Genomic DNA, 57,671 nt, shown 5'->3' with positions numbered 1-57,671 from the left:
GCGGCAAAACGCCTAGCGCAGCACCTCCAGTCCGTGCTTCTGCACCACGGACAGCAGTTTCAGCGCCATCCCGCTCGGCCGCTTGGCGCCAGTCTCCCACTTCTGCACCGTCGATTCCGACGTGTTCAGATAGCGCGCGAACACCGGCTCGCTGACATGGCTCTTCTCACGCAGCGCCTTGATCTCGTCCGGCGCGAATTCTTGCGGCACCGCTAGGCAACTGCCGTCGAAGCTGCGCAGCGTCGCCTTGTCGATCGTTCCGGCCCGGTACATGCCTTCCACGGCGCTGTGGATCGCCTCGAAGGCTTCGCTCATGAACTTTGACTAGTCGTCATCACTGATTTCCAACAGGACCCCTGCTTTTAGCTCAGCCGCCAGATCGGCCCTCGATTTTCGCCGGTACAGCCCGGCCAACCCCGAAACGCCCGCAACTCATCGTCATCGATGTTCGCCCGGTCCTGATGGCTTAAGGACTACAACACAGTCCGGCCACACAGCGCGATCGGCAACAAGCCGCCGATATCGCTTATGAAAGGCTCATCAGCGGCCGTTCCGCCCTGAGCCTCCCATCCCGGAAGTTCCGGGTGGGGCGATCCAAAGACGGGGAGCAGCTCAAAAGTGAACAGGGCTAACTTATAAACGCGGACAAAACGGGGAGCACGTCAGCTCTGATCTTGTCACCGCGCCCGAGCGAAGCAGCGATATGCCGCCCATCGGAACGAACTGAGGCATATCTGAAGATTCATTCCTCACCTCATCATAGTCTGGCGGTTTATATCCAACTTCCTTGCAACTGCCGAAATGCTCAGCCCTTTGGCCAGCTCGGCTATCGCAGCCAGACCGCCAGATCAGAAAGAGCACGCTTACGAAATACGCCAGCTGAAGGAGCAGCGAACAAGCCAGCGTCGTGACGACTGCTGTGCCGATGGAATGAGAAGCCAAGTAGACAGTTAGTGCGGTGCTGCACAGCACCAGCCCCAGGACGCGACAAAAGATTCTAAAGGGCAACGCCGTTCTCCAGGTTTTGACTCCTCAGATCATGCTGCGACCTGGTCGGCCGCAATATGGGTCTGGCAGTTCTTCGGGCAGACGCGGCCGCAGGCTCCGCAGCCAATGCAGCGGCCGGCACGGTCGACGACCATGATCATGCGATTGAGCTCGCCGTCGAAATCGTCGTCTTCGCCGTCGCAGGCGCCGAGGATTTCACCCGCGTCGTCGACGCCGTAAAGATGCATGACCTCACGAGAGCAGACTTTGAAACAGCGGCCGCAGCCGATACAGGTCGTGCCGTCTATAGCGGTGAGATATTCCGGCATCCATCCGGAGCCGTCGCGGGTGGTGAATGTGCTCCTCATCGAAACTTCTTCATCGTAGCGAGCTCTCTCTTGGCACCATCCAACTCGGCAAAAACGGCCGACGTTTCCTTGGCAACTTCCTCTATCTCCGTCCATTTTCCCGGGAGATGCTCTGCAAGGTCGCGCAATTTCATCTTGGCAACTGCCGCGCGCAGCTGAAGCTTTCGGACTTTCTTCCCCATCTCATCTAGCTTTGACATAGATCCTCCTCGAAATCGGTTTCTTCACGCCCGTGCCACGTCGGGATAGGCTTCGATGCTGCAGCCGCATCGCCGGCTAGTTTCGTACCGGCCTGGAGCGAGCTTCCTGAACGTCTCGAAGCCGAACCGGTGGAAGTCTCGACGAAATGACCAACCGCCCGGCCGTGAAAAGCAATCGTCCGAAGCCCCCATGGGTTTCATCTCAATCATTGGCGGTGTCATCAGGCCGGAGCGCTCCTCGATCGCAAGCTCCACGGCGGTGTAAAACATGCCGAGCCTCCAGAGCACGTCCGGATCGAGATCGCCGATGATCGGATCGCACGGCGCTGTTTTCTGGTGATGATGAAGTCGCCCAGCAGTTCGGCGTCCGATTTGCCTTCCCGTGACCCGGAGGCATCCTGAGCACGGATCAGCCGCACGAGGCATCTGACAAAAGGCATGGCAAGCTCCGCCTCGTCCTCGTTGACAGCCGGGCTGACCGCGGCATAAGACATTTCGCCTTCTCCTCATTTCAGTCCTCTTCTTCGAAGCACGATGTCTGTTTTCGGGGACGCCTACTTCGGGCACACTTGCGCAGCCGACGCCCGGCTCGGGCCGGCCGATTCCACGCAATTGATGTCCCCGTGGCCGACCTTGAACACCTCCTCGACTGCGAAGTCCTCCACGCTGTTTCGCGTGGAACATCACTTCCGCCGCAATGCGGCCGGAGGTCATGAAGATTCGCGCCTCGATCCTGCTGCAAACGATCGACCAAGTGCTGCATGGACCCTCCTTGCTGCGGCCACGCCAAGGAAATGGACGAATTGGCCAGTAATCCATTTCGACCAATCAACCCTTTTTGTTTTTTCTCCTCGGCCGACCGCGCTTTGGCACCTTCGGGAAATTGTTTTGCGGAGCCGCACAGAGAGCGCCGTAACAAACCTTCCCACCCCTGTAGTTGGCGAGGGCCAGCAGCAAATCCGGCAGATGCTGCTCTTTCAATTCGTCCGGGACAGGCTCCGGACCGTCCAGCGACTGCAGTGCCAGTTCGACCAACTCGATCGCACGATCGGTGTTGCCGTTCTCGTAATAGTACCGGGCAACCGCGGGATAAGACCGGAACTTAGGGCTGTCGCCTTGCGGGGGATTCAGTGCCAGAATGTGTTCGGACAGCTCCTTGCCCATCGCAAAGCGCTCAGCGGGGGGAAGGCGCGAATGGTCATTGGCCGGATGGAAAAGCTGGTCTAGCGCCGAAACCATCCAATCCTGGGAGTTCTTGTCGATTGCGTTGCGGACCAATTGGCGCATCACGGGCAAGCCGGTCCACATGTCTTGTATTTTGTGAAGCAACAGGTGCGCATGAGCCAGGCGGCAATTGATGTCGTCCGGCATTAGGGCGATGCCCTCTTCGATCGCCCAGAGCGCCGTCTTCCAATCTTCTAACTTCACCGCCGCCCAGAATCTGTCGTCGATCGGCTTCTTCGACGCTTGTTCGCGCGCCATGGGTTCACTTGTGGCGATCCGCTCCGCATCGGCGGCTTTAGCTTTATCGCTGGTGCGCCAGCTGCCGTTGAGCGCTTTCGGCAAAACCTCATCGAGTTGCCCCGGATGACCAATAAAGGCGATGTGGCCGTCTCGGTCGACCTCGAACGAAATCGGAATCCCGACAGAAAAGGTGGGTTTCCTCCAAAGCTTGTTCATTTCGCCTGTGTAGTCGAACGCGATCCGATAGTTCAGATGCGAGCACTTTTCGGTCAACCAAGCTTTTAACTTGGTGCGAGCCTCAACGGCCGTTGGAGCGTCTTCATTAGCCGCTACTGCGACGACCTCAAGTCCGCTGTCCCTGTATTTCTCCTGTAGCCGCATCAGATCGAGCATCTCCGCCGCACATAGTTCGCACCAAGTTGCCCAAAATTCGACGATATAGACTTTGCCGGGCTGGAAGTTCGCAAGGGGCTCGCCACGTAGCCAGTCCTCCACTTTGATCGGAGGAGCCGGTGACCCCATCCGCAACATTATTTTGCTCTCCAAAGCTGTTGCCAAAGGTTGCGTGACCTTATGCGCAAGCTTGTTCCCCCTTTGAGACGGGGCACGAGGGTTCAACGAAGGGAGAGCATCGCTCGTCTTGCGCATCTGCGTGCAGTCAGCCTTCACTCAGTGTTGCTGAATCTCAATTCGCAAAGGCCGTGCCAACGCGCTCAGCGGGCAGTAAGCGCATGAATCGCTAGAAAAAGCCTCCAAATGCCAAGATGGCCGGTTGTATTGAACGCGACGTGTTTTCTGCCGCTGTCAGGTTTTGGACAAGTATCACGCGCTTCGCGTCGGCAGAAAAAGCGTGGCCCGGACGACTCAATATGCATTCGGGCCGAGGGACGAAGCCGATGGACATCATGACTGCGTTCGTTTGGCTACCGCCAGGGCTCGTCATCATCGTCCGCTTCACGCCACCGGCTTGAGCGTCTTACCGTTCCGGTCCGGAGGCGGTAGCGATCTCGCCATTTTGCGATTGCGAGGGGCCGCTCCATCCGAGCGCGGCCTGTGCCCCCTCGCCCGCCTTGCGATTGAATTCCTGGGCTGGCGACATGGGAGTTTTTCACGACGAAGCCGGTCCAGCTGTAGCTCGCCAATACCGCCATCCTCAGACCAATGATGATGTCGCGGCGAAAGAGGCCAGGATGAATGCCGCGCGTGCCGGCCGGTGAACTCTCCGAGTTCCTGCTTTGTGCCGATATTTTCTGTGTTCCCTGTGCTCAGGCGCTGCAGGGACCGCCGGTGCGAATGTGAGCGTTGTCGGAAGTTGACCAGCCCCAAAGACCGCTCGGTCGCCACGGGTCGGGACGGACCGACTGAAAACGCTGAAGATTCGGCCGTCCGCACCCCTAACCGCCTGCAATTCTTAGACCATGCCAAGGTGATTTATGCGATCGATTCCCGCCGACCGCGGCAGGAGCCCGACCGTTCCCACTCGAAGTTGAGGGCGTCGGCCACGGCACGGTGGTTGCGTTGTTAAGCCTCCCGGCCAGTAATGAGGAGATCGTGATGGAACGCATACGATGCCGCTACGGGTCCGAACTCGGTCGCGCTGAACGACCCTCTTTGACCTGACGCCGACCTGCGCCGTAATCGTGGCTGCAGTGATGACTGCCCATACCTCTGCCCGGCCGTTGGTCTCAGCATCACGGACCAACCTCGGGCGAGCAGAACCACTAGAGGCGTGCGCGGAGTTTTCGGGCGGCGCGGTGCAGATTGGCTCCGAGAAGCTTCGCGAAGCTTGCACGTTGCCCTTCTCCGACTTGGCATCAGGATAGTGACCCAGTGAATAGAGCTTCGAACAGCGTCGGTGCTGCTTCGGAACCCGTCAGCGAGCCAAAAACAGCGGCAATGGCGGCTTCCCAACTATCCATCTCGTCACGCCACCGAAGAGCCGCTCGCGCAGCCGGCGGCTGCCGTAAGCGCCCATGACTATCATGTCGGCAGACGTGTCGATTGCGTGCTGCGCGAGCACCGTGGCCACCGGTTTGCCGGCACTCGGCAGCAGGTCAACCGACACCCGAGCACCGTGCCGAGTGAGATAGGCAGCGATGTCGGCTCCCGGCTCGGCGCCGCTTCCGGTCCAGGTCGCCACAGGATCGACGAGGGCGACACGAACTTCCTCGGCGGCGGATAGCAGATCCAGCGCTTCCCGAACCGCGCGGGACGCCTCGGCTCGCGACTCCCAGCCGACCAGCACGCGCTGTGGCGACAGAGTCGCCTCAGCGCCCTCCGGCACGACAAGCACCGGCTTTCCGGTCTCGAACAAGCTGCCGTTGATAACAAGGGGTCCGAGGTTAATGTCGTTGAGAAGTGCGGGGCCGACGATTGTCAGGTCGTTGCAGAGCGCCCGCTGTCGCACCGCGTCACCGACGCTGGCCTGATCGCAGTTGGCAGTATCGACATCATAGCACCGCCACGTGGCTCTCAGCAGTTTGTGAATTTCCCTGGATATCTTTTCCAGCCTGGCTATGTCCTGTGAAAATCTTTCGATCTGCCTAAACCGTTTGTTCAGTCTGGCGATGGCCTGTGCGCGTTGTCCAGGCCACTCGGGGATGTCATCGCCGAGCAGTGGAGACGGCACAATGAGCGGCGGAGGCGAAATCACCAGTACGGAAAGAAACGCGCCGACTTCGGCACACAAGCTGGCAGCTGTTCTGACATCCTGATCGGAGTGGTCAGCTCCCGTCACACTGAGTACGCTTCTGAAAGCCATTTGACTGCTTCTTTCTGAATATGTCGTACCTGCCGGCGCGTTTCGAAGCCGCAAGACTTGCCCTCAGGACGGCGGAAATGCGGAGTGGCACCACATCGGTTATCTATTCAGCCGTCCGGCCACTCGAGCGAGTAGCCGGCCGACCTGACGGTACGAATGACGCTGGAGGGGGAGGCCGCCTTCAGCGCCTTTCTGAGCCGGCTGATATGGACATCCACGGTGCGTACACCGACATGGATATTGGGCGGCCAGGCCGCGCTGATCAGCTCGTCTCTGGTGAAGACCTTGCCGGGAGTCTCAAGCAAAAGCCGCAGCAGGTTGAACTCGATCGGCCCAAGGTGGACTTCGTGGCCATTACCCCGAACCCGGTGGGCATCGAGCCTTATCTCAAGGTCGCCACAGGAGATCCAGCCGCCGTTTTCGATCCCGTTCGAACCCGGCTTTGGCAGCGCCAGCTTCATCCGTAGACAGTCAAGCAGCTTGGCCGGCGCGAAGGGCCGCACAAAGCTCTCGTCAATGCCTGCCTTCCAGAGATCGAGGTGCTGGTTCTCGGCGCCGGGCGCGATCAGGGCAATAACGGGCAGGCCGCCGGTCCGGGGCTCCCCCTTGAGCCGGGCGCAGATTGTGGAGCCTGTCGCGCTTGTTGGCTGGCAGTCCAGCACCACGGCCTTCGGCGCCCGTTCACTGGCCAATGCAAGCGCCTCCTCCACGCCGCCGGCCAGTTGAATCGTGAAGCCATCCACCTCCAGAATGTGGCTGTGGACCAGATAGAACTCCGGATCCTGCGAACAGATCAGGACCAGTGGCTTCATCAGCGCTGCCCCAAGAACCACATCGGCCTCGATTGAGAGGGCTGGCCATCGCATGTCCTCAAGGCCTGACACGATCCCGTTGATCGAAAATCGGTTCCATCACGCCCGCGCCACCTCGGGATGAGCCTCAATGGCTGCGGTGGCATCGCTGGCCAGTTTGGTACCGGCCGCGGCGAGTTTCCAGAACGTCTCGAAACCGAACCGGTGGACGTCGCGCAGAGTCTTCGACAGAACGACCAACCGCCCCGCCGTGAGAAGCACGCGCCCGAAGCCCTCATGGCTCATCTCCATCATCGGCGATGCCATCAGGCCGGAGCGCTCCTCGATCGCAAGCCCGACGGCGGTGTAAAACATCTCGAGCCTCCACAGCACGTCCGGATCGGGATCGCCGATGATAGGGATCGCACGGCGCTGTTCCCTGGTGATGATGAAGTCGCCCAGCAGCTCGGCGTCCGATTTGCCTTCCCAAGACCCGTGGGAATCATGAGCCCGGACCAGCCGCACAAGACATTTGACGAACGGGGTGGCAAGGGCCGCCTCGTCTTCGGCGACAGCAGGGCTAACCACGGCGTCAGACATTTCGCCTACTCCTCATTTCAGTCCTCGTCCTCGAAGGACGGTTTCTGTTCGGCGACACCTGCCTGCGCCAGCACCTTGCGCAGCCAAGGGGGAGGACACGTCCTGAGCATCATCTGCGTGCGCAACAGCACCTCTTGGATGGTTTGGGGCTGCGGCACTTTGATCGGATGAATTTTTGCCGAAACAACCTTGGCTGCCGAAGGTCCGCCGATAGCCAGACAAAACAGGAGATGACAGCCCTTCAGCGCCTCGACTTTCGGGGTGATGCGATCATCGCCCTCAGTCCGATGATTCCCGCTCTCGTCGGAAACGTCATCGAAGGCCACGGCTTCGACGAGATTCCATTCCTCGCGCATCACATCGTAGACAGCAAAACGCCTGGCCGATCCGAAATGGGCATTGAGGTTCTTCATGTCGTGCGTGGCGATCGCCACGCGCAATGCGCCGGCTTGGCGTTCCGGCCTCGGTGCGTGAACCTCGTCAGTGACGAGCGAGAGGCGACGAACGGAGCTCATCTGGCATTTCTCGCTTGCGGAGTGGATCAAGCGCCTCAGGCGTCGGCGCGTGCCGGTTGGCTTCAAAAATGTTGGCAACCTCGAAGATCAGGTCGCGGGTCCCCTGGTAGAGGATTGTGAGCTTGTGCTGGCTGCCGAGCCGGTCGAAGATCGGGAAGCCGACCCGCATGAGCGGAATGCCGAGGCGCTGCGCCGCCTGGCGGCCGTGGGAATGAGTGACGAGAAGATCAGCGCCGGCGCCAAGAGCTTCCAAATCGCCGAGATCGCCGATCTGAACCGACTGCGCCGGTACTTCCTCCAAAATTTTCGACATGTCGGTCGTGGTGACCGCCGCCGCGATTTCGGAGCCCATGCCGATGAAGAAGCTCGCGAGTTGGTAGAGTTGGTCTGGTTCAGCAGCGATCGCAATTTTCTTGCCTCCAAAGTGGAAATGTCCGTCGAGCAACGCGTCCTGCAACTGCGCCCGGCGACGGCGCACCCGAGCCGGCGCCGCCGCGCCCGAAACCGCGGACAGCAGCGAGACGAACCGGTCGGCGTCCTTCAATCCAGTCAGCGACCGGAACAGCACGTAAGGCACGCCGGTCAACCTCTGCAGCAGCTCGGCCGGGCGGCGCATATGCTCACCGATGACGATGCATCGCTCGGCCGTGCCAAGCTCGCGGATATCCTCGACGCTGGTGCCGCCATAGGTGGTGGTGACCCAGCGGTCGGGCACCGTACCGTCGAGCGAGCCGGAGATGTCTGGCAGAATCACGGGCTTCAGTCCAAAGCTTTCAACCATCTCACGCAAATGCTCGATATCAGCCACAGTGAGGTTCCAGCCAGGCAGGATCACGATCTTCTTCGACTGCCGCGCCTGCTCGCCGGGCCCCGTAATCCTTTCGATCATCGCGGTGACAGCCTTGGCCCAGCCCTCTTCGATCGCGCCGTCGAAATCCGGTGTGTTGGCTAGCACCACCTCCGTACCCGCGAGTTCTTCCATGCGCTTCAGCCTGATATCGGCGATATCTCCTGCGCAGTCTTCGCCACGGGTTTCGACCAGCGCCGTCGTGCAGACCCCGATCAGCGTTGGCTTTGTGCGGGCCTTGAGGTTGAGGATCGCCTCTTCCAGATGGTCTGCCCCGCCGAGGATCGTCGCCACCTCGTCCATCGCCGTTGTCTGCAAGGGGATGGCTTCCTTGAAATGCCGCACGAAGAGCACGAGCGCGAAGCTGGTGCAGCCCTGGCTGCCGTGGAACACCGGCATCGCACCGTCGACCCCAAGGAAGGCGAAGGCGGCACCCAACGGCTGCGATGATTTCAGCGGATTGACCGCCGCCGCTTTGGTCTGGGAAAGGATACGGACCATCGGCTTTCCTCAACACTCGCCGAAATCGTCGGCCATCGTGCCGGCGAATTCCTGGACAGCATGCAAGGTCGCGGCCTCGCTTTTCGTGCTCGGCAGTTCCTCCCTCACCGCAGGCTGGCAATCCCATGGTGCCGGTTCCCGCACCTGGCGCCAGATCGGGTTATGAATGGCGAGTTCGATCTGGCGTACGAGTTCCACCATGCCGTCATAGCCGGCGTAAGGGTGTTGGCGCTCCTGGTTGATATCGAGCCAGGGTGTCTTGGCCTTCAGCGCGATGAATTGCGTGCGCCCGCCCGACAGCATGATATCGGCGTTGTGTTCCGAGAGCATGGCGTAAAGTTCGCGCGGCGCCATCTGCTCGAATATGTGGTTGTCGTCCTTGAGGATCTGCTTGATGCGCTCCTTGTCTTCGACGGTCGACTTCTTGACAGAGGTGCCGACGATCTCGATGCCGATCTCCATCAGCGCATGGACGACCGACCAGGCCTTCACACCGCCGGTGTTGAGCAGCACGCGCTTGCCTTCGAGCCTCGGCCGGTAGGCCGCGAGCTTCTTCCAAGCGATCGCCTCCTCCTCTGCAATCAATGCCTCGGTGCGGCAGAGGATCTCCGGATCGGCACCCTTCTTCACCAGCAGCTGAGAGATCTGTCGGAGCGCTTCAGAGGTGTCGGTGATGCCGTAGAAGGAGCCCTCGAAAAACGGGATGTCCCAGCGCTGCTCCATCTTGCGGGCGAGATTGATGAGCGCGGTCGAGCACACCATCATAGCCGCCCGGGCGCGGTGCGCGCAGGCAATGTCGAAGTAACGCGCGTCACCCGGAATGCAGGCGCGCACCCGGATGCCCAGCCGATCAAGGAGCGGCTTCACCAGCCAGAATTCGCCCGAGAGGTTGAATTCGCCAAGGATATTGATGTCGTAAGGGCCGGCATCGTCGGGCTCCGCCGTGCCGATGACATGATCGAGCAACGCCTCGCCGGCAAGCTTGTTGCCGAGATTCTTGGAGCCGACGAAGCCCGGCGCATTGACCGGCACCACCGGCAGCCCGAACTTTTCCGCCGCGTCCTTGCAGACGGCCTCGATGTCGTCGCCGATCAGCGCCGTCACGCAGGTCGCATAGACGAAGATAGCCGGCGGCCTATGCGCTTCCTTGATCTCGCGGATCGCTTTGAAAAGCTTCCGCTCGCCCTGCCCCATCACAACGTCGAGTTCGGTGAGGTCGGTCGTGAAGCTCGTGCGCCACAGCGTTGGCCCGGACGAAGCCGCACCGCGGTTGTCCCAGGAATTGCCCTCGCAGGCGAGCGGCGCATGGATCAGGTGCGCGACGTCGGTGATCGGCTGCAGCACGATCTTGGCGCCGTCGAAGGCGCAGCCGCCGGCCGCCGCCCCGGGGGTCAGTGGCTTCGAACAGCCCTCCTTGCGCGCCTTGGCATCCTTGCCGCGGTTCTGCTCGCAAGCGGGCTCTTTGAAGACATCCTGGATTTTGGCTCTGAGCGAGGACATTGCGTCGGTCTCCAAAGTCCCTCGGGAAGACGACCGGCCTCACCGAAGAGCCGGCCGCCACGCTTAGCGGGTGAGGTCATACGAATAGTCCGTCACGCCCGTCTCGCCTGTCTCGCGATCGAGCTTGTCGAAGATCTTGTCGAGGATCGTCGTCAGGACGCGCAACCCGCCTTGGTATCCCATAAGCGCAAACCGATGGTGATGGTGGCGGTCGAAGATCGGAAATGTCAGCCGGATCAGCGGCGTGCCCGTGTCGCGCTCCAGATACTTGCCATAGGAGTTGCCGATCAGCAGGTCCACCGGCTCGGTGAAGAGCAGCGAGCGCATCGCCCAGAGGTCCTTGCCCGCCCAGACTTGAGCATCCTTGCCGAAGGGCGAGGATGCGAGCAGTTCCTTCAAGTCCGCTTCCCAGGCCGAGGTGCCGTTGGTGGCGAGGCAATGGGTCGGCTCGCCGCCCGTCTCCATGATGAAGCGGGCCATGGCGTAGACAAAGTCTGGATCACCGTAGATGGCGTATGTCTTACCATGCAGCCAGGATTGGCTGTCCGCCATGGCGTCAACAAGTCGGCCGCGCTCCAGGCGGATTGCCTCGGGGATTTGCTTGCCGGAAATCGCGGAGACCTGCATCAGGAAGTCGTCGGTCGCCTGGACGCCGAGAGGGTAATGGAACGAAGCGGTCGCCTGCCCGACCACCTCGCAATACTCCAGTGTTTTTCGGGTGTTGTAATGCTGTAGCGAAAGTGTCGCCTCGGCGTTGAGTGCCTTCCTCACGTCTTCGATCTTCGTGCCGCCGTCGTACATGCGGTATTCGCCGTCCGACGGCGTGTCGAACTGGTCAGAGGCGTCTTGGATGAAGGTATAGGACACGCCTATCAGATCGAGCAGGCGCTTGAGCTCCCGGTTGTTGCCAACGCAAAAGCCATCGAAACCCGGAATGATGTTGATGGTTGCCTCGGCTTCCGTTCGCTCCTCGCCTTTCCAGAAGTGCTCCAAAATGCCCTTGACCGTTACGTCATAGCCGTCGACATGGCTGCCGACGAAGGCCGGCGTGTGGGCGAAGGGCACGTCGAAGTCGCGCGGGACCGAGCCTTGGTCCTTGGCGTTCTGGATGAAGCTGTGCAGGTCGTCGCCAATGACCTCGGCCATACAAGTGGTCGAGACTGCGATCATCTTCGGATCGTAGAGTTGGTACGTGTTGGCGAGCCCGTCAACCATGTTCTTCAGGCCACCGAACACTGCCGCGTCCTCGGTCATCGAGGAGGAAACTGCCGAAGCAGGCTCCTTGAAATGGCGCGACAGGTGCGATCGGTAATAGGCCACGCAGCCCTGGCTGCCATGAACGAAGGACATGGTTCGCTCGAATCCCGCGGCCGCGAACACCGCGCCGAGCGGCTGGCAGGCCTTCGCGGGGTTCACGACAAGCGCTTCGCGAGCGAGGTTCTTTTCGCGGTATTCCCACGTCTTGGTGAATTCGCGTTGGTCGGTAACGACCTGGTCCGGGTGCGGACATTCGAAATTCAGCCTCTTCTCGGCGAGCATCTGCCTGTATTCCGGCTCGCGGAACAGGGGAGCGTGGTCGAGAACTTTTTCAGCCGACTGCGGCATGGGTGGTTACCTCTTTCCATCTGGCCCGCCATACGGCGGCACAGGGACGTCGAAACGTTTCAGGTCTCCCGCGGACAAAGGGCCACAGGCGTTTAACGGCCTCCCGGCTTACGGGAGGCCAGGTTTTCATTCGGCTGCGATCGCCGCCGACGGCTCGGCTTTTTTCTTCCAGGGGGCGTCGTAGAGGTTCCAGACCGGGTTGTTGATGGCCAGATCCATGTCGCGGGCGAAGATGGCAAAGCCGTCGTAGCCGTGATACGGGCCGGAATAATCCCAGGAATGCATTTGACGGAACGGTATGCCCATCTTCTGGACCGGGTACTTCTCTTTGATGCCGGAGCCCACGAGATCAGGACGGATCCCCTCGATGAACTTCTCCAACTCGTAACCAGTCACGTCGTCATAGATCAGCGTGCCCTTCTTCACGTAGTGGCCGGTGCGCTGATAATCGTCGTTATGGCCAAATTCGTAGCCAGTGCCGACAATAACCATGCCCAGATCCTCATATGCCGTGACGACGTGACGGGGGCGCAGCCCGCCGACATAGAGCATCACCGTCCTGCCTTCGAGGCGCGGCCGGTACTTCGCGATGACGGCATCGACCAACGGCCGGTATTTGGCGATGACCGCCTCGGCCTTGGCCTCGATTTCCGGCCCGAAATGCTTGGCTATCTTGCGCAGAGAGGCTTCGGTCTGGGAGGGGCCGAAGAAATTGTACTCCATCCAGTCGATGCCATACTTTTCCTCCATATGCCGGCAGATGTAGTTCATCGACCTGTAGCAATGGATGAGATTGAGCTTGGCCTTCGGCGCGCGCTCTATTTCGGCCAGCGTAGCGTCGCCCGACCAGTTGCCGACCACGCGCAGGCCCATCTCCTCGAGCAGGATGCGCGAAGCCCAGGCGTCGCCGCCGATATTATAGTCGCCGATCACATTGACATCGTACGGGCCGGCCTCGAACTCGACGTCCTTCTTCTCGAACACCCAGTCGCGGATCGCGTCGTTGGCGATGTGGTGGCCGAGGGATTGCGAAACGCCGCGGAAGCCCTCGCAGCGCACCGGCACGATTGTCTTTTCGTGCTCCTTGGCCTTGTTGCGGGACACAGCTTCGGTGTCGTCGCCAATCAGGCCGATCGGGCATTCGGATTGCACAGTCATGCCCTTGTTCAGCGGAAACAGTTCCTCGATCTCGTCGATGATCCGTTCCAGCTTCTTGTCGCCGCCGAAAACAATGTCCTTCTCCTGGAAATCGGAGGTGAACTGCATCGTGACGAAAGTGTCGATGCCGGTCGTGCCGACGTAGTAGTTGCGGCGTTGAGACCAGGAATATTGCCCGCAGCCGACCGGGCCGTGCGAGATATGGACCATATCCTTGACTGGACCCCACACCACGCCTTTCGAGCCGGCATAGGCGCAGCCGCGAATCGTCATCACGCCGGGGATGGACTTGATGTTCGATTTGACCTCGCATTCGGAAAGGCCCTCGCTTTCCTCGCCAGCCTCGTCGCCGCTCTTTGCGACGCTGAGGTGCTTTCTGCGGCGCTTCGCCGACTTGTCAGGATATTGCGACAGCACCTCCTCGATAAGCTTCGCATGGAGGGCACCGTCATTCTCATATTCCAGGCTCATGGGACCCCTTTCAAGGTTCAGGGTGACGCCTCACCGACGAGGCGCCGTTCTTTGAAAGGCGCACCAGGTCAGGCGGCGCCTCATGTCACAGCGGTCGCTACTGTGCGGCCGCCTTGGCCGCTTCCTTGACCTGAAGCTCGGCAAGCATCTGCTCGTCGGTCTTCATGATGCCGAAGTCGAGCAGCATGTCCTCGAGCTCCTCCATGGTGATCGGGGTCGGGATGGTGCCCTGGCCCGAATTCCCGTGGATCTTCTCGGCCAGCGCCCTGTATTCCCCGGCCTGCTTCGAGTCCGGCGCATACTGGATCACAGACATCTTCCTGAGCTCGGCGTGCTGGACGATGTTGTCGCGCGGCACGAAGTGGATGAGCTTGGAATTGAGCCTGGAAGCCAGCGCTTCGGCGAGGTCGAGCTCGCGATCGGTTTGGCGCTCGTTGCAGATCAGGCCGCCGAGCCGCACGCCGCCCGAATGGGCGTATTTCAGGATGCCCTTGGCGATGTTGTTGGCGGCATAGAGCGCCATCATCTCGCCGGACATGACGATATAGATTTCCTGGGCCTTGTTCTCGCGGATCGGCATCGCGAAACCGCCGCACACCACATCCCCGAGCACGTCGTAGGAGACATAGTCGACATCGTCGTAGGCACCGTTCTCCTCGAGGAAGTTGATCGAGGTGATCACGCCGCGGCCGGCGCAGCCGACACCCGGCTCAGGGCCGCCCGACTCCACGCATTTGATGCCTTTGTAGCCGATCTTGAGCACGTCCGCGAGTTCCAGGTCTTCCACCGAACCTTCCTCTGCCGCGAGGTGCAGGACTGTATCCTGCGCCTTCGCGTTCAGGATCAGGCGGGTGGAGTCGGCTTTGGGGTCGCAGCCGACGATGAGGATTCTCTGCCCGAGGTCGACAAGGGCGGCGAGCGTATTTTGGGACGTGGTGGACTTGCCGATGCCGCCCTTGCCGTAAAAGGCGATCTGACGCAAACCTGACATGTAGCTTTCCTTCCTTCGTTCCATTCATCGCGGCTACCGCGACATGAATGCCGGTCGGGCAGCTGTCGCCGCCTCGCACCCAAGGATCTCAAGACTCGTGCCAATTTGGCTGATCGAACCGAAGAATAATTTCATGGTTGCTTTTCAGGGATTTAGCTTGAGGCCAAAGAAAGGATCGTCGGAACAAGCCGTGTAGCGGACCCGACAATGGCGACATAAAGCGTCGGATCGCGATCCTCAGTCACCGCATTCGTGAACCGCATCGTTGTGTCGAGGTGGGCGAACAGCATCTCGACCTCTAGCGTTAATTGCGGGATGCTGCGAACTCTTCTGTTCCGGCGAGCTGACGTACTTGGTTCTCGCGTGTCCTCATCGAAACTGCGCGGAATCTTGCGCGCCACGCTGGCATACCATCGATCCACGGCCATCCATCCGGGGCCACGGGCGGATAATTCCGCCATATCACCAACCCAAGGGGACTCGGCTCACTTATCGGCGCAGGAGTTCAGTATCGGCGTCATCGCCTTCACATGTTCGTCGATCCGCTCGAGCACTTTCGCTGCGACAACGTCGCGCTCAGGCAGATGCCACCAGTGCTCGTTGACGAGTTCGACGGTCTCGACCACTGCCTTCAGGACTGCCGGCTCCGGAAGCCTTGCACGGTTCGCAAATGCTTTCCATCGCGGTGCTGCTAGCGCCTTGAACGAGCGCTCCCCTCCAAGCGAAAGCGCCATGGCGTCGGCGGGAATATATGGCACGGTCGACAGAACGTCGTAGATTGGTGCAAGCACCGGCTTGTCGCCGTTACCGGGATAAATCAAAGACCAGTTCTTCAGGTGCATGTCGCCATTGCCAGTGATGACCGTCAGCGCCAGGCGGCGGACGAATTCGAGAGCCGCCGTAGGCGAGACGGCCACGCCAAGGGCCAAGGCTATGTCGTGATAAGCGGCCCCCTCATATTTGCGCGAGGGATAGACACCGAAGACCTGAGCGAAATCCTCGATGTGTATCCTCTCGCCATCGGCGCCGCGATCGAAGCGTTTGACGAGAAGGACCTTGCCCTCCGACAGCGTGTTGAATTCTTCGGGAACGCCCTCAAAATCGGACTTCTCGACCAGTTCGCATTCAGGAACCTCCATGCCGATTGCTGCAGCCAGCGCCAGGTTGGCGAATTCGTTCTCGGAAACGCCCGGAAACGCCGTCGAAGGGAACTTGGCGATGTACCGGCCCTGCTCGTCGTCCATCGGCAAGGTAAGGCCGCCGCCTTTTCCAGTGTTCTTCATGACCGACAGCTTCATCTGCACGCCGGCAAGTGAGAACCGTGCCTTGGGCTTATCCTTTGAAGCATCCTGCGAAACCGCTATCGCGCCGTCACTGGGCAACGCCCGTACGGCTCCCGGCAGATCGGCCCCCAGCGCCGCTAAAAGATCGAAATCATTGCCTGGCCGCACATTGCCTTCGTGGTGCTTTTCCATCGCCTCGCGCAATTTCTCCTCCGGCAGGAGGTTCGCGAAGAAAGCGGGCAAGGCGCCCGCCAGAGGCTTCGGATCTTTCCGCAATCCTCCCGTCGCTGCCCGGAACGACAGGCTGAAAACCGGAAAGCCGCCCGTCGCGCGGTAGGCCTCATCGAAGTTGAATGCATTGAAATCGCCCGGCGTCCTAACGATTGTGCCGATCTTCAGTGCGTTCAAGAGCACGTCCAGCGACGGGATCGTCTTAGCTGCGCGAAAGACTGGAGCCATGATCGTCATCGTCAGGTTGAGAAACAAAGGCGGGTTGATCGTCATCATCATGCGGACGCAATAGAGCCTGGACAGCCGGCACCATGACTTGCGGAACCAGCATCATTTCCAGACCGAGCGCGCGAGCGATATTCATGAGCGTCGTCGCACGCGCCGCTGCGGCTCCCTTTTCGATGTCGCGATAGCGGGGACGGGATATACCCGCCGAGTCGGCGACCTGCTCCTGCGTCATGGCAGCGGCCAGCCTCGCCTGCCTGAAAAGCCCACCGATTTCGCGCAGAATCCCCGATTCAGAGTCCATCATGATACCTATACGATCCATTCCAATGCGCGATGATACGCAAAGGTATCTCATCCAGCGAGCAAGTCAAAACTTTTATGATCTGTTCGCGTATCATATATGAAGATAATGATATCCAAAGAGATCAATCCTTCTTCGGGGATCTCTCCGGCTTTAGCGCCGCACAGCGAACGGCGTTCCTCCGAGAACAGCTGCTATGGCCACCGGGCTCCTCTGATGGCGCCGCCGCCGGTTTGCCAGGCTTCTTGCGGCCTGCGGCCTGGCGCTGCTCTTCTTTTTCGGCCTCGATCCGGCGCTCTTCTTGCGCCGCAAGCTTGGCCTCGGCCTCCAGCGACGGCATCGCCTGCTTGAGCTTGGCCAGCCGGTTCTGCTTGTCGCCGGCCCAATCCGGCATCTCGTCGCCGCGCTTGTCCTTGCCGAAAGTCACGTCCTCCTCGGTGCACGAACAGCGCCTCGAGCGCCTTCAAATGCCGCTTGCGGAAGTCGCTGATCGTCCGGAAATGCGGCGGATCGAGCGCCACGATCATCACAAAATCATTCCGTTCGCGGCAGGCCCTGGCCGGCTGTTTTCGCCAGCTTTGGCCATCGACCGCCTGTTGCGTTCCTTCGCCCCCCCTCTGTCCCTCCAGCATCAAAGGGACCGTCGCGGCGCACCCGCCCTTCCTGCTCAAACCACATTCAATTCCCTGAAAGCTCGCCCTCCAGCGACACGGCTGTACCCGAACGCCGAGCAATCCACCGTGCGATAGCCGCCATGCACTATCAGTTCGGCCAGCGCCTTGCCGACCGCCGGAGCCTGCTGCAAGCCGTGACCGGAAAACCCGTTGGCGAAGAGGAAATTGCCGACCTCCGGGTGCGGGCCGATCACCGCGTTCTGGTCGAGCGTGTTGTAGTCGTAATGGCCGACCCAGGCGCGCGTCGGCTTGATCGCCTCGAAGGCTGGAATGCGGGTCGCCAGCACCGGCCAGATCACCTCTTCGAACAGCGGCCAGTCGGGGTCGAAGTCGGCGGGATCGGCCGGTCCTTCGCCCTCTTCCGCCTCGGCGCCCCCGGTGATGTAGACCGAGCCCTCCGGGCGGACATAGATGCCGCTCGGGTCGACCAGCAGCGGCATGTCGTCATATTTTTCGCGCGCCTCGAAGACGAAGACGTTGCGCTTGCGCGGCTCCACTGGCAGCGCCAGCCCGGCCATTGCTGCCACCTTGCCGGCATTCGGCCCGGCGGCGTTAACGACGGTGCCGGCCTCGAGCCGCTCGCCATTGTCGAGGGTCACACCGGCGACGCGCTTCCCCTGCCGCTCGATACCGGTCACCGACGCGGTGATGAAATCAATGTTCTTGCTTCGCAGTGCCTTGCGGAACAGCATCAGCATCGCATGCGCGTCGAACCAGCCTTCGCCGCTGCGGCCATAGGCGCCGGCGGAAATGCCCTCGACCGACAGCCACGGAAAGCGGCGGACGAGCGCCTCGGCATCCTCGAGCACGATATCGGCGCCCTCGGCCATCTGCGCCTCGTGGTTGGCCCGCAGGATCGGCAGCCCGTTCTCGCCGGCAAGGATGAGGTAGCCGCCTTCGCGAAAGCCGATATCGGCGTCCGCGCCAAACTCTTCCCTGAGCCGCCGGAACAGTTTCAGCGTGAATTGCGACAGACGGATGTTTTCCGGGATCGAAAACTGCTGGCGGATGGAGGCGCAGGACAGTGTGGTCGCCGCATGAGAAAATTGCGGGTCGCGCTCGACGAGCGCGATCGAGCCCGAAAACCCTTCCTCGCGCAGATAATAGGCGACCGAGGAGCCGACGATGGCTCCGCCGATGATGACGATGTCGTAATGCACCTTTTCGCTTCTCCAGTTCTAGGGGCCCGCCGCCGCGTGCGGGCGACGCCGGCATCAACCGGCGGGCAGATGTGCCGAGGGCAAGAAGCGCGCCTGACGCAACGCCGCCAGATCAGCCGAGCCGGTGCAGAAGCAGGCGACGGCCAACTGGCGGATGACGATCTCGAAATGCGCGACAACCGCGTCGGTGGATACCGTAGCCGCGCGCAGCACGCCGGCCGCCTGCCCGGCGATGTCCGCGCCCAGGCGGATGGCCTTGGCCACGTCGACGCCGTCGCGGATCCCGCCCGACGCGATCAGCTTGACCGTTGGCAGCGCCCGACGTACCGCCTGCACGCTGGCCGGGGTCGGAATCCCCCAATCGGCGAACGCCATCGCTACTGCACGGTCGGCGGCATCGCGGGCGCGCTCGCCCTCCACCGCGGCCCAACTGGTGCCGCCGGCCCCGGCGACATCGATCACCGCCACGCCCGCCTTGACGAGCGCACAGGCCACCGAGGCGGACAGGCCCGACCCCACTTCCTTGGCCACGATCGGCACGCCCACGCTGCGCGCGGCGCGAGCGATCTGCGCCAGGACGCCGCGCCAGTCGCGGTCGCCCTGCGGCTGTACCGCTTCCTGCAGCGGATTGAGATGGACGATGAGGCCATCGGCCTCCAGTGCATCCACCGCCCGGCGCGCCAGGTCCAGGCCGTCGGCCTCGCGCAGTTGCGCGGCGCCGATATTGGCCAGCAAGGGAATATCTGGGGCCAGGCGGCGCAGCGCGCGCGTCAGTCCCTGGGAGTTGCGGGATTGCAGGCTCACGCGCTGCGAACCGACGCACATGGCGATCCCCAAGGCTTGCGCTGCCTCGCTCAGATGCCGGTTGATGGCCTCGGCGCGTGGCATCCCGCCGGTCATGGAGCTGATCAGCAGCGGCGCGCGCATGGTCTTGCCCAGCAGCGAGGCGCGCAGGTCGATCTGCGTCAGGTCCAACTCGGGCAATGCGCAGTGTTCGAAACGGATGTACTCCCAGCCGGCGGCGACCGTGGCCGGCGCCGTTCGCCGATCCAGCACGATGTCCAGATGGTCGTCCTTGCGCCGGCTCAGGGCGGTGTCGCTCATGCTCGCTCCATCCGTCGCGTCGGGCGACGGCGTTGCGTCGGATCGGACCGACGGCAGCGCGCGCAGGCCGCCGCCTCCCGTGCGTTCAGGCCGGCGCACGCTGGCCTCCCCCCGCAGCGTCGCTGCGGTAGCGGCTGGCCGAGGTCTGGTAGTACTGCGCGCGGATGGCCGCCATGGCCTCGATCAACGGTCCCCACGGCGCGGGAAAGCGTTCTTCCGCCATCATCCGGTGCAGCATGCGCGTATGGCCGGCCAGCTCGTCGTTGAGGAACTCCACCACAGGCATAGCCGGATAGCGCTGCAGCAGCAGGATCGCCGCGTTGTCGGCCTCGCCGGCCGACCTGTCCTTTTCGCGTCCATGCAGATCGTTCTGCAGGCGCCCTATCGCGGAGATGAGCCGCAGGACCTGACGAAACGCCGGACGCGCGCGCAAGGTCGCCATGTCCAGTCCCCACAGCAACGACAGGCAACAGAACACGTTCGTGTAGGCGATCGAATCGATGCCGTTGTGCAGGTACTCGGCGTAGGACCAGCGTTCCGCCCCTGCCGCCTGCGCGTGTCCGGCGCGCAGCGCCGCGCAGTAGCACCGGGTATCGTCGAGAAGCTGAGCATAGTCGCGACGATCGTAGGCGAGCGCGGCCAGCGAAGCGCGCAGCACAGCGCAGCCATCGAATCCGGGGAGCGCGCACAGCACGCCCTGCCCCAGCGCCTGCTCCACCGCGGCGAGCTGCTCCGGCGCGATCAGGCCAAGGTCGTTGCAATCGTCGAGCCAGAACAGCAGCGCCAGTTCGCGATAGAACGCCACGATCAGCGTTTCGTCCTGCGGATCGCGGCCGGTGCGGGCGCTGGTGTCGCGCAGGCTCGGGTGGATGCGCTGCAGGATGTACTGGCCGCCCCTGACCGCTTCGACGGCATGCTCGTCGGCGAACCCGGTCAGGGAACGCCCCCACTCCAGCACCTGCTGCAGCGCGCGTTCTGTCTGGATCATGGCGCCGCTCCTGCTCCCTCGGCCAGGACGCGCCGCCCCCAACGAAGCGCCAGCCACAACCCGCCGAGTTCGGCCACGCGCACCACCCGGGTGGGGCAATACAGTTCCTTGCCGATCCACAGCGGCGTCTGCGGCAATGCATGCGCCGCATGGCGGGCGAGCATCCACTCCAGCGCACGCGCCACCGCCTGCGCGATGCGCCGGCGCCCTGTCGGCTCTTCGCTCCCGTCCATCACGTCCAACGCGAACAGCGCATAGGCGGTTTCCTCGAATGTGGACGCGCGACCGGCGCCCCAGCCGCCGTCGTCGCGCTGCGCCTGCAGCAGCGCCGCCAGCGCGCGCTCGTCGCGCCACTGGGGCTTGCCTTGCGCCAGCGCAGCGACCGCATGCGCGGTGGGATACAGCCACGAAACGTGCCATTTTTCGTTGTCCCATAGACCGTGCGGGTTGCGATTGGCCTCGACGTAGGCGCTGGTGCCGGCCGCGGGCTTTCCCAACAGTCGCAACGCATGCAGGGCATGGATGTTGGTCGACACCGAGGCATTGCGCTCGCCGGGGAAGGTGACGAACAGCTCGCCGATTTCGAAATGGCGCAACGCATCGACCGCCGGGTCGCGGCCCGGAAGGCGCAGGACGCACATCGCAACGGCGGTGTCGTCCGCATCGGCCGCGAAGTGCAAGGCCGGGCCCAGACCGCGCACGCCCAGGCGGGCGTCGAGCTGCGCGACGATCACTTGCACCGCCTCGGCGAGCGCGGGATGCGCGAACAGCCCGGCCAGATGCAGGGTGTACAGCGACCAGCATGGCTCGAACACATTGATCGGCCAGACGTTGGGAACGACACCTTCGATGCCGCTGCGCGTCGCCCGCGATGCCGCCTGCAAATACGCGTCGGCGCGCCCGACCTGCGGCGTGCTCCCCTGTGTCACGGCGTGCGCACGCCACGCGGCGGTGGCCGCCGGACTGATGCCGATGCTGCCGTCGTCATCCGGGCATGCGGTGGTCGGCGACGTCCCCCAAGCTTCCCAGGAGTGCAGCAACGGATGGCCGCTCGGCAACGTCGCCACCGCCCCCAGCTTGACCAGACGCGCTTGCCGCAACGGCAACAGCGCCGGGTGGCGCGGAAACGCCACGCCGCCCAGCAAGGATGCGGCCTCGCCGCACAACTGCGGCAGGATCAGCTCCGCGCCGATCGGCGCGTCTTCCGGCACCGCATGCGCGTAGGGATCGGGCTGGCGCTCGAGGAACCGGGTTGCAGCCTGGACTGCGTCGGCAGCGCCGGGAAGAAGATCGGCACGCTGCAATGCCAGCAACGCCGCCCACGTTGGCGCATGGCGGAACAGCGGGAAGTCCGCGCTTCCCCATCCGCCATCGGCCTGTTGCTGCGCGATGAGCCACGCGTATGCGTCCTGCCGACCGGTGACGTTGCCGTGGAACTGCAAAGCTCGCGCCGTGTCGTAGACGGACGGACCGACGCTGCCGCCGTCGCTCATCTCGCTCAGCAGGTGGCGCAATTCGGAAAGGATCTGTTCGGACAGCGCGTTCACGCGGGATGTTCCTTCTGCAGAGGGCTAACGAGAACCAGGATCGGGCAGACGCCGCGCACGTCGCCGTCGGTTCGGACACAGTGCAGCATGCACCGCCCGCCGGCCGATCGCAGCAGCAGGGGCGAGTCCATGCGGACGGACGCGCTCATGCGTATGGCGCGGACAAATACACGTTGGCCCGCTGCAGCATCTGCGCCAACCGTTCCGCACGCGGCCCCAGCGGGACGATGGCCTCCCCGGCGTCGCGCAACAAATCCAGCGCGAACTGGCGCGCTGCCTGCAGCCCCATGATCGACGCGCAGGTCGGCTTCTGCGCCGCCGCGTCCTTACCGGGGGTCTTGCCCAGCGTCGCGGTATCCGCTGTCGCGTCGAGAATGTCGTCGACCACCTGCAACGCCAGGCCGAAACAGGCGGTGTACCGATCGAGCGCATAGTACAGCGCAGCGTGCGCGGCATCCTCCGCGATGGAGCATAGCGCGCCCATGCGAACGGACGCGCGCACTAGCGCTCCGCTCTTCATCCGGTGCATCGCCACGATCCTGTCCAGCTCGGCGTGCTTTCCGACCAGCGACAGATCCATGGCCTGCCCGCCTGCGGCACCCTCGGCGGACACGGCCTGCGCCAGTTCGCGCACGAGCGCGATACGGTTGTCGCCCGGCGCATCCAGGCTCGCCAGGGTCAGGAAGGCGTGCGCCTGCAGCGCATCGCCGACCAGGATCGCAGTGGCTTCGCCGAACTTGACGTGCACGGTCGGAAGGCCGCGGCGAAGCACGTCGTCGTCCATCGCGGGCAGGTCGTCGTGGACCAGGGTACAGGCGTGCATCATCTCGATGGCGGCGCCGACGTCGTCGAGCATGTGCGCCGGCGTGTCGGCCAGTCCGCCGGCAGCCAGACAGAGCAACGCGCGGGTGCGCTTCCCGCCATGCAAGGTGGCGTAGCGCATCGCCGCCATCAGCTCGGTCTCACCGTCGTCTTCGGCGCAGAGAAGACGCGCCAGCGCCTGTTCGACCCGCTTTGCGCCGTCCTGCATCCAGATCTCCGGCAGCAGCCTGCCGGATGCGCCGCGCGCCTGCGCGCCCAATCCGCCGAGCGCGGAAACGCCAGTTCGGTCGTCGTGCAGCGTGGAACCGGTCTGCATGTTGTTCATGTCCTTGTACCTGACACGAGATGGCCACAGCGAGCGCCAAGCCGCAGCGGTGTTGCCGGCGTCGCACCGAGCGCGTGCGCTGAGTGCAGCAATGCCGCGCCTCGCCGGCGCCGCTGCCTCGCCACGCGGGGCATGCGATGCCAGCTCATGAGAAGCCTATGCGGATTGCCATGGACGGATGTGCGGTCGGGTAATACCGCCGGCCTTTTTCGACGCCGCTCAGCAACCGCGGCCGCACCCCGGCCTGGTGCATGGTCAGCGCCAAGGCGATGCAGAACTGCACCATTTCCAGCCATACCAGGTGGTAGCCGATGCAGACGTGTGGGCCGGTACCGAACTGCAGCATGTCCACCGGCCGGATCGGCTCCGTGCGTTGCAGCCACCGCGCCAGACGGAACTGATCAGGCGCCTCGTGCAGCAGCGCCGAGGTCGAGAAATGCAGCAGCGGGATGCACAGATGGGTGCCCGCGGGAATGCGCCGTTGGCCGAGTTGCAATTCCTGCAGCGCGCGACGCGGCAGGAGCGTGGTCGCCGGATGCAGACGCAGTGTCTCGCGGAACAGCGCCTCGGCGACCGGACACTGCGCCAGATCCGCGTGCCGGGTCGGCACCGCGCCCACGCGTTGAGCCTCCTCGACGAGGGCGTCCCACAGCACAGGCTGCCGCGCCAGCTCGATCACCATCCAGGCCATCGTCGAGGCAGTGGTGTCGTGACCGGCAAGCAGCAGCAAGCGGATATTGGCGACCAGGACGTCATCGGAGAGCCTATCGTCGCTGCGGTCGAAGACGCTCACCATGTCGTTGATCAACCCGGTGCGCGCAGCATGCGCGCGCGCGTCGCGAACGAACTGGCGCAACTGCGCGTCGATCCAGTCGCGGGCGGCGCGGCCGCGCCGCAAGGGCAGTCCGGGCAGGTCGACCGGGGGCGCGACGATCAGCTGCAGCAATTGCCGGTACTTGCGATGCCATCCCGGCAGGTCCTGCGCGGGGATTCCCATGAGGCTGAAGATGAGCTTGAGCATCAGGTCGCCGGTTTCGCGCAGGATGGTTGCCTCGCCGCGGTCGCGCCACGCCTGCACCCGCGCCCGGATGACGGGCGCGAACAGGTCGCCGATGCCGGCCTGGGTCAGCCCCTTGGGCAGGAACGCCGCCTTGATCGCATCGCGCGCCTGCCGGTGCGCGCCGCCGTCCTGGGCAACCAACGTTCCGCCAAGCAATTCGGGCGCGATCTCTTCGATCAGCGCCGAGGACACGTCCTTGTGCCGGAGCAGTGCGAACGCTTCCGGATCCACGCAGGTCATCAGGTGTCCGGCAGGGCCGAAATCCAGCCAGAAGTGGCTGCCCAGCGTCCGTTCTGCGCGCTGCAGCAGGCGCGGCAGGTCGCAGACAATGGCGGGAAGATGCCCGACCAGGGGGAAAGCGCCAGGCATGACCGGGATGTCGCATCGCAGCCGGTGCCGACGGTTGAGTGGGTTGAGCAGCATGTCCATCAGCAGCGCGCCGCCGCCGCCGATTCGGTGTCGCCGGCAGGGCGCGCGGCGCAGCTGTTGCCACCGTCGGCGTATGTCGGCACATGCGCCAGCATGCCGCCATCGATGCACACGACCTGGCCTGTGATAAACGCAGCATCGTCGGAGAGCAGGAACGCCACGAGGGCGGCCACGTCCTCGGGGCGGCCGACGCGCTGCAGGAGCTGGTGCCGGCGCAGATGCCGTTGCATGCACTCGTCCAGCTTGGCGAGGAGACGCTCGGTCATGACGAGACCCGGCGCAACGGCGTTGCAGCGGATCTGCGCATGACCGTATTGGGTGGCGAGCGAAGCCGACAGCATGTTCATCGCCGCCTTCGACGCGGCGTAGGACGTCTGCGCCGTGTCACCGCTGAGCCCCTGGCACGACGACATGTTGACGATCGCGCCACCGCCGCGGGCGATCATCCGTGGGATGGCCTGCCGGCAGCAGAGCAGCGTGCCGCGCAGATTGGTCGCCATGGTCTGGTCCCAGACTGCCAGGTCCAGGTCGAGGATCGCGCGGTCGCGCGGGGTCAGATGCATGGCGCTCGCATTGTTCACCAGCAGGTCGACCCCCCCGAAGTGCCGCTCCGCCGTCTCGAACAGCCCTGCCACCGCCTGGCCATCGGCGATATCCATGGCTATGGGCAGCGCGTGGCCTGCTTCGGCCGCGATCTGCGCGGTGCAGGCGATGGCCGCCGAGCCATCAATGTCGGCCACCACCACTCTGCCGCCCCCGCGCGCGATGGCGAGAGCGCATGCCTGGCCGATGCCGGCGCCGGCGCCGGTCACCACGGCCACCTTGCCTTCAAACCGTCCCATCGTGTCTCCTGAATTGCATTGGTCTTTCGCAGCATGCCGCTCGGCCTGCGCCGGAGAAGGCGCAGGGTCGGCGCTGGCGCGCTCGTCATGGCCAGCGTCGCTTTCGATCACCCGAATGGCGGCGACCGGGCACTGGTTGGCCGCAAGCCGCACGGCGGCGTGCAGCGCCTGCGGGACCGTCGCCACGCACACTTCGGCCACGCCGTCCGGTTCGCGCTGGCGAAAGATGCCCGGCAGCGTCAGCACGCACTGCCCGGTAGTTCCGCACAGATCCTGATCGACCAGGACGCGCATCTCAGCCCTCCTGCCCATGCAGCCGCACCGGCAGCGCGCGGAACGTCCTAAGGAACGCGGAGGGCTCCCGGGTCGGCTGCTCGGCCAATGCCAGCGTGGGGAAGCGCGCCTGGATCCGCGGCAGGCTCTCGGCCAACTGCACTCGGGCCAGTTGCGCACCCAGGCAGAAGTGGATGCCGTGGCCGAAGGTCAGCATGATCTTCCCGTCGATCGACATGCCAGGACTGGTGCCGTAGAACCGCACGGGATCGAAGCGGTCGGGATCGGCGAAGGCGTCCGGGTCGCGATTGCCGGCCGCGATCAGCACGCGCACGTCCGCGTTCTTCGGGATCACCACGCCGCCCAGTTCGATGTCGCGCTGGGCGATACGCGGAATGGAGCTGAACATGGCGGGCGCGTCGTAGCGCAGGGCTTCTTCGACGAATGCCTTCACCCCCACGGCATCTCCCTTCAGCCAGTGCCGCTGTTCGGGATACGCCAGCATCGCCAGGACCGCATGGCCGATGGCCGCGGCAGTGGTGGCGAAGCCGCCCAGCAGCATGCCCCAGAGCATGCTGATCAATTCCGCATCCGACAGCATGTCGGCATCGTCGTCGTGTGCGCCGACCAGCATTGACACGATGTCGTGGCGGGGATCGGTGCGCTTGCGCTGTATGAGGTCGCCGAAGTAGGCCTGCACCCTGGCGCTGGCCGCGTCCGCCGCGGCGAGCTGGGGATCGCTGGCGTGCGGGCTCAGGCCTTCCAGAATGGCGCTGATGCCGGCGACGAGCCCGAACGTGTCGTCCTGGGGCATGCCGAACAGTTCGCCGAAGACCAGCATGGGCAAGGCCAGCGCGAATTCCTGATGCAGGTCCACCGCCTCCCCGCGCTCCAGCGCGGGCGCCATGCCGTCCAGGCGCGCTGCGACAATGCGAGCGATGGTCGGCCTCAGGTTGTCGATCTGGCCGATGGTGAAATCGCGCGAGATCAGCCGGCGCAGACGCGTATGAGTCGGTGGTTCCTTCATGGCTAGCGTGGACGCCAGCAGATTGAGTGACAGGCTGGTCGCCGCCCGCGGGAAATAGCGCGCCAGTTCGCCCGGCGCCGGTCCCCGAAAAGCATCCCCCGTGGCCTTGAGCGCCCAGTAGATGTCGGCGTGGCGGCTCAACAGAAAGAGGCCCGACGCCGCGCGATGCACCGGATCGTGCTCGCGCAACCACCGGATGAATGGATACGGGTCCTGAATGCACGCTGGCGACGCCAGTTCGGCGAAGGCGTCCCGGCATGCTGCCGTGGTTTCTTGCACATCCATTGGTCACCTGTTGGCTGGCTGATCTGATTGGCGCGCGGCAGGCGCCGGCGAATTCGGAGAACATCGCGGTTCCCGGTGGCGTCCGCGCATCACCAGAGCACCGGGAACTCCTCGAACCCGCCAGTGATGATCTCCTTGCGCAACTTCAGTTCGTCGGGCGCCACGGCCAGGCGCAGCGCGGGAAAGCGCTGGAAGATCGAACCGAACACCACCTTGAGTTCCAGCCTGGCCAGCGCCGCGCCGATGCAGTAGTGCGGCCCATGGGAGAACGCCAGGTGCGGGTTTTCGTCACGTCCAATGTCGAAGATTTCCGGGTCGTTGAAATGGCGCGGATCGAACGACGTCGCCGGCAGGCCGACCAGCACCTTGCTCTCCGCGGGAACATGCACGCCCGCGATGGTCACGTCGGTCCTCGGATAGCGCATGATGCCGTCCCAGCCCGCGCCCGGCGGGTACATGCGCAGGATTTCCTCCACCGCCTTGTCCACCAGGGATAGATCGCCGACCAGGCGTTCGCGCTGTTGCGGATGGCGGAACATGGCCAGCAGGCCGAATTCGATCTGCGCGACGGTGCTCTCGTGCCCCGCCACCAGCATGCCCGCCGCCAGGCCGATCGCCTCTTCCTCGGTCGCCTTGCCCTGGTCGACCGCCGCGAGCAGATCCGTCAGCAGGTTGTCGCCCGGATCCTGGCGCTTGTCCCGCATCTTGCCGCGAATGTAGGCACGCAGTTCTTCCCAGGCCAAGCGCGACGCGCTGCGCGGGCCGCTTTCATGCTGGTGCGTCATCACCTCGTCGGACAGCCCGGCGAAAAAGGCGTGATCCTCGTAGAGCACGCCCATCAGCGCGCTGATGACCATGGCCGGAAGCGGAAAGGAGAGGTGGCGCCGCAGGTCGGCGGGCTGGGGCTGGGCCGCCAGCGTCTCGAACAACTGCACGGCGATCGCCTTGACCTGTTGCGCGAGCAGCTTCACCCTGCCGTTGCTGAAGGCCGGCGCCACGATCGCACGTAACCGCGCATGCTCGCCCCCCTCGTGCGAGACCAGCCACCCCGGCGAACCGAGAATCACCGAATCCGGGGTGAATGCCGCCGGCGGCATTCCGGAGGGCCGGAACGCCGCGTCGGACAACACCGCCTTGGCCTCGTCGTAGCCTGTGACCCACCAGCCTTCGTGCCCGGACGGGAAGCGCACGCGGTGGATCGGACCGTTGGCGCGTAGTGCCAACATCTCGGGCGAGGGCTCAATGTGATCGACGCGCCACATCGGCAGCGTCGGCAAAGGTTGTTCGGGCATGGTGGCACTTCACTCTATAGCGATGGAAGGGCGGAAGGTGACCGGCGGGCGCTGCGGCAGCGAATGACCTAAGACGGCATACAGATGACGTCCTCCGACGGCCGGCCTGATTATCAAGACCGGCCAACGTGTAACTGTCTAGGCACACCGCGCGGCGAGATGCAGAACTTTATCCTGCACCATCGATTTCAGGATAAGGTCGGTGTGGTGGGCCTTTGAGCCGCCGCCGGCCAAGATTTCCTGCGCAAGGGTTCGACCAAGGCGGCGAGCCGGTATGGTAGGGGGCGGTTTCGCCGAGCGCCCCTTTCCATAGAATGCTATCCGATGCGGATTTGGCATTTGCTTTTCTTTCTTCGTTCCATCGATCGCGGTGTCATCCACGAAATGAATCGGTCGGGCTCCCGGCTCGCAACGAGGGAGCTTCAAAACTCGTGCCAATTTGGCCGACCCAGCAGAAGCCGCGCCTTTGCGGACCTTTCGGTCGGGCCTGCGACATTCTTGTCCAGTTTCGAACATAAGAGGGTTGCGAATGGGACACGCTTGGAGAATTCGAACCTCACGGAATCAGGGCGCTTGCCGAAGAGCGCGCGCTCATGGTTGCTGCGACAGGCGCGTGTTCGCGATAGCCGTGCCTGCGCACGCAAGAACACGCTAGCGGCACACGCTACGCCATCGCTGCAGTGCCCGCCGGTGTGAGGTAGTGCATCGGCTCGGCTTCCGGTTCGTCTTTGCCCAGCCGGGGCGGAAGCGCCGAATATCCGCACCATACAGCACCGCTGTTGCGCGTGGTGAGCAGGCCGTTATAGCGCGCGCCCGATCTTCCAAGACACGGCCTCCGAGAAAAAGAGGGCGGTCCAAAGCATCTCTATTTGAAATGGCACGCCGCTTGCTGCTCCTGGTTAGAGCCCATCAAAACACGATGAAAGCGACTTGCGCCATGCCCGACACGCGAAGCTCTAGACCGTGGCCTGAGGAGACGGTGCCCGCTCCCGCTGAACATCGGTACATCATCTCCTCCGGAGGTCCGTCCTCGGCAGCCGCTTTGCGCACGGCTGGTCCGATGGCGGCACGCCAACACATGGCGCTCGCGCAATTGCCGTCTACCGGTTCTGATCAGCATGCGAGTGCCCAAGAGCCCCATCAAAGAGCCACCGAAGCCAAGGTCGGCGGGTCACTGGCAAATATCGACAATACGCCGAACCAGCTCAGTCACGCGGGTCTCTTGCGTGAAGTCACATTTGAGGCCTCCACACGCTTCGGATATTGGCTACTTCGGGCCCGCTATCACTTTTTCGCGGACACGAGCGCGAGCGATCGATGCCGCTTCCGGCGCCATAGCCGTGGAAAGGTTGCCCAAGCGGCTCGACAGCCTCCACTCGCTCAGATCGATGGCGTTCGGGTGACGAAGACCAGCAGCCAAGACGTTCCCCTACATCGGCATGGAAAAAGGAGGGTGCGAGCCGCGGCCTCATTTCATGCCCGGCATACGAGCCTTTGCTCGGTATTGCGTCAGCCTCTGCCAGAATCCAGCGCGCCAGTTTTTTCCTGAGGAGCAAGTTGATGACCGTTCAAAAGAAGGTTCCCTTCGTCACCTTTCTCACGCGTATTCGCGATGAGTCAGTCCAGGGCCCAAATCCATATCGCTGGGAAGAAAAGACATCTGACGACTACTTTGCCGGCAAGCGCGTCATCCTGTTCTCGCTGCCTGGCGCCTTCACTCCGACCTGCTCGACCTATCAACTGCCCAATTTCGAAGAGCTCTATGATGAGTTTGAGAAGGAGGGAATTGACGCGATTTACTGCGTCTCCGTCAACGATGCCTTCGTCATGAATGCGTGGGGGAAGTCCTTGGGCCTGCAGAAGGTCGAGCTCATCCCCGATGGCTCAGGCGAATTCACACGCAAGATGGGCATGCTGGTCGCCAAGGACAATCTCGGCTTCGGGATGCGCTCCTGGCGCTACGCCGCCCTGATCAACAATGGCGTGGTGGAGCAGTGGTTCGAGGAGGAAGGTTTCTCCGACAACTGCGAGGCCGACCCCTATGGCGTCTCATCACCGCAAAACGTTCTCGAAACGCTGAAAGCCGCCGCATGACCTAGAAAACGTCTCACTGGTGCCATTGCCCGCCCCAAGAGGCTCCTCGACAGGATTATCGCGCTCACCATGCAATCCTCAGCAAGCCTGCTTCAGCGCCAGAAGCAATCGATGGTCGCATCGCCTCAACTCATTGAGTCGATTCGCTTGCTGCAACTGGCGCATACTGAACTGCATCAGTTCGTGGAGCGGGAAATCGAGAAGAACCCGCTCTTGGAATCTGCGTCAAACGATGGCGGGCCTTTTGGCGATATTTCGATTTCGGGAGCGGATCAGCCTGTCGGCCCACGCGCAAACGCCGTTGACGGACCGACCGGGGCCGGGTCGCCTGAACGGCTCGGGCAATGGAAATCACTTCGCAACACGACCAACAACCCGCCGGGTAATGGCCCTTCCCTCGACGAGTTTGCCAGCCTCGCCGAGACATTGCACGACCATGTCGCTCGTCAGATCGCCCTCACTGCGTTCACACCACAGGAGCGGCTGATCGCTGGCCAGCTTGCCGCCGATCTGGAAGACACTGGCTATCTTCGGGCAAACCTTTTGGAGTTGGCCGAGAGCCTGAATGTCCGGGAGGCTGATGTGGAACGGGTTCTCGGAACCTTGCAGCACTTTGATCCACCGGGAATTTTTGCGCGAACTCTCGGAGAATGCCTCGAAATCCAGTTACGCCAGCGAGACCGGTTCGACCCGGCAATGGCAGCTTTGGTTGCCAATCTTGAAATGCTTGCGCGACGCGATTTTCAGGCACTGAAGCAGCATTGCGGCGTCGATGAAGACGACCTTCTCGACATGATGCATGAGATTCGGGCGCTCGATCCCAAGCCTGGAAACCGATTCCAATCCGGTGCGTCTGAATCAATCATACCCGACGTCTGGGTCACGCCCTCGCCGGAAGGCGGGTGGCAGATCGAACTTGATCCGGCCACACTGCCCAAGCTGCTGATCAACCAAACCTACTATGCCGAAGTGTCGCGTCAAACTGTCCAAAATTCGAAAGATCAAGCATTTCTCAACGAATGCTTGCAAAACGCGAACTGGCTAATCCGCAGCCTCGATCAGCGCGCCAAGACGATTGTTAAGGTTGCGGCTGAAATCGTGCGCCAGCAGGATGCCTTTTTGGAACATGGCGTCGCCCACCTGCGGCCTCTCAATCTCAGAACCGTCGCTGACGCGATCGGCGTGCACGAGTCGACGGTAAGCCGGGTGACCTCGAACAAGTACATGCTTACCCCGCGCGGAGTCTTTGAACTGAAGTATTTTTTCACCGTCGCGATCGCGTCCTGCCAAGGCGGCGATGCGCACTCCGCCGAAGCTGTCCGCCATCGGATCAAAGCGATGATTGCCGCAGAATCTCCCGGCGACGTGCTTTCCGACGATGACATCGCTGTCCGGCTGAAGGAAACCGGCATCGATGTTGCGCGGCGCACCGTCACAAAATATCGCGAAGCAATGAACATCCCCTCCTCCGTGCAACGCCGCCGCGAAATGCGCTTGTGTCTTTAATGTGGGTCAAGGCAGCCAACCTCATGTTGCAGTGCATCCAAAGTGAGACTTCGTTCATGACCCGATCCGCGGCAGGCGTCATGGACGCTGTTCTGCACGACCCAGAAAAGCCCGACCAACCGTCTGGTCCCGCATGGGGTGCGGTCATTTCGCTTTCCTTGGGCACCTTCGGGCTGGTGACGGCAGAGTTTCTGCCTGTCAGCCTCCTCACGCCCCTCGCGAATGATCTCGGTGTCACCGAGGGTGCGGCCGGACAGGCGATGACGGCGACCGCTATCGTCGGGGCGATCTCGGCGCCGACCGTGGCCATCATCACAAAGCGCCTGGACCGCAGGATCGTCATGTGGGCGATGACGCTGCTGCTGATCCTGTCGGACGTTCTGGCGGCCGGCGCGTGGTCGCTGGCGGTACTCCTGACGGCACGCGTCGTGCTCGGCATAGCGCTCGGAGGCTTCTGGTCGATGTCGGCAGCAGTGGCGATGCGGCTCGTTCCAAGCCACCTCCTGCCGCGCGCCATATCGATCATCCTCACCGGCGTTTCCGTCGCTACCGTTTGCGCAGCTCCAATCGGCGCTTATGTCGGCGATATCTGGGGATGGCGAAGCGCCTTCATGCTCGCCGCAGTCGTCGGCGCCGCTACACTGCTGGTGCAACTCATAACCATTCCGAGGCTGCCTCCGGTTGGAGTGGCTAGCTTCCGCAGCCTGCTGGATGTGGCCAAGATTCCGATGATCAAGGTCGCGCTTTTGGTCGTCCTGCTGGTCGCTTCCGGCCACTTCGCCGGCTTCACCTATATCCGCGCCTTCCTCGAGAAGGTTCCCGCGCTGGATGTCGAGACGATCTCGCTTGTGTTGCTTGCTTTTGGCATCGGCGGATTCTTCGGCAATTTGGCCGGCGGGCTGCTGGCCGAGTACAGTCTCAAGGCAGTCGCGGCCCTTGCACCGCTGCTCATAGCGATAGCCGCTGTTTCGCTGCTGACGGCGGGAGCATCGGCCTCGGCCTCGGCGGTTGCGGTTGCCGCGTGGGGCTTTGCCTTCGGCGCAGTGCCGGTGGGATTGCAGACGTGGATGGTGTGGCGCGCCGCTCCCGAGCAGGCCGAAAGCGCCGGTGTGCTGATGGTCGTAGCGTTCCAAGTGGCAATCGCAGGCGGCGCGATTTTCGGCGGACTATTGGTGGACAATGCCGGGATTGCCAGTCCCATTGCCTACAGTGCTGTTGTCACGTTCCTCGCCGCCCTGACAGTGTTCCTGCTCGGCCCGAAGCGCGAAACCTAGACCGCCTGATAGAAGAGGCCTCAGCAGCGCAGCGGGACGAGAGATGCAATCGCATGCACGGCGCGGCGCGATCCTCCGCATGATTACTTTGGCGGTTGCAGGCTTCGTTTCGCCGAGCGTATAAGCCGACTGGATCGCCGCCGCGGCAGCCTGTTCCGTGTCGGCCTCCGATCTCGCAGGGACCAGCGCCAGCGCCTCGCCGGCTTCACCTCCGGGCCATGGCGACCTTCGCCGCCAGACAGGCGAACCTCGCCGGCATGGATTTCCATTTGGCGACGATGAGCGCTGCCAGTACGATGGAACCCTTGCTGGCGGTCATATCCTTCACGAAGCCGGCATTCTGGGGAGCGACAGCTACGCGCCGGCCATGCCCGTCAGAACGCCGGTGAAGATGCCGCACGATAGCGCAGCCAGGTCACCGAAATGCCAGTGGTATCAACGGCGGCCGGATTTTCGCCGACCGGGCGAAGCCCCAGGCCGAAGCGGGTGCTAAACAGCACCAACCAGGTAGTGGCACCATCAGGGACGCGACATAGACCAGCAGCGAATGGCCCGTAGATCAGCTCGGGATAGACCGGCCCGAGCACCGGCACGCCGCGTACCCCTTCGGCGCTGGGCACAACGATCGAATCGCGAGTCTTCAGAGAGCGCCGGCGCGCGCCCTGCCGGAACCAAGCCTGGCCGAGAATGATGGTGGAGCCGGCAGCAATGAAATTGATGGCTACGCCGAAGACAATCTGGTCGCCGCGATGGGTGATCCAGGCGAAACCGTGCACTAGCGCGAAAATTACCAGAAGCTCCGCGTCTGCGACCCGTTCCCATAGATGGTGAGAGGCTCGCCCGTGAGCGCTTGGACGATGAAATTCGACACAACCCGGCCGTCATTGGGATGCATACGCGGCCCGTAGTCCGTGACGTGTTTACGGATGGCTTTGCATGCCTCACGCCAAATGACAAAACCGTTTCAACGCAATGTGATAGACTTGGCTCTGCTACATCGCGTATCCGACATAGTCAGACATCAGACAGCGCTTGCGGTTGCACGACGCGTGAACGCCGCTTTCCGAGGAATCCCGTCCGCCATTCCTGCTAAAATCCAGGCAACCAATCTCTACTGTCGGGATTTGTCGAGTGGATAGGCGTTCTGAAGCTTCTGTAATTGCTGTGAGGGAGGTCATGGCGGGCTTCTCCCATCGGCCGGCTGTCGTGATGCGGAGCGTTCCGTCCTGCGCCCATAAAGACGTCGAAATTGGTCGGGACTGGGCAGAAGCGCTGCGCGTCGTGGTGACATGCGCATTTTGCCAACCTTGAGCGCCACTTTCCGCCCGGTGAGCCATTTCGCCACGGCCTATCCGGCCGAGCTCGACCGACCTCGGCGCTTCGCCTTGACGTGCCGCAGGTACCGCCCGGACCGCCTCCAGCAGAAGCGCCGGGGCAACGCCCCTGCCTACCCGTTCGTCGCGTCGCCGATGGCGATCTCCAGCCCGTCGCTGTCGACACTCTCGCCGCACGGCCTTGCACCGCATTTGCCTCTGCCGACTGGCGCCGGCACAGCGGTCTCTCGTCCAGCCGACCGACTACGCCTTTGATAACTGGATACTTTCAGGTCCGGGCTTGGGTTCAGATTGCAATCCACTTCCGCGAAGAATCTTTGCGAGAGTGTCGCGTGCTTCCGGTCCACGAAACACGGCACCAAATGGACGCTTACGGGGCGCCAACTCACTGGCCCCCGAATTTCTCAGCCAGTTTGGGACGGTCTGATGGGTGATGCCGCCGAATGCGACTGATCAATTCGGGCTATTTACTGTTTTCATCGGAGCACGGTCGGGCTGAGCAACGGGACAAGATTTCTCGAGTGTGCTCACCGAGCTGCGGCGGGGGAAGCCGGATTCCAGTTTTGTAGCAGTTGAATTGTAGTGGTTGGTTCACATGCCATTCGCCGCCATCTTCGGGGCTGAGCCGGACAAATAGGTCTCGCGTGCGCAACTGCGGATCTCCTGCGACGTCCTTCAGGTCATGGACATGCCCCCAAGGAATTTCCATAGCATCGAAAAGACCTGCCCAGGCTTCCAGCGTTTGCTTTGCGATCGCAGCGGCAAGTTGCGCGCGATGGTCAGCAGCATGTTGCACGCGGTCCTGATGATTTGCGGAGGTCAGATGTGCCAGACCAGTACTTTGGCACAGAGCCTGCCAGTAGTGATCCTCGTTAGCGATGCTCAGCGTAATCATTTTGTTGTCCGCGCAAGTAAATGTTCCATAGGCCGGTTCTTCCTCGTATACCTCTGCCATTGGTCTTCCGTTTAAAGTCGCATAGTGATACGCGGTCATCCATGATACCAGGCTATCGGTCATAGCAAGATCGACGTAGCAGCCGTGCCCGGTTCGTTCCCGCGCCAGCAAAGCCGAAACCACACCAAACGCCGCCAGTGTACCCGAGGCGAGATCGGCGACGGGCAGTTGAAACGGTTTCTCCAAGCGTCCAGTTCGAGGCTGCTGAAAGAGAACCCCAGCCAACCCTTGGCAGGAGAGGTCGTGAACCGGGCGTCTGCGGTAAGGGCCCTTTTGGCCGAAACCGGTCAAGGAGAGATATATCAGACGGCGATTTATTGGAGTGAGTTCTGCGTAGCTCAATCCGAGCTTTTTCATTACGCCGGGCCTATAGCCTTCGATGAGAACGTCCGCAGTTTTGCTCAACTCGAACAACGAGTCCCGACCGGCCGCTGACTTGAGATCAAGGACAACACTTCGCTTGTTGCGGCTCAGGGAGGAAAAGAGGCTTTTGAGCTTGCGAGCGGGATCACCGCCGTTGGGCCTCTCGATCAGAGTGACATCTGCGCCTAGGTCTGCCAGTAGCAGGGTTGCATATGGACCAGGATATTGTTCTGCGAGACTTAGCACGCTCACTCCTTCAAGTGGTGATCCGATCACGAGAAGCTCCATTTAATAATGTTGAACACACTTTGAGCGCCAAGCTTACCGCAATATATGTTACGATAATGACAATAGTTCGTAAAAGACCGTAACATGTTGGATTGGATTAACGTTGAACGGCCTGCGGCAATTCGGTCGCCATGGCCCGCAAAAATGCCATTAATGTACTTCGACATCGCGACGTAACAGAGAATTCAATTAACTTTCACATTCGTGAGGGCGACTTCAGGCTATCAGGGCACTTGAGTTTGCAAAATTACCGCATCCTCACGGTTTGGATATTTATGCCGGGGGAACCGCTTGCGCTTAGAGCGCGCTTGGGGTGTCGAGTCATCTAGGTTGCGAGGCAATGCAGGAGAAAGTTATGGGTGCCAAGAAAGCCAAAGTGACGGCTAATAGAGGAGCGAAAGCCCGCGCGCTGGACAGTGACGTGCGTCCACTGACCGGTATTCGCGTCTTGGCATTCACGCACTATGCCGCGGGGCCAATCGCGGCGCAGTATCTCGGTTCGCTTGGGGCGGAGGTCATCAAGATAGAGGCTCCGAGTGGCGATTATCAGCGTAGGGGGATCAAGGAGTCGACGGCGGCTCCCGACGCACCCAGTCCTTATTTCCTAGGCCTAAATCGCAACCAGCGTTCACTGTCTATTGATCTGAAACGGCCGGACGGACAGGCGATTATCCGCCAGATGATCTCCCAGGCGGATGTCATTCTCGAGAATTTCCGGCCGGGGGCTTTAAAGCGGATGGGATTGTGCAGCGGCGAACTTATTGCCGAACACCCCAGCCTCATCTATTGCTCGATCGCGGCTTACGATCCGGCCGGTCCCAGCCGCGACAAGCCGGGGCAGGATCTGATTATCCAAGCCCTGTCCGGCATCGCTAGCCTCGGCGGGCCAGCCGATGGTCCGCCCATTCCCGCCGGCGCCTATATCGTTGATACCTATACGGCATCGCAGGCGGTTATCGGCATTCAGGCGGCGTTGCGCCAGCGCGACCATACAGGGCTCGGTCAATGGGTGCGCGTGGATATGATGTCGTGCGCGCTTCACTTGTTGGCATCGGAGTCTAGCTATGCGCTGAACGCACAGGGACAGGCAAGTAGAGGCAGAAACGGCATTAGCCACAGTCACCAGCCGGCGCCTTACGGCATCTATTCCACCTTAGACGGGGCGATTGCTGTTGTCGCTTACCCCGAATCCCTTCCCGATATTGCCGCCGTGTTGGGCCTCAGCGACCAGATCTTACCGCTGTTGGAGGAGAAGGGCCCTTGGACAAACCGGGACAAGATCGCCGGTATATTGTCAGACCGGCTGCTTCAGCTGACAAGCGATGATGCGGTTACGCGCCTCGCACCCACTGGTATCCTGTTAGCCCCCGTACGCAGCATCGATCAGGCGCTGGCGGATCCCGATGTGGCCAACGAACTAGTCCGCGAGGTCAAGCACAGCTACGGGGGCCGCTATCGTGTCATACTAGAGCCCCTCAAGCTCTCCGGCTCCTCGCTCATTTTTGATCGCCCTGCGCCCGATTTGGGCGAGCATACGGTCGAGGTTCTGCGGGAGACTGGCATCGATCAAGAGCGTATCGATGCGCTGATTGCCGGCGGCGCAATTCGTGTTCCCGGCAGGCTGGAGGATCGGAAATAGCAATGTCCCGTCTTGTTCAAGATCCATCGCTTCAGAGCAAATCTTGTTCTTCCGCCTTGAGAACTTCGTGCGCTTTATTTTCTGACCATTGGCAGGCAAAATGAGCAATTCGTATACTCGATCCGAAGCTCTCCTCCTGAGAGCGCGCGCTGTCATCCCAGGAGGTGTTTCGAGCGGAAATCGAGCGAATTGGACGCCGTTCCCTCTCTACTACGCGCGAGGTGATGGTGCTCGAGTGTGGGATGTGGATGGCAACGAATACATTGATTACGTGTTGGGCAGGGGACCACTGATCCTTGGTCACGGAGAACCAGAGCTCATAGATGCGATATACCGTCAACTTCAAGTGAGCCAATTCTTTGCAGGTCAGATAGAGGCAGAGATAGAACTTGCAGAGTTAATTTGTTCGCTTGTTAACAATGCCGAAATGGTCAGGTTTTGCAATTCTGGTTCAGAGGCAATACATGCTTGCATTCGACTCGCTCGATCCGCAACTGGTCGAGACAAAATTATCAGATTCATCGGCCACTATCATGGATGGTATGATGGCATAGCCTGGGGATTTTCGGGCGTGAATGATAGCCCGGAGGGTCGATCTTTACCCGTGCCGATGTCTCTCGGCCAGCCCTCCTCTGATGCCTCGAACATATTGGCCGTCGAATGGAATGACCCGGAAGCAGTCACAAATGCCTTTGAGAAATGTCGTGGAGAAGTTGCGGCGGTCATTACCGAGCCAATTATGTTCAATGGCTTCTGGAGCAATATCCAACCGTTCGAAGGGTTTCTCAGGTTTCTTCGAGAACAATGCGACGCGAACGGCGCACTGTTGGTTTTCGACGAGGTCCAATCCGGCTTTCGTACTTCGCTCGGAGGAGCTGTAGAGCACTTTGGCGTCGCCGCAGATCTAAGCGCGTTTGCAAAGGCACTAAGCGGAGGCGTCTGTCTCGCTGCCTTTGCTGGTCGAAGGGATGTTATGAAGCGACTCGTCGAAACCAATACCGTGCACACAGGAACCTATAATGCGTATCCGCCTGCCGTCGTGGGAGCGTTGAGGCATCTGACACTTTTGGCGGCGAGTTCCGGCGCAAAGCTTCAGCGTATACATCACCAGACAGCGTTGCTCGAACGGGGCCTCAGAGATCTAGAAGGTCAAACTCAGCTACCTCTTCTTGTTCGGGCGAGCCCAGGTGCAGTCACTACAGCCTTCAGGGCCGCGTCCACGCAGGTCATCAACCATCGTTCGGCAGCCGAAGGTCTAGATTTTAGCCTCCAACGCGCATGGCACCTCGCATTGCAGGATCGAGGTGTCCGGATCACGCCAGAAGGCCTCTGGTACCTGTCCGCAGCGCACTCCGCCAACGACATAGCAATCACTGTCGATGCTGCGCGGGATGCGCTTCAAAGCCTCTCGTCACGATAACACAGGGGATGCATTATGCCCGTACGATCCAACAATGTCGCTCGCCTTGTTTCTCCGCGCCGTTTAATCCTGACGTGCGATGCGCTGAGCGAGGACCTCCCCCTAGACTTCGTACGACTAAGGATCGAATTCTGCGGGGTCTGCGGGACAGATAGATCGTTCTATCTGGGCCACCGCGATGAAGGTTATCCCATCAGTCTCGGTCACGAGCACTGCGGCACTATTGTCGCAGTCGGAGACCAGGTCAGGCCCTATCAGGCGGGAGATTTTGTGGCGATTGATCCGAATTATCGATGCGGTTCCTGCCATTATTGCAGGATAGGCGCTGGTCATTTGTGTGAGAGGGCGACGATAAATCGGTACTCAAATCGAGGCTATGCGAATTTCATCGATATAAAAGCTTCGTACGTTGTTAAACTTCCGGAATACAGATCCCGCCATCTAGGGGCATTGGTCGAGCCATTATCCGTCGCGATAAATGCCGCGGACATCTCCAAATGCACGCTAGCTGACGAGGCCACACTTGTACTCGGCACCGGCGGTATCGGCACGTTACTGGCCTTCAATCTCCTTGAGACACAAAGTGGCGAAATATGGATCTATGACAAGGCGCACTCGAAGATGGCCGCCTTAAAGGATCTTTATCCGAGCCGAATTAAGATATTGGAAAGCGCCGATGACCGTGTGTTCAGCGTAGTTTTCGAAGCCACCGGCAGTTCGGACGGCTTCCTTCACGGCTGCGCTCGGTTGGCGAAGCTCGGTAGGCTGGTTGTCGTGAGTAGGTACCACTCCGATGAGCCGGCTATCCCCGACAGGCTCCCGTGGAAGCAGCCTAACATCTACTTTGTCCACCTGAATGGACATGGTGATTCCTTCGTTAGGGCAGCTGCTTTGATGAAAAGGAGTTGGGGACCGGATCACGACCGCCTGCTCAGCTTCCACCCCCTCAGTAATATTGACAAGGTATTCACTGATTACGAATCTATTCCTGAGAATAAGAAAATAATATCGATGGAATGATTATTCATGGTTATAACTGTCAGTTGCCGAAGACGCTGAATAACAGGTCGAGGCTGTCCCCGCATCACTACGACCGAGACCGATCTCCGCGCGAGATGTCTGGGATCGGCAGCGATCGTGCACGCCGTCTCGACTGTGGTCTTGAACAGCATGGCGTAAACGATTGCCTTGGTGTGGAAGACGATTGCCGTCGAACGTCGAACTCGGCCGGCAGCGTTAAACCCTGTGGAACAGGGGCGACAATCTCGCCCGTTACGGTCAGACAGTCGTGGCCGGGCAATGCTTATGCAGCAGGATTTGTAGTCCCACGCAAACCGCCCGCAAACCCGCAAGGCCCAGTGAGTTTGTATATGGCGGCCGAGCGCGGAGCTGCGGCATTCATCGCCCCCTGACGCGACCGAGATGACTGTGAGTGGCTTGTCGATAGGCTTCTGGAGCGCACCCCGCATAGCCGATAAGACATAGGCAAACGCCTATGATCATGACTATGACTATGAATTCCGATCCGTTCTCCCATCTGCCGCGTGTTGAAGTGATCACCTCGGTGTAGCGTTGGCGGCGCTGGACGACAACCGAGAAGGTCCGCCTCGTCGAGGAGTCCATGCAGCACGGGCATGTCGGTGTCCTATGCGGCACGCCGGGCGGGCATTTCGCCCAGCCAGCTCTTTGCCTGGAAGCGGCGCATGTTCGAAGGCGGCGCGACAGCGGTTCAGGCCGATGACGATGTGGTTGGCGCAGCCCGTGTGCGGGAGCTCCGAGAAACGCGTGCGCGATCTGGAGCGCATGCTTGGCCGCAAGACCATGGAGGTCGAGATCCTCAAGGAGGCGCTCGATCTCGCCGCCTCCAAAAGTCAGCGTTGCGGCTCGCCTCGCTCGACAAGGACGGTTCGCTGTGAAGACTGTCTCGGACACAATCGGCGTCTCCCGCTCCAACCTTGCCGAGCAGACGGGGAAACACCGAAACACCCTCTCGAAAGCCCTGCGATGCGTAAGCCATACGCCAAGCCTGGCGATGCTGCCGCGCTGCCCATCATCCACAGGCTGGTCGACCGGCGGTCCGACCTATGGCTATCGGCGCATCACGGCCTTGCCGCCTATCAACCGCAAGCGGTGCTGCGCATCATGAAGACCAATCGTCTGGTTCTGACGCGCCATACCGCCTACCGCCCGGCCCCGAACCCATGACGGTGTCGTCATCGCGCTCCGCTCCAACATCCGCTGGTGCTCGGACCATCTCGAACTCAAATGCCGCAACGGCGATATTGGCCGCCGGCCGCTCTTCCGTGACGTTCCAAACAGGGCCACATCGCAATCTGCCATTGTCCTGGCCCCAATCTGGCAAGTGAGGTGGTCTATGGTCCGGCACGATCTCCTTCTGAGCACTCAAATCGAGCTGGGAGATCGCATCCACGGCTGCTTTCAACGCTCGCATGCGAACGACGAAGCGACGAGTGTCAGGTCAATGCTGCCCAGTTACGAAACTGCAGCACTAATTTAATCAAAAGATCATCCCCATTTTCTGATTGACCGCTATACAGCCTCTATTCGAGGTCACAAGGACAGCAACCAATTCGATCGAGGCCGATATCATGACACTTGTTGGCTACAGAAGTACAGTCCCCCGTCCCCATGGAGAGCCCGCTCAGCAATATACCGAATCTGGCAGGGATCTTAGCAGCAAAATAGTCATGCTTGAGCGAGCCAAGGCCATCATCAGCCAAGAGGCTGCCGCGTTGGAAACCCTCTCGAACAGGGTCGACGACCATATCTGCGTGCTCGCGGACTACATCCTTTCTTCAACTGGTATTGTCATAGTGTGCGGTGTCGGCAAGTCGCGACTGGTTGGAGAAAAGATCTCCGCAGTTCTCGCATCGACTGGCACTCGATCGATCACGCTCGACCCGGTCGACGCCTTGCATGGAGATCTCGGGCGCGTGCGTGACGGGGATGTCATTCTCGCGCTGTCCAATTCTGGCGAGACTGCGGAGCTTATGCAGCTCATCCGTGCTGTCCGGCAGCTTCCTGTCATCGTTGCCGCGATCACGGGGCGCGCCACCTCGTCGCTGGCACAGGCTGCCGACGTGGTGATCGATATCGGGTCGATCCAGGAAGCATGCGCACTTGGCCTTGCTCCGACTACCTCGACGACGGCTATGGCGGTAATGGGGGATGCCCTAGCGCTTGTCCTGCAGGAGCGGCGTGGGTTCACGCGCCATGACTTCGCACGTCTTCACCCGGGTGGAAGTCTCGGACGGGAGCTGATGCCAGTGCGCGACCTGATGTGGCCGCTTGAAGCGATTCCTGTGTTCCGGCCAGATACACCGCTGTCGCTGGTGCTCTTGTCAATGTGCCGCGCCTCCCGAAAGTTAGGCGTCGCCGCAGTCGTCGACGAGGGAGGCAACGTCGTCGGGACTTTGAACGGGGAGTCCATCGGTCGATTAGCCGAGTGTGGCGCCCCTCCAGACCTTAGCGATCCGGTGAAGCGGCACATGCAGCCGCCGCTCAACACAATTTCCGGGCGCGCATTTCTCGATCAAGCCGCGCAGCTCTTCCGTCAGCACGAGGTCGAGTTGATACCCGTGCTTGACGACCAGGACAAGTTCGCCGGCCTGATATCTCGTCAGGACGTGCTGAAGCCATGTTGAGTGATGAAAGTTGTGCAATTGGCGATCATTCGAGGACGGTCTCACAACGGCTCTCTTGGCGGCACTGGGGATCTGAGCAGGGCTTCGATGATGCGCGCCTTGGCGGATGACTTCGAGATTGTCTACCGGTCCGAGCGGCCACAAGATGTATACTGCTACACGCCGGGCATTGTCGTGACGGCGAGCCGAAGAGTGGTAGCCACCTTTGATCTCGGCGGTGCCGGGGTCAGGGATCTCCTCGGGCCGAAGGGATCTCGCGCGGGAGGTACGCGCTTCGGAATGGGCATGGTCTATGTGTCCGATGATGGGGGCTGTTCCTGGGCTGAGCGAAATACCTTTCCATTCTGGCACGCCCGGCCATTCACAGCTGGCGGGCGGCTCTACATCCTTGGTCATGCCGGCGACCTCATGATCATGCGTTCCGACGATGACGGGGAGACGTGGAGCGCGCCGGTCGCGCTAACCTCAAATATGAAATGGCACGGGTCGTCCTGCAACGTGCATTACGCGAATGGGTACCTCTACCTCGCCTTGGACGAGCGGCGCGATCTTGCAATCGACGGATGGAATACAGCCGGTTTGGCACCGCGGGTGTTGCGCGCTAGAATTGACCACGATCTTCTAGACCGTGAGAGCTGGACTCTCTCAGAGTCCCTCGCGTTCAACGAGATAGTCTCATCGAGGGATTTCGATCTTTTTGGTATACCGTTCTATAGCACGCCACCCCGAGCTTCGGCCGAGCTCGGATCGGGACGCTTGTGTGCACCGATGGGCTGGCTTGAACCGAATATCGTCCGGTTTTTCGATCCCTCACATCTGTGGCACGATCCGGGCGGGCGGACGTTGCACGTTTTCTTGCGCACGAACACGGGTGGAACGGGCTATGCTGCCCTGGTGAAGGTCATTGAGCAGGATGATGGTCGTCTGACCACAGCATTAGAAATCATGCCGTCGGGAAAAAGGGCTCTCTTCGTCCCATTTCCGGGAGGCCATATGAAATTCTTTTTGCTTTATGATGACAAGACGCGGCTCTACTGGTTGCTGAGTTCACAAGCGACCGACTCTATGGTGCGCCTCACGCACATATCGGAGGCGCGCTACAATTTGCCGAACAATGAGCGCCATAGGCTGCAACTTCACTTCTCCAGAAATTGCATCGATTGGTGCTTTGCCGGACTTGTCGCCGCGGGTCAGACCGAGCGTCACGCACGGAACTACGCGAGCATGGCGGTCGACGGCAATGATCTTCTCGTGTTGTGCCGGTCAGGGGATGACGAGGGGAGGGACCCTCAATACACGAACCTGATCACGTTTCATCGCGTCAAGGAATTCCGCAACCTCGTCTATTGATCTTTTGCATTTCTGAGAGTGGGGAAAACATGCCCAGAACTTCGAGTCCAGTCGCTATCATCATTCCCGCCCGCTACGGCTCGAGCCGCTTCCTCGGCAAGCCGCTCGCGATGATCACTGGCCGGACGATGATCAATCGTGTCTGGTCGTTGGCCCGTGCAGTATCTGACGTAGATGAGGTTTGCATCGCCACTGACGACGAGCGCATCGCCGAGCATGTTCGAAGCTTTGGCGGAGCCGTGGTGACAACCCCGAAGGAATGCACAAATGGCACCGAGCGGGTCCTGAAAGCAGCCCAGATGCTTTCCACGACGCCTGCCGTCATAGTGAACCTTCAGGGTGACGCTGTCCTGACGCCGCCGTGGGTCATTGCCGCTTTGATCGATGAGATGCGCCGCGACCCGACAGTGGAGATCGCTACTGCCGCGGTGCGGATGGACAAGCGCAGTTATGACGCTTTGCGCACGGCCAAAGGGCACGGCGAGGTCGGAGGCACAACTGTGACTTTCGACCGACGCTGGAACGCCCTCTATTTCTCGAAATCCATCATCCCGTTCATGCGCAATGATGGACAAGGCAATTATTCGGATCCCTTGCCGGTCTTTCGCCATATCGGACTCTACGCGTACCGCTACGAAACCCTGTGCCAGTATATCAGTTTCGAATCCGGTCCCCTCGAACGTTCTGAGAAACTTGAGCAATTGCGCGCGCTCGAGCATGGGATACCTGTCCGCGTTCTCGAAGTCGACTATGGCGGTCGGACTCACTGGGCTGTCGACAGCCCAGATGATTTGAAGCGCGTTGAGGCGATCATCGGCAAAGAGGGCGATCTCGTTGCGGCTTGAGGCAGACCCGCCAGCCCGATAGACGGTATGATCTGCAATACAAAGCGGCCACTATCTATGAAGCTTATCCTCAGCCGTCACGGCAACACTTTTGAGCCCGGCGATAAGGTCGTTTGGGTCGGCCGCAGAACCGACCTCCCGCTTACAGGAGAGGGCTGCCGCCAGGCTCAAGATCTCGGAAACACTCTGTGCCAGTCGGGTGTTAGGCTCGTTGGACTCTATTGCGGACCGCTACGGCGCACGCGTGAGTATGCTGAGATCATCGCGGAGCGGATCGGTGGCGCGTCCCTACCAATTGTTGACCCGAGTCTAGCCGAGATCGACTATGGTGCATGGGAGGGTTTTAGCAGTCAGGAGATCATAGATCAATTCGGAGGGGAGGAATTGGACGCGTGGGAACGCAGCGGCGCGTGGCCTGAATCGCCTGGTTGGAGCCCTTCCGAGGCCACGTTGGCACATGGCGTCACGACCTTTGTGGGGCAGCTCCCTCGGACGCAGGGAGAGGATAGCGCGGTCCTCGCCGTGACGAGCAACGGCGTGCTGCGCTACTTCCTGCGGCTTGCCGGCAGTACGCTATATGGCAAGGTCGCCACAGGTCATATCTGCATTCTTGAGGTACTGCAGGGAAACTGCCGGGTCAACGCATGGAACATTGCACCAGATCCGGATCATTTGTCAGAGCTGTTGGCTAAGGCCGGATGATGCCGCAGCATCTCATTGTAAACGGCGACCGCACGGATGCCGGGGGCGGCCTTGAGGAGCGGAACAATCTCAGCAGCGAAGATATGCTCAAGAGGATCGGGGCGACGCCGGTCGCGCGGCGGCCTGCTCTGCGATGGAAGACGCGCTTCCTTCTCGATGCGGTAAGCTGTCGCCCGGCTGATCGACGCCTCAATGGAATTGTTTTGTCGGTACTTCATAAAAAGCCTCGTCTGAATGATCGGGTTACATGGCGACCCGGCACGAAGGTGATTCTCCATTCTCAGAAAATCACCCACGCTACCGGGCCAACCGCGATCATGAGACGCCGAAAAATTGCGCCGCTGCGGGAGTGTAACTCCGGTCGGGCTACGCCCTCCCTTGGTCACACCCCCGCCGCCGAGTCTCATCCTGATTGACGCGAGTTTCGCGGTAGGGACGCTCATTACTGAGCGCCCCCCGCACAGATCCACGCGGGCGGCTTTTCCGCACGTGGCTCCTAACTCGAGTGTTTGACGGCGAAGCGGACACTCGGCCATGGATGAAGGTTGCAAGGCTTGGGAAGCTAGTCGTTGGCTAACTGCGCGATCCGTTCCCACGTAGCGCCGTCCTTCTGGCTGCGTCGCTGAAGCGAACGCCTCCAAAGGTCGATCACCCGATACCTGAACGCCGTGGGCGCCCGGATATTCGTTGGAACCGCGAAATATGCGAAGTGCCCGCCAACGGTCTGGCCCAGCCACTTCCCCTGCTTGGGAATCGGCCAGTGCATTCGCCGTCGCAGCTCGACCTTAATGTCCTGAAGCTTCGCCCGCATGCGGTCGCCGCGGGTCTTCCTTTGAAGCTGGAAGCGCCCTCGACGTGATTTTCCGCAGATGAACGTGAACCCCAGTAAGGCGAAGGTCTCCGGTTTGCCGAGCCCGCGCTGCTTGCGGTCGACCGCCGCCAGGAGGCCAAACTCAATCAGGCGAGTCTTGTCCGGATGAGCGACAGCATGAACTCCTCAAGCCTCGCGCGGATCGCATCGAGAAAGCGACGAGCGTCGCCCTCATGCTCGAAGCCAACGACCACATCATCGGCATAGCGCACGATTATCATATCGCCGGTGGCCTCGCGCTGTCGCCAGCGCTGGGCCCAACTCCAGAAGCCATTGAATATAATCGGCTCGGCAACAATTGCCGCGATCTCTCCACGACACCTCTTAAAAGCGTTTGTGACTGCTTCCGGGTCATTCCACTCAACGGCCACTATATTCGAGGCATCAGAGGACGGTTGGCCGAGAGACATCGGCAAGGGTCCATGGCCCGGCCGAGAAGCTGGGGACGGAGGAACTGAAGGATTAACGCTACGATTATCGAACCGATAGCGCCCGTCCACGGGTGCCGCAATTCAAACGCGTAACGCGCACCGGCGCGCTCAATCACCGCCTCGGGCCCGCGCAAGCAGGTGAACCCTGCGCGGCAGGAGAGAGCTGTGAGCTTGACCTGGTTCGACTAACCGAACCGTGTCACGCAAATCGGGTCCTGGCTCTGGATTCCGTTGCTAATTCAAGGAACACGATGTCGCCTAACACACCTCTTGACCTCAGCAGTGATGTGAGCCTCGGATCAAACACCTAGTCAGAGCCGCGGGCGCTTGTTCGCCCATGGCTGCAACTGTTCGAATGCCGCCGAGACCCGCAGCACGCCGAGATCGTCGAAGCGTTTGCCGACGATCTGCAGTCCGACCGGCAGCCCCGCCGGAGTAAAGCCGCATGGTACGCTTGCGGCCGGGTTCCAGGACATGTTGAACGGGTAGGAGAACTCCGCCCACATAATCCAGTCCCAAGGATGCGTTGGCCAATGATCGGGCATCAGCTTCTCGGCTGGGAAAGCGGCGACTGAAGCGGACGGTGTCACTAAAAAGTCCCAATCCCGGAACCAGCGATGGATGTTGGCAACGTATACCATCTTCCGCGCACGCATCTCTTGATGACGTGCGACGGAGACGTTCTCTGAATGCTTGATGCAGGCGACGAGCCCAGGATCCATCTCTGCCTCCCATCTCGGTAGGTACTGTGCGAGGCCGGTCGCTTGGGCGGACCAGAAGAACCGGATCAGTTCCGGTCCGTCCTTCGCCCACGGGATGGTTACTTCCTCAACAATTGCGCCAAGTTCCGTAAAGCGTGCGACGGCGGCCTTCACCAGCTCTGTGACTTCCGGATCGACGCGAGCGACACCCAGATCGGGGCTATAGGCGATGCGCCTGCCCTTCACGCCGTCGCGAAGCAGGGCGAGATAGTTGGCAGGCCCCACCTCTAGGGACGTGTAGTCGAGGAAATGCGGACCGGCCATGACCTCGAGCATCAGTGCGCTGTCAGCGACGGTGCGTGTAATCGGCCCTTTGTGGTTCGTCATGTCACTTCCGGGCAGTGGATAATTCGGCACGCGCCCGAAGCTGGGCTTCAGTCCAAACACACCGCTGAAATGCGCGGGCATGCGGATCGATCCAGCACCGTCACTGCCCTGGTGCAGAGGCCCATAGCCCGCCGCTGCAGCGGCGCCTGCGCCGGCCGAGGATGCGCCAGCGTTGTAGCCGAGCTTCCATGGATTGCTGGTGATCCCCGTGAGTGGGCTGCGCGAGACACCGGTCCAGCCAAACTCCGGCATGGTGGTTTTGCCGATGACGATCGCGCCCTCGTCTCGCAGACGCGACACGAGCGGCGCATCCTCGATCGGCTGATCGCGGACGACGATCTTGCTGCCGTTCCGTGTCGGCATGTCCTTGGTGATCGAATCCTTGATCGTGACCGGCACGCCGTGCAACCGTCCGATTCGCACACCGCTCATCAGGGCGGTTTCCGCCTTTTTCGCATCGTTCATCGCGCGATCTGCGGCAAAGTAGGCGAAGGCGTTCACCTTGGGCTCCAGCTCGGCAATGCGGGCCAGCAGCACGCGCATATACTCGACGGGCGAAATCTCTTTGGTGCGGATCAGCTCGGCCAGCTCGACGGCAGGCATAAAGCCGATGGTCTCAGAGTCCATTATCTACCTCGCTCTATGGATACTGATAGCTCAACGTTTTTTTGATGCCGATCGCGGCCGAAAGCTGGAAAAGGGGGTGTTCCGTTCCGGGTTAAAGCGAAGTTCCGCAGCGTTGGACGCAAGCGGTCGACCGTGCAACATCACAAAACTCCCGCTTGGCGCAAACACAAGCGGAGTTTGAACCAAAAACAGTCGATCGAGTGTGTTGTTATCGTAAAATCTACGCGACATTGTTGTTGCAATGCAGATTGATCAGGATAGGGGGACGCCTCGCGACGCCGCCCACCGGGTCACCGGAGGCGGTCACCCGCCCCCGGTTCCCACAGAACGTGGCGTGCGGAGCTACCGCACCACGCTCTTCGGCAGTTAGTTCACAGCACCGCGAGTGCCTGCAGTTCCCTATGCGGGAGCCGCAGTTTGGGTCGCAGTAGCGGGTCGTCTAATCGGCCGACCGTCAAGGGGGTAGATGCAAGGCAGTCGTCCTTTTTGCCGATGCTCGTTCGTTCGTATGCCGGGTACAGGGTCGTCTACGCGGTCGATGCAAAGTTGATCGCCGCAGGATGAGTTTCGCAGGTGAGATCTTCCTATGTTCGTTACGCACTCTGCTAACGAGCAGTTGCTTCCCGCTTCGCGGATCGTAATAGGCATAGTGGCCGCGCAGGACGCGGTTTTATTTCCGCAACCTGATCACTGATTTTATAATGCCGTATTCGCCGCATCAGCTCCTGCAGAGACAGAAGGCTGCGCTTTAGCCGAGATTTTTCGGTGCGCATCCCAACCTTGAATGTCGGTAGCTTTTTAAGTTGTCCGGTTTTGGTAGCACATCATTTGTCCGCTTCTGTTTTGCGTCGAAGCGGTTCACGCGGCCTGCCCTGTGCGGCAGGTCTCTTGGATTGCGGCGCCGTCGGGCATGTATCGAGCAATGCGGCGGGGCCATGGAAGACCGCGAGCGTGCCATCCGGATAGTGCCTGATCTTGACCGTGGCTTTGACGAAGTGATGTCGGATCGGGCTCTGCGGCAGCTGCAATCGCAGCCGCGCGAAGGCGATCGTGTTGTCGCGGGCAACCACGCGCTCCTCCTCGATGCACAGGATCTGAGCCAGTTGTTGCGGGTCGGCGGCGACAAAGGCGCTGTCTTCGACCGCGGCTGGCCTGGCGAAGCGGGCATTGTGAGCCGGCAGATAGGTCTGTGCGATGAAGCGGTTGGCGGCCTGGATATCAGCAATGCCGGCCAGCGCCAGTTCCTTAGGCGCCGATCCTGCAAAGTGGAGAACATCCGCTCGGAGCGGCCCCTGGCTTCAGGCGAATAGGCCGGGATATGCTCGATGCCCAGTTGCCGCAGCGCCCGCCCGACCTGGGTCGGCCGGCTCTTGTCGACCGCCTCGCCGGCCTTGAGCGTCACGAAATAGTGGCTGCCGCGATCGGTGTAGAGGCTCGACGGCAGTCCCTTGGCGACCAAGGTCTCCAGAAGTCCCTGAAAGCTCGACGCCGTGCCTTCCTCCTCGATCAGGAAGGCCGAATAGACCGTGCTCGTCGCGTCGTCCATCGTCACGATCAGGTCCAGCATCGGCTGGCCTTCCAGCCAGGCATGCCGGCTGCCGTCCTGGTGCAGCATCATCCCCTCGCACGGCTTCCTTTCCCGCTTGCGCCGGTGAGCACCGCGCCGCTTGGCCCGTCCCACCAGGCCCGCCGCGTGAAGCTGCGTCTTGATGAAGGTGTAGCCCCAGCTGAAGTCGTGATCGCGCAGCAGGTGCTCGTGGAAATGCTTCACACTCCAGCCAAGGTAGCGATGACGATAAAGCTCCAGCATCTCTTCAATCGCTTCCGCAGGCACCCGACGGTCGAAATCTTGCCCAAACGCCGGTCGAGCAACCCAACTTCCCCAGCCTCTTCGTAACGGTCGCGGTAGCGGCGAAATTGCCGCTCCGACATGCCAAGCAACTCGCCTGCCTCCATCGTCGAAAGATGGCCGCCTTCCCAGCGGCGCAAAACGTCCAGAAACTTCTGCATTCTCCGGTCCTGTAGCCATGCTGTCCGTTTCATCCCCAGCCTCCCATGCGCTGGCGATAAAACCGGTTCGATCGGATTGAGCTTGGGCAGAGACATGGAGTCGAGGGAGGCCGAGAGACTCGAAGTAATGGTTGCTAGGGCCTGTTGGACCGCCGGGTGTCCTCACATGCGCCAGAATCCCGTCGGTGAACCGGCGGCAACCGCAGTTCCGAACTTTGGCACGCCATGACGGCGGAGTTCCTTGAAGCGGTTGTGCCCATTCCCCCATTGCCGCCAGAGATACATGCGTAGTCTTCGGCGGATCCACGCTTCCAAGTTCGCAAGCACCCGTGGGGTCTGGCAGATATAGCGTGATGGGGTTGTCTAATCGCGGCAGGGACGTCAAGTATCTTCGCGCTTTGAGATGCGTTTGCCGGGTACACGGTTGTCTTCGCAGTCGACATCAGCCGCATGATAGAGGTTCGCGGGAGGAGCCTTCAATGTGGACGACGCACTTTGCTGAGTCAGCGGTGCAACCCCCTCAGCGGAATGGCTCGGCCGCACGTCCCGGCAGGGACGTCCCAGGCGCTCAGATCTTGGACGCTATCCCCCAGTTTCATGTTGTGGCTCCTGCGTTGCGATCAAAGAGCTCGCCAGTCTTGAGCATCGCATGCATCGTGACCGCCAGTTTGCGCGCTACGGCAACGGCGGCGCGTTCGAAGCCGATCCTTTCGCGGAGCTTGAGGCCCCATGTGCGCAGGGTGCTGTTGGTCGAGCTGCGTGTCAGAATGACTGCCGCCGCCTCGTAGTGAAGCCCGCGCAAATGACGATCGCCGCGTCGGGAGATGTGACCGTCATAATCGACCTCCGGCGCGTCGTCAGCCCGAGCCAGGCCTGCCGCATTCTCATGTCGATCCCCGCCGTCGGCACGATCACCGCAACCTCTTTCGTCACCGCCATCGAGGAGCCTGACAACTTCAAGAAGTTCCGGCTCTGTTGGCGCCTGGCTTTGGCGCGCAGCGGCAACAAGCTGACGCCCGCGTTCGGCGGCACGGATGCGCATGCTGCGCCAAGCCTCCAGCATCGGCAGCACGATAGGAGCGAGCCGGTCCTGATCGACAAGAAGGCTCCGGACATTCTTCTCGAACGTGCTTCCCTTGCCCGCAGGAACGAGCAGCCCGAACGTTTTCATGAGCCCACGGATCTGGTTGGAGAGTTCGGTCGTGATCCTGACCAGCCGGGTGCGTGCCGCCACGAGCGTGCGCGTCAGCATGCTGTCGAATCCTTTCACCCGCACCTCACGGAAGAACGCTACTTCTGCAAGATGGGCCAAACCGTCGGCGTCGTTCGCGTCGGTGATCGACCAATCGATCAAGTCGACTGCACGCTGAAGTATCGCCTTGGTCTGAGCAAGCCTGGGTGAAACCGCGATAACAACTCCCATTGAGTCTCGGTAATCGCCTTTCCTGACGATCGGGATCTTGGATTTAACCTGCAATTTGATCTCGGCGACACCCGGCACGGCAGCCGCCCGACTGTCACCATCGATCCACTCGAGAGTGCCATCGCGATCAGGAAGCAGGGACCGCCAAGCCGCAATTTGCGAATGCCTTCTGAGCAAATTCCATTCATCGCCGATGACAAGCTTGATGTGCTCGGTGACGAGATCGACGCCGTAAGCCAACTGAACCGGTTGAGGAGTGCCACCAAGACGCGGATTAACTTCAATGACGACTGGGCCACGCTTCGTCCACCGGAGTTCAATGCAGGATGGCCCCCAGCCAAGGCCGAGAGCTTGCAAACAGCTCAACGAAACATCGGCTATACGCTCATGCTCGTCATCAGTCAGCGGTGCCGGAAAGATGCCCTCACTATAGACGAAATGCGGTGGGGGGCCGAAGCCAGCGGCCTCAATCCCAATGACCTCATTTCCCATTATAATAGCCGCATAATGGGAGCCTCGTGCGAATTCTTCCACTAATATCCTCGGCGAAGACCGCCATACGTGCTTCCCGCCCAACAGATAGCTCGTATGTTCGGCCAACTCGTCGACGTCCCGGCACAATCGGACACCGGTGCTACCGTTGCCGACCGCTGGCTTAACAACCACCGGCAGGCCGATCTCCGTGGCAGCGCGTTCAACTTCCGCCGCATTTTCTGCCAAGCGATAAGCAGGGATTGAAACGCCGGCCTCCGCGAGGAGTTGACGTTGAGTGAATTTATCGCAGCATCGTTCAATCGATGCGGGGTTAGGCCCCGGCAGATCGAAACGGCGACAGAGCTTGGCAACTCTCGCGCAGACCCACTCTTTGGCGCAGGTAATGCCAGCAATATCATAAATCGCCCATAGCCGGGAACATTCGCGGATCAGCGCATGGAGATCGTCTGTATGGACCCGGATTGCCTCAATGCTTTCCGTCTCAAGACAGTCGTACTGAGCTGGATCAGCTGACAAGATAATTGGCCGAAGTCCAAGTCGCTGGGCCGCTTGGACATATAGCAAGCCATTACCCGTTGGATCACCTTCCACCAAAATGAGTGCTCTTCTTGCCATTGGCCGTCGACCCTCCATAATGTACTGCGCGGCAGTCGAGGTAATCGCCCTCATATTTTTCAGCCGGGGCTGACCTCAGACGTTGTAGTGAACGTACCATCGTCGCCGATTTGCGGTTGTTAAGATTCTATAAATTTACATAAAATCCTGCCTAGCCAGTTGGGCATCTCGAAAAACCTCGCCGGCCGATGTCTGATTCACTTCGCCTGTGATTTGCGCGGAGGCAATGGATGCCGGACAGGCCTATGTGCAGCTGAGCACAGCCGGCGACCCGCTGGAGAAGCTGAACGCGGTGGTGCCGTGGGAGGTCTTCCGTAAGCTTGGCCAGCGCTCCCTAGTTGTTTGATCCGGGTTTGATGGGCATCTTTATCCTCCGAATCAAAGGATGCGCTATGGGCGAGGTGCTGTATCGCTCGACGGATCGCCTCTGTCGTCGTGGCGCTCCCATGCAGAAACCTGGCGGTTGTTCTGCTTGCCGAGTTGGCCGCAATACTGCCGGGCCACACGACCGAATGCTTCCCCTTCTTGGGAAAGCCGGTGTCGTCGACGGTCCAGGCGCGGATCGGCCCCTGACGCTCGAGTGCCGCCAGAACCTGCGCCTGCACGACGCCAAGCACGGCATCATCTGACCAATCCGCTTTCGCCATGAAGTGACGCAGAGACTGGGCGCCGCCTGAACACGCGCAGGCAGCCGCGCTGCCATTGGCTCCACTCTCTTGCGGTCGCCCGGCAAAAGCAGCCGGTGCAATAAGCCTTCAGCGGCGCCACTCGGTCGGCATGACCCAATGCCGAGGCGAGCGTCTCGACATAGGTCGCAAAACGCGATTCACGCGTTTCGATTCCGTCTTGGATATCCATCGCTCCCTCCATTTGAAGCCGGAGTCTCCATTATCGCAATCAAACGAAGTTTATGACACAGTACTACTAGGGCCCGGACCCATAAAGGGCTTCCATTGATGTGGCTGTCATGATTCACGGTCTCCGCAGATGGAGGCTGTTGATGAATCGAGACTATTTCTGGCTGACGGACGCACAGTTCGCGAAGCTGAAGCCGCACCTGCCCACCGACACTCGCGGCAAGCCACGGGTAGATGACCGCCGGGTTATCAGCGACATCATACATGTCAGCAAGAGCGGCGGGCGGTGGGTCGATGCGCCTGTGGCCTATGGCCCGAGAAAGACGCTCTACAACGCTCCCAGTGTTGGGCAGCAAAGGGCGTATGGAGCGACATCTTTCATGCCCTCGCCGGTGCGGATAAACCACCGGCCCAGCTTCTCATCGATTCTTCGGCGTGCGTGCGCATCGTTGCGCGGCAGAGGGTAAAGGGGGAACGCAATCATGCCATCGGTCGATCACGCGGCGGACGCCACCAAGATCCATGCTCTGACCGACGGCTTGTGGCGGCCCGTCGCCTTTATGCTCACCGCCGGCCAGGTTGCCGACTGCAAGGCGGTTGAAGTCCTTCTCGAACAGATGCCGGAAACCGGTCTCGTCAACGCTGACAAGGGCTACGACAGCAACGCCATCTGCCGACAGATCAGTGAACGGGGGCCTTCGCCAACATCCCGCCAAAGGCAAATCGCATCTGGAAGAACTGCTTCTCGCCCTTTCTATACCGCGACCGAAAACGCAATCGAGCGCATGTTCTGCCGCCTCAAGGACTCCCGTCGGATCGCAACCAGATACGACCGCCTGGCGACCAATTTCCTAGCCGCAGTCTGCATCGCCGCGACCGTCAGCTTCTGGTTATGAGTCCAGGCCCCTGGTAGGTCGCCTGGCTGATTCCCGCCGCCGGCAGCTCTCGGCCACCGGAGCCAGCTGCTCCCGGCTTCAGAATGAACGCCTTCTACGCGTCCGAAAGCTTCGAAGCCTTCATGGTCTTCCGCTCCTTCCAGCCAAGAAGGCTACCGCAGAAAACTCCGGTTCCGAACGATCCAGTTTTTGGGGACCAGAGCAGCGCGTGTCCGCTAACCGCGTCGTGCGTCTTATGATAGTATTTCGTGTCGATTTTTAAAATGCGGTGAACGAATTCATGACAGGTATATTCATTTGTTACAGTTATGTAAACATGATTGACAGCAGGCATGATATCGTCCTAGCATGAACTTTGAGACTGGTTCTTGTGGCGCCCATCTCTTGGCCATTTGGTAAATACTTCAGCGCTGCACTTTGATAATTGGATTGTATAGGTCAAGTGGTGGCGACGAACGACATTCTTGTATCTTAGACGGTCCTGTGCATCAGTTATTGCGAGAAACAATGCCATGACCAAAATTGACGAATCTGCGTTAGCAGCTATCTCAGAGGTGGTGAAGAACACTGTCCTTCATAGGCTAAGCGCTATTCACGCACCGCTCTCGTTTGTACAAGTTGGAGGAAATGACGGGATCACTGATGATCCAATCCACGACTTCATCGTACAATATGGCTGGACTGGTGTGATCGTAGAGCCTGTACCGACCCTATTCGAACGTCTAAGGCAAACCTATCGCGAGACGACCGGGATCCAATTTGAGATGTGTGCATGCTCTGACTCACCGGGCATCGTTACATTCTATCATGTTAACACAGAGAATGACCTTGGCTTGAAAATTTCGAGCTTTAGCTTAGAAACTATAATGCTTCACGCTGACAGCATACCAAACCTAAAGGATATAGTTGTGCCGATTGAGGTTTCAGTCAAGCGCGTGTCTCAAGTCATCGACGATACAAGAAAAGACAAGATTGATGCCATATTCATTGACGCAGAGGGGCACGATGATAGCGTGGTTCGCGGAATTGATCTAAATAGACACCGACCACAAATAATATATATAGAGCATAAGCACCTAAGTTACTATAAAATTTACTACCTAGACAGAGAACTTCTTGAGGCTGGCTATCGAAAAATTCGCCTGTACACTGATACATTATACTATCTTAATAGCGGAACGGTATCGGACTATTGCGCCAGTTTTCACGATCTGTCGCACGCATGCTTTACTCGAATCTAGCGGTTGTTAGGGTCCCGCCAGTTCACGGCCTGTTAAGCATGATGCAAGCTAACGCGATTGGCGACGGCCTTAGTATACTGGCCGTCAGTGCGAGCCGGAAGAGAGATCAGTCGTGGGGGCGGCTGCGGCGGCAGTGCAGATGCGGATGATGAAGCAGGTTCTGGCCCCAGGTGTGCAGCACGGCGAAGAAGCCAATCTCGGCGCGCAGGTACTTGGGATCGGCGGCGCCAAATAGCGCCGAAATGGCGTCGCGCTCTCGCAGGGCTGCAAGCCAGAGAAGAACTGCACCTGGCCGGCCGCCGCTATGTCTATGCCAAGCCGCCTTCGCCGGACCAGTGTCCTCGGCTACCTCGGCCGCTACACGCACCGCAGCGCCATTTCCAACAACCGCCTCATCGACATCGAGGACGGCTGTTCGTTTCCGCTGGAAGTACTATCGGCACGGCAATCGGGAAAAGGTCATGACCGTCTCGGCCGACGAGTTCATTCGCCGCTTCTTGTTGCAAGTCCTGCCCCGCCGCTTGCATCGCATCCGCTACTACGGCTTTCTCGGCAATCGTACCGCGCCCAAAAAGCTTGCCCACTGCCGCGACCTGCTCGGGTTGCGTTCGCGGTTTGGTGTATCGGGGATCTACTCAGAGCTTATTGAAGGTCCGCGATCATTGCGACCAGCCGCTCGCGGACAGCTTCGTCCAGGATGAATTGATCGTGCTCTCGGGCACCGCTCGCGATCTTCGCGGGCCTTGGTTAGAATACGGAACTTCTCGCTATTCAACCACGCTCCGCCTTGTCCGATTTCCAACAATGTCGGATACGCGGCGTAGTAGAGTCAGATCTATCAGCTTGGTTAACCGTTTTCTTGTTTGGCACGGAACATGCGGGGTCATCCGCAAACGCGTCACGGACTGAGGAAACATCGTCCCATGCTTACGCTCACCGAAAATACCGACGCTCCGGATCTCCCACTTGCAGAACGATCCAAAGATGAGGCTCGAGAAAGTCCTGACAGCACGAAGACGATTGCTTTCGTCCTCCGCTCGGGCGGCGAATTC

Annotated in this window: 47 protein-coding genes and 11 pseudogenes; 18 read left to right on the top strand and 40 right to left on the bottom strand. The window is 60.9% G+C overall.

What is annotated here, in order from left to right; all coding sequences use genetic code 11:
* Nucleotides 1-12 precede the first annotated feature (12 nt).
* Nucleotides 13-315 (bottom strand): helix-turn-helix domain-containing protein, encoded by a 303-nt coding sequence (locus NKH83_RS28105; protein WP_352808279.1) that lies wholly within the window; start codon nucleotides 313-315, stop codon nucleotides 13-15.
* A gap of 147 nt (nucleotides 316-462) precedes the next feature.
* Here NKH83_RS28105 and NKH83_RS28095 point away from each other — a divergent pair.
* A pseudogene (locus NKH83_RS28095) lies at nucleotides 463-561 on the top strand (integrase core domain-containing protein); the annotation flags it as partial.
* Nucleotides 562-633: 72 nt separating this feature from the next.
* Here NKH83_RS28095 and NKH83_RS28090 read toward each other — a convergent pair.
* From NKH83_RS28090 to NKH83_RS27950, 27 genes and pseudogenes are all read right to left on the bottom strand, one after another.
* The gene (locus NKH83_RS28090) at nucleotides 634-972 is read right to left on the bottom strand and encodes an exopolysaccharide production repressor protein (protein ID WP_352808290.1); all 339 of its coding nucleotides are present in this window, start codon (nucleotides 970-972) and stop codon (nucleotides 634-636) included.
* 65 nt (nucleotides 973-1,037) lie between these two features.
* Entirely contained in the window at nucleotides 1,038-1,355 is a 318-nt protein-coding gene (gene fdxB / locus NKH83_RS28085) for a ferredoxin III, nif-specific (RefSeq protein WP_352808278.1), read from the bottom strand.
* Nucleotides 1,352-1,555: a CCE_0567 family metalloprotein gene (locus NKH83_RS28080; protein WP_352808277.1), complete on the bottom strand. Its 204-nt coding sequence runs from the start codon at nucleotides 1,553-1,555 to the stop codon at nucleotides 1,352-1,354. Before NKH83_RS28080 ends, fdxB begins: the two co-directional genes overlap by 4 nt.
* A gap of 24 nt (nucleotides 1,556-1,579) precedes the next feature.
* On the bottom strand, nucleotides 1,580-1,825 hold the full coding sequence (locus NKH83_RS28075) for a hypothetical protein (protein ID WP_352808275.1): 246 nt from the start codon (nucleotides 1,823-1,825) through the stop codon (nucleotides 1,580-1,582).
* 558 nt (nucleotides 1,826-2,383) lie between these two features.
* Nucleotides 2,384-3,550 carry a TlpA disulfide reductase family protein gene (locus NKH83_RS28065; protein WP_352808273.1) on the bottom strand — a complete coding sequence of 389 codons (1,167 nt, stop codon included), beginning with the start codon at nucleotides 3,548-3,550 and terminating at the stop codon, nucleotides 2,384-2,386.
* A 1,342-nt stretch (nucleotides 3,551-4,892) separates the two neighbouring features.
* Nucleotides 4,893-5,780, bottom strand: a complete 888-nt coding sequence (locus NKH83_RS28055) for a universal stress protein (protein ID WP_352808271.1) — start codon at nucleotides 5,778-5,780, stop codon at nucleotides 4,893-4,895.
* A gap of 107 nt (nucleotides 5,781-5,887) precedes the next feature.
* Nucleotides 5,888-6,664, bottom strand: coding sequence for a response regulator transcription factor (locus tag NKH83_RS28050; protein WP_352739315.1), 777 nt, complete (start codon nucleotides 6,662-6,664; stop codon nucleotides 5,888-5,890).
* Between the two features lie 27 nt (nucleotides 6,665-6,691).
* Nucleotides 6,692-7,171 (bottom strand): NifX-associated nitrogen fixation protein, encoded by a 480-nt coding sequence (locus NKH83_RS28045; protein ID WP_352749140.1) that lies wholly within the window; start codon nucleotides 7,169-7,171, stop codon nucleotides 6,692-6,694.
* Between the two features lie 17 nt (nucleotides 7,172-7,188).
* A complete protein-coding gene (gene nifX / locus NKH83_RS28040; RefSeq protein WP_352517727.1) occupies nucleotides 7,189-7,686 on the bottom strand; it encodes a nitrogen fixation protein NifX in 498 nt (165 codons plus the stop codon).
* Nucleotides 7,652-9,034 (bottom strand): nitrogenase iron-molybdenum cofactor biosynthesis protein NifN, encoded by a 1,383-nt coding sequence (gene nifN / locus NKH83_RS28035; protein WP_352808269.1) that lies wholly within the window; start codon nucleotides 9,032-9,034, stop codon nucleotides 7,652-7,654. The genes nifX and nifN overlap by 35 nt, the downstream gene beginning before the upstream one ends.
* Before the next feature lie 9 nt (nucleotides 9,035-9,043).
* The gene (gene nifE / locus NKH83_RS28030) at nucleotides 9,044-10,534 is read right to left on the bottom strand and encodes a nitrogenase iron-molybdenum cofactor biosynthesis protein NifE (protein ID WP_352808268.1); all 1,491 of its coding nucleotides are present in this window, start codon (nucleotides 10,532-10,534) and stop codon (nucleotides 9,044-9,046) included.
* A gap of 63 nt (nucleotides 10,535-10,597) precedes the next feature.
* On the bottom strand, nucleotides 10,598-12,139 hold the full coding sequence (gene nifK / locus NKH83_RS28025) for a nitrogenase molybdenum-iron protein subunit beta (RefSeq protein ID WP_352808267.1): 1,542 nt from the start codon (nucleotides 12,137-12,139) through the stop codon (nucleotides 10,598-10,600).
* A gap of 126 nt (nucleotides 12,140-12,265) precedes the next feature.
* Nucleotides 12,266-13,768: a nitrogenase molybdenum-iron protein alpha chain gene (gene nifD / locus NKH83_RS28020; protein ID WP_352808266.1), complete on the bottom strand. Its 1,503-nt coding sequence runs from the start codon at nucleotides 13,766-13,768 to the stop codon at nucleotides 12,266-12,268.
* Between the two features lie 97 nt (nucleotides 13,769-13,865).
* Complete coding sequence (nifH, locus tag NKH83_RS28015) at nucleotides 13,866-14,759, bottom strand: nitrogenase iron protein (RefSeq protein ID WP_352808265.1); 894 nt, start codon at nucleotides 14,757-14,759, stop codon at nucleotides 13,866-13,868.
* A 485-nt stretch (nucleotides 14,760-15,244) separates the two neighbouring features.
* Nucleotides 15,245-16,501 carry a type II toxin-antitoxin system HipA family toxin gene (locus NKH83_RS28010; protein WP_352808264.1) on the bottom strand — a complete coding sequence of 419 codons (1,257 nt, stop codon included), beginning with the start codon at nucleotides 16,499-16,501 and terminating at the stop codon, nucleotides 15,245-15,247.
* Nucleotides 16,476-16,805: a helix-turn-helix domain-containing protein gene (locus NKH83_RS28005; RefSeq protein ID WP_352808263.1), complete on the bottom strand. Its 330-nt coding sequence runs from the start codon at nucleotides 16,803-16,805 to the stop codon at nucleotides 16,476-16,478. Before NKH83_RS28005 ends, NKH83_RS28010 begins: the two co-directional genes overlap by 26 nt.
* Before the next feature lie 121 nt (nucleotides 16,806-16,926).
* The gene (locus tag NKH83_RS28000; RefSeq protein WP_352808262.1) at nucleotides 16,927-17,229 is read right to left on the bottom strand and encodes a hypothetical protein; all 303 of its coding nucleotides are present in this window, start codon (nucleotides 17,227-17,229) and stop codon (nucleotides 16,927-16,929) included.
* 240 nt (nucleotides 17,230-17,469) lie between these two features.
* Entirely contained in the window at nucleotides 17,470-18,636 is a 1,167-nt protein-coding gene (locus tag NKH83_RS27995; protein ID WP_352808260.1) for an NAD(P)/FAD-dependent oxidoreductase, read from the bottom strand.
* Nucleotides 18,637-18,690: 54 nt separating this feature from the next.
* Entirely contained in the window at nucleotides 18,691-19,740 is a 1,050-nt protein-coding gene (gene fni, locus NKH83_RS27990; protein ID WP_352808258.1) for a type 2 isopentenyl-diphosphate Delta-isomerase, read from the bottom strand.
* A gap of 85 nt (nucleotides 19,741-19,825) precedes the next feature.
* Nucleotides 19,826-20,728: a terpene synthase family protein gene (locus tag NKH83_RS27985; RefSeq protein ID WP_352808257.1), complete on the bottom strand. Its 903-nt coding sequence runs from the start codon at nucleotides 20,726-20,728 to the stop codon at nucleotides 19,826-19,828.
* On the bottom strand, nucleotides 20,725-22,275 hold the full coding sequence (locus NKH83_RS27980) for a hypothetical protein (RefSeq protein ID WP_352808256.1): 1,551 nt from the start codon (nucleotides 22,273-22,275) through the stop codon (nucleotides 20,725-20,727). The genes NKH83_RS27985 and NKH83_RS27980 overlap by 4 nt, the downstream gene beginning before the upstream one ends.
* Before the next feature lie 145 nt (nucleotides 22,276-22,420).
* Complete coding sequence (locus NKH83_RS27975) at nucleotides 22,421-23,413, bottom strand: polyprenyl synthetase family protein (RefSeq protein ID WP_352808289.1); 993 nt, start codon at nucleotides 23,411-23,413, stop codon at nucleotides 22,421-22,423.
* A 154-nt stretch (nucleotides 23,414-23,567) separates the two neighbouring features.
* The gene (locus NKH83_RS27970) at nucleotides 23,568-24,911 is read right to left on the bottom strand and encodes a cytochrome P450 (protein ID WP_352808255.1); all 1,344 of its coding nucleotides are present in this window, start codon (nucleotides 24,909-24,911) and stop codon (nucleotides 23,568-23,570) included.
* Nucleotides 24,911-25,753, bottom strand: coding sequence for an SDR family oxidoreductase (locus NKH83_RS27965; protein ID WP_352808288.1), 843 nt, complete (start codon nucleotides 25,751-25,753; stop codon nucleotides 24,911-24,913). Before NKH83_RS27965 ends, NKH83_RS27970 begins: the two co-directional genes overlap by 1 nt.
* 168 nt (nucleotides 25,754-25,921) lie before the next feature.
* Nucleotides 25,922-26,047 (bottom strand): annotated as a pseudogene (locus NKH83_RS27960) (ferredoxin); the annotation flags it as partial.
* Between the two features lies 1 nt (nucleotide 26,048).
* Nucleotides 26,049-27,338, bottom strand: coding sequence for a cytochrome P450 (locus NKH83_RS27955; protein ID WP_352808254.1), 1,290 nt, complete (start codon nucleotides 27,336-27,338; stop codon nucleotides 26,049-26,051).
* Between the two features lie 89 nt (nucleotides 27,339-27,427).
* On the bottom strand, nucleotides 27,428-28,630 hold the full coding sequence (locus NKH83_RS27950; protein ID WP_352808253.1) for a cytochrome P450: 1,203 nt from the start codon (nucleotides 28,628-28,630) through the stop codon (nucleotides 27,428-27,430).
* Between the two features lie 1,560 nt (nucleotides 28,631-30,190).
* Here NKH83_RS27950 and NKH83_RS27945 point away from each other — a divergent pair.
* From NKH83_RS27945 to NKH83_RS27935, 3 genes are all read left to right on the top strand, one after another.
* Nucleotides 30,191-30,724: a peroxiredoxin gene (locus tag NKH83_RS27945; protein ID WP_352639849.1), complete on the top strand. Its 534-nt coding sequence runs from the start codon at nucleotides 30,191-30,193 to the stop codon at nucleotides 30,722-30,724.
* Nucleotides 30,725-30,793: 69 nt separating this feature from the next.
* Complete coding sequence (rpoN, locus tag NKH83_RS27940; protein WP_352808252.1) at nucleotides 30,794-32,230, top strand: RNA polymerase factor sigma-54; 1,437 nt, start codon at nucleotides 30,794-30,796, stop codon at nucleotides 32,228-32,230.
* Nucleotides 32,231-32,286: 56 nt separating this feature from the next.
* Nucleotides 32,287-33,504 (top strand): MFS transporter, encoded by a 1,218-nt coding sequence (locus tag NKH83_RS27935; protein WP_352808251.1) that lies wholly within the window; start codon nucleotides 32,287-32,289, stop codon nucleotides 33,502-33,504.
* Nucleotides 33,505-33,878: 374 nt separating this feature from the next.
* On the opposite strand, the gene NKH83_RS27930 is transcribed toward NKH83_RS27935, so the two are convergent.
* The 3 genes and pseudogenes from NKH83_RS27930 to NKH83_RS27920 form a co-directional block, all read right to left on the bottom strand.
* Nucleotides 33,879-34,280: an ABC transporter permease subunit gene (locus NKH83_RS27930; protein ID WP_352808250.1), complete on the bottom strand. Its 402-nt coding sequence runs from the start codon at nucleotides 34,278-34,280 to the stop codon at nucleotides 33,879-33,881.
* 17 nt (nucleotides 34,281-34,297) lie between these two features.
* A pseudogene (locus NKH83_RS27925) lies at nucleotides 34,298-34,411 on the bottom strand (NAD-dependent epimerase/dehydratase family protein); the annotation flags it as partial.
* A gap of 890 nt (nucleotides 34,412-35,301) precedes the next feature.
* Nucleotides 35,302-36,432, bottom strand: a complete 1,131-nt coding sequence (locus tag NKH83_RS27920; RefSeq protein ID WP_352808249.1) for a CaiB/BaiF CoA transferase family protein — start codon at nucleotides 36,430-36,432, stop codon at nucleotides 35,302-35,304.
* A 367-nt stretch (nucleotides 36,433-36,799) separates the two neighbouring features.
* Here NKH83_RS27920 and NKH83_RS27915 point away from each other — a divergent pair, with 367 nt between their 5' ends.
* The 8 genes and pseudogenes from NKH83_RS27915 (at nucleotide 36,800) to NKH83_RS27880 (ending at nucleotide 46,065) form a co-directional block, all read left to right on the top strand.
* The gene (locus tag NKH83_RS27915) at nucleotides 36,800-38,083 is read left to right on the top strand and encodes a CaiB/BaiF CoA transferase family protein (protein ID WP_352808248.1); all 1,284 of its coding nucleotides are present in this window, start codon (nucleotides 36,800-36,802) and stop codon (nucleotides 38,081-38,083) included.
* A gap of 100 nt (nucleotides 38,084-38,183) precedes the next feature.
* Nucleotides 38,184-39,503, top strand: coding sequence for an aspartate aminotransferase family protein (locus NKH83_RS27910; protein WP_352808247.1), 1,320 nt, complete (start codon nucleotides 38,184-38,186; stop codon nucleotides 39,501-39,503).
* 15 nt (nucleotides 39,504-39,518) lie between these two features.
* On the top strand, nucleotides 39,519-40,523 hold the full coding sequence (locus NKH83_RS27905; protein ID WP_352808246.1) for an alcohol dehydrogenase catalytic domain-containing protein: 1,005 nt from the start codon (nucleotides 39,519-39,521) through the stop codon (nucleotides 40,521-40,523).
* A gap of 481 nt (nucleotides 40,524-41,004) precedes the next feature.
* Nucleotides 41,005-41,793 (top strand): annotated as a pseudogene (locus NKH83_RS27900) (transposase); the annotation flags it as partial.
* 418 nt (nucleotides 41,794-42,211) lie between these two features.
* Entirely contained in the window at nucleotides 42,212-43,168 is a 957-nt protein-coding gene (locus tag NKH83_RS27895) for a KpsF/GutQ family sugar-phosphate isomerase (protein WP_352808245.1), read from the top strand.
* Nucleotides 43,169-43,255: 87 nt separating this feature from the next.
* A complete protein-coding gene (locus NKH83_RS27890; RefSeq protein WP_352808244.1) occupies nucleotides 43,256-44,518 on the top strand; it encodes a sialidase family protein in 1,263 nt (420 codons plus the stop codon).
* Complete coding sequence (gene kdsB, locus NKH83_RS27885; protein WP_352808243.1) at nucleotides 44,515-45,363, top strand: 3-deoxy-manno-octulosonate cytidylyltransferase; 849 nt, start codon at nucleotides 44,515-44,517, stop codon at nucleotides 45,361-45,363. Before NKH83_RS27890 ends, kdsB begins: the two co-directional genes overlap by 4 nt.
* A 27-nt stretch (nucleotides 45,364-45,390) precedes the next feature.
* The gene (locus NKH83_RS27880) at nucleotides 45,391-46,065 is read left to right on the top strand and encodes a histidine phosphatase family protein (protein ID WP_352808242.1); all 675 of its coding nucleotides are present in this window, start codon (nucleotides 45,391-45,393) and stop codon (nucleotides 46,063-46,065) included.
* On the opposite strand, the pseudogene NKH83_RS27875 reads toward NKH83_RS27880, so the two are convergent.
* From NKH83_RS27875 to NKH83_RS27865, 3 genes and pseudogenes are all read right to left on the bottom strand, one after another.
* Nucleotides 46,050-46,327, bottom strand: a pseudogene (locus NKH83_RS27875) (IS21 family transposase); the annotation flags it as partial. The gene NKH83_RS27880 and the pseudogene NKH83_RS27875 overlap by 16 nt on opposite strands.
* A gap of 695 nt (nucleotides 46,328-47,022) precedes the next feature.
* Nucleotides 47,023-47,346: an RNA-dependent RNA polymerase family protein gene (locus tag NKH83_RS27870; RefSeq protein ID WP_352808241.1), complete on the bottom strand. Its 324-nt coding sequence runs from the start codon at nucleotides 47,344-47,346 to the stop codon at nucleotides 47,023-47,025.
* Nucleotides 47,347-47,678: 332 nt separating this feature from the next.
* Complete coding sequence (locus tag NKH83_RS27865) at nucleotides 47,679-49,058, bottom strand: amidase family protein (RefSeq protein ID WP_352808240.1); 1,380 nt, start codon at nucleotides 49,056-49,058, stop codon at nucleotides 47,679-47,681.
* A gap of 959 nt (nucleotides 49,059-50,017) precedes the next feature.
* Between NKH83_RS27865 and NKH83_RS27860 the strand changes: the two genes are divergently transcribed.
* On the top strand, nucleotides 50,018-50,392 hold the full coding sequence (locus NKH83_RS27860; RefSeq protein WP_352808239.1) for a hypothetical protein: 375 nt from the start codon (nucleotides 50,018-50,020) through the stop codon (nucleotides 50,390-50,392).
* Nucleotides 50,393-50,400: 8 nt separating this feature from the next.
* The gene (locus tag NKH83_RS27855) at nucleotides 50,401-50,979 is read left to right on the top strand and encodes a hypothetical protein (protein ID WP_352808291.1); all 579 of its coding nucleotides are present in this window, start codon (nucleotides 50,401-50,403) and stop codon (nucleotides 50,977-50,979) included.
* A 14-nt stretch (nucleotides 50,980-50,993) separates the two neighbouring features.
* On the opposite strand, the pseudogene NKH83_RS27850 reads toward NKH83_RS27855, so the two are convergent.
* The 5 genes and pseudogenes from NKH83_RS27850 to NKH83_RS27830 all read right to left on the bottom strand — a co-directional run.
* Nucleotides 50,994-51,038 (bottom strand): annotated as a pseudogene (locus tag NKH83_RS27850) (hypothetical protein); the annotation flags it as partial.
* Nucleotides 51,039-51,254: 216 nt separating this feature from the next.
* The gene (locus NKH83_RS27845) at nucleotides 51,255-51,419 is read right to left on the bottom strand and encodes a hypothetical protein (protein WP_352808238.1); all 165 of its coding nucleotides are present in this window, start codon (nucleotides 51,417-51,419) and stop codon (nucleotides 51,255-51,257) included.
* 268 nt (nucleotides 51,420-51,687) lie between these two features.
* Nucleotides 51,688-52,428: pseudogene (locus tag NKH83_RS31730) on the bottom strand (transposase); the annotation flags it as partial.
* Nucleotides 52,426-53,625 (bottom strand): annotated as a pseudogene (locus NKH83_RS27835) (ATP-grasp domain-containing protein); the annotation flags it as partial. The pseudogenes NKH83_RS31730 and NKH83_RS27835, both read right to left, overlap by 3 nt.
* 450 nt (nucleotides 53,626-54,075) lie before the next feature.
* Nucleotides 54,076-54,483 (bottom strand): annotated as a pseudogene (locus NKH83_RS27830) (transposase); the annotation flags it as partial.
* Nucleotides 54,484-54,592: 109 nt separating this feature from the next.
* On the opposite strand from NKH83_RS27830, the gene NKH83_RS27825 reads away from it, so the two are divergent.
* The 3 genes from NKH83_RS27825 to NKH83_RS27815 all read left to right on the top strand — a co-directional run bounded on the left by NKH83_RS27825 (nucleotide 54,593) and on the right by NKH83_RS27815 (nucleotide 56,619).
* Entirely contained in the window at nucleotides 54,593-54,949 is a 357-nt protein-coding gene (locus tag NKH83_RS27825) for a transposase (RefSeq protein ID WP_352808237.1), read from the top strand.
* 15 nt (nucleotides 54,950-54,964) lie between these two features.
* On the top strand, nucleotides 54,965-55,378 hold the full coding sequence (locus tag NKH83_RS27820) for a transposase (protein WP_352808236.1): 414 nt from the start codon (nucleotides 54,965-54,967) through the stop codon (nucleotides 55,376-55,378).
* Between the two features lie 512 nt (nucleotides 55,379-55,890).
* Entirely contained in the window at nucleotides 55,891-56,619 is a 729-nt protein-coding gene (locus tag NKH83_RS27815; protein ID WP_352808235.1) for an FkbM family methyltransferase, read from the top strand.
* A 130-nt stretch (nucleotides 56,620-56,749) separates the two neighbouring features.
* On the opposite strand, the pseudogene NKH83_RS27810 reads toward NKH83_RS27815, so the two are convergent.
* A pseudogene (locus NKH83_RS27810) lies at nucleotides 56,750-56,845 on the bottom strand (transposase); the annotation flags it as partial.
* 26 nt (nucleotides 56,846-56,871) lie between these two features.
* Between NKH83_RS27810 and NKH83_RS27805 the strand changes: the two are divergent.
* Nucleotides 56,872-57,218: pseudogene (locus tag NKH83_RS27805) on the top strand (transposase); the annotation flags it as partial.
* Nucleotides 57,219-57,671: the final 453 nt, after the last annotated feature.

Source organism: Mesorhizobium sp. M0909, from assembly GCF_040319515.1.
Classification (GTDB): Bacteria; Pseudomonadota; Alphaproteobacteria; order Rhizobiales; family Rhizobiaceae; genus Mesorhizobium.
Note: the sequence above shows the minus strand (reverse complement) of the source record. Positions and strands in the feature narration are given on the sequence as shown.

Bases quoted from the DNA above. Each gene is read 5' to 3' on its own strand.
- NKH83_RS27955 (WP_352808254.1), bottom strand. From the start codon at position 27,338: ATGGATGTGCAAGAAACCACGGCAGCATGCCGGGACGCCTTCGCCGAA.
- NKH83_RS28055 (WP_352808271.1), bottom strand. From the start codon at position 5,780: ATGGCTTTCAGAAGCGTACTCAGTGTGACGGGAGCTGACCACTCCGAT.
- NKH83_RS27865 (WP_352808240.1), bottom strand. From the start codon at position 49,058: ATGCCTGCCGTCGAGCTGGCCGAGCTGATCCGCACCAAAGAGATTTCG.
- NKH83_RS28075 (WP_352808275.1), bottom strand. From the start codon at position 1,825: ATGTTTTACACCGCCGTGGAGCTTGCGATCGAGGAGCGCTCCGGCCTG.
- NKH83_RS27890 (WP_352808244.1), top strand. From the start codon at position 43,256: ATGATGCGCGCCTTGGCGGATGACTTCGAGATTGTCTACCGGTCCGAG.
- NKH83_RS28065 (WP_352808273.1), bottom strand. From the start codon at position 3,550: ATGTTGCGGATGGGGTCACCGGCTCCTCCGATCAAAGTGGAGGACTGG.
- NKH83_RS27815 (WP_352808235.1), top strand. From the start codon at position 55,891: ATGACCAAAATTGACGAATCTGCGTTAGCAGCTATCTCAGAGGTGGTG.
- NKH83_RS27860 (WP_352808239.1), top strand. From the start codon at position 50,018: ATGGAAGACCGCGAGCGTGCCATCCGGATAGTGCCTGATCTTGACCGT.
- nifN (WP_352808269.1), bottom strand. From the start codon at position 9,034: ATGGTCCGTATCCTTTCCCAGACCAAAGCGGCGGCGGTCAATCCGCTG.
- NKH83_RS27905 (WP_352808246.1), top strand. From the start codon at position 39,519: ATGCCCGTACGATCCAACAATGTCGCTCGCCTTGTTTCTCCGCGCCGT.
- NKH83_RS27820 (WP_352808236.1), top strand. From the start codon at position 54,965: ATGCCATCGGTCGATCACGCGGCGGACGCCACCAAGATCCATGCTCTG.
- NKH83_RS27915 (WP_352808248.1), top strand. From the start codon at position 36,800: ATGGGTGCCAAGAAAGCCAAAGTGACGGCTAATAGAGGAGCGAAAGCC.
- NKH83_RS27880 (WP_352808242.1), top strand. From the start codon at position 45,391: ATGATCTGCAATACAAAGCGGCCACTATCTATGAAGCTTATCCTCAGC.
- NKH83_RS28005 (WP_352808263.1), bottom strand. From the start codon at position 16,805: ATGATGGACTCTGAATCGGGGATTCTGCGCGAAATCGGTGGGCTTTTC.
- NKH83_RS28045 (WP_352749140.1), bottom strand. From the start codon at position 7,171: ATGTCTGACGCCGTGGTTAGCCCTGCTGTCGCCGAAGACGAGGCGGCC.
- NKH83_RS27910 (WP_352808247.1), top strand. From the start codon at position 38,184: ATGAGCAATTCGTATACTCGATCCGAAGCTCTCCTCCTGAGAGCGCGC.
- NKH83_RS27965 (WP_352808288.1), bottom strand. From the start codon at position 25,753: ATGGGACGGTTTGAAGGCAAGGTGGCCGTGGTGACCGGCGCCGGCGCC.
- NKH83_RS28105 (WP_352808279.1), bottom strand. From the start codon at position 315: ATGAGCGAAGCCTTCGAGGCGATCCACAGCGCCGTGGAAGGCATGTAC.
- NKH83_RS27945 (WP_352639849.1), top strand. From the start codon at position 30,191: ATGACCGTTCAAAAGAAGGTTCCCTTCGTCACCTTTCTCACGCGTATT.
- NKH83_RS28010 (WP_352808264.1), bottom strand. From the start codon at position 16,501: ATGGCTCCAGTCTTTCGCGCAGCTAAGACGATCCCGTCGCTGGACGTG.
- fni (WP_352808258.1), bottom strand. From the start codon at position 19,740: ATGAGCGACACCGCCCTGAGCCGGCGCAAGGACGACCATCTGGACATC.
- NKH83_RS27825 (WP_352808237.1), top strand. From the start codon at position 54,593: ATGATTCACGGTCTCCGCAGATGGAGGCTGTTGATGAATCGAGACTAT.
- NKH83_RS27985 (WP_352808257.1), bottom strand. From the start codon at position 20,728: ATGATCCAGACAGAACGCGCGCTGCAGCAGGTGCTGGAGTGGGGGCGT.
- nifX (WP_352517727.1), bottom strand. From the start codon at position 7,686: ATGAGCTCCGTTCGTCGCCTCTCGCTCGTCACTGACGAGGTTCACGCA.
- NKH83_RS27975 (WP_352808289.1), bottom strand. From the start codon at position 23,413: ATGCAGACCGGTTCCACGCTGCACGACGACCGAACTGGCGTTTCCGCG.
- nifK (WP_352808267.1), bottom strand. From the start codon at position 12,139: ATGCCGCAGTCGGCTGAAAAAGTTCTCGACCACGCTCCCCTGTTCCGC.
- nifH (WP_352808265.1), bottom strand. From the start codon at position 14,759: ATGTCAGGTTTGCGTCAGATCGCCTTTTACGGCAAGGGCGGCATCGGC.
- nifD (WP_352808266.1), bottom strand. From the start codon at position 13,768: ATGAGCCTGGAATATGAGAATGACGGTGCCCTCCATGCGAAGCTTATC.
- NKH83_RS27935 (WP_352808251.1), top strand. From the start codon at position 32,287: ATGACCCGATCCGCGGCAGGCGTCATGGACGCTGTTCTGCACGACCCA.
- NKH83_RS27950 (WP_352808253.1), bottom strand. From the start codon at position 28,630: ATGCCCGAACAACCTTTGCCGACGCTGCCGATGTGGCGCGTCGATCAC.
- nifE (WP_352808268.1), bottom strand. From the start codon at position 10,534: ATGTCCTCGCTCAGAGCCAAAATCCAGGATGTCTTCAAAGAGCCCGCT.
- NKH83_RS27895 (WP_352808245.1), top strand. From the start codon at position 42,212: ATGCTTGAGCGAGCCAAGGCCATCATCAGCCAAGAGGCTGCCGCGTTG.
- NKH83_RS27855 (WP_352808291.1), top strand. From the start codon at position 50,401: ATGCTCGATGCCCAGTTGCCGCAGCGCCCGCCCGACCTGGGTCGGCCG.
- fdxB (WP_352808278.1), bottom strand. From the start codon at position 1,355: ATGAGGAGCACATTCACCACCCGCGACGGCTCCGGATGGATGCCGGAA.
- NKH83_RS28080 (WP_352808277.1), bottom strand. From the start codon at position 1,555: ATGTCAAAGCTAGATGAGATGGGGAAGAAAGTCCGAAAGCTTCAGCTG.
- rpoN (WP_352808252.1), top strand. From the start codon at position 30,794: ATGCAATCCTCAGCAAGCCTGCTTCAGCGCCAGAAGCAATCGATGGTC.
- NKH83_RS27970 (WP_352808255.1), bottom strand. From the start codon at position 24,911: ATGGACATGCTGCTCAACCCACTCAACCGTCGGCACCGGCTGCGATGC.
- NKH83_RS27870 (WP_352808241.1), bottom strand. From the start codon at position 47,346: ATGTCTCTCGGCCAACCGTCCTCTGATGCCTCGAATATAGTGGCCGTT.